The organism is Mycobacterium sp. ML4 (assembly GCF_054515735.1).
Map to the genome: position 1 here is coordinate 56092 of NZ_JBTNSY010000012.1, position 56233 is coordinate 112324.

The following is a 56233-nucleotide window of genomic DNA, read 5'->3' on the forward strand; positions in this document are numbered from 1 at the left end:
GAAGTCGTGGTGCCGGACGGTCGGGACGACGGGCTGATAGTCCTCGCCGGCGTCCACCAACGTGATGCTGGTACCGCTGCCACCGAAATCGCAGACGGCGACGATCCCCCGGGCCGGTATCCCGGGGTTGGCCCGCACCGCGAACAGCGCCGCCGCAGCGTCCGGGATCAGGGTGACCGGCGTGGCCTGATGCGACCACTCCGATATCCGCCTCACCGCACCGCCCAACGCGTCAACCGCGGGGGGCGCCCAGTGCGCCGGATAGGTCACTGCGACGCAGTCGGGCAGCGCGCGACCCCCGGTGGCCGCATAGGCCAGCGCCCGCAATCCGTCGGCGACAAGAGCTTCGCTGCGGTGCACGGATCCGTCGGCTGCCACGATGCCGACGGGGTCACCCACCCGGTTCACGAAGTCGGCAATGACCAGGCCGGGTTCGTCCAGCCGCGGATTTTCCGACGGGATGCCCACCTCCGGCGGGCGCTGGCGATACAGGGTCAGAACGGGTTTGCGGGTGATGGCATGGTCGGGCATGACGGCAGCCAGGTTCGTGGCGCCGATCGACAGGCCTAGAGCCGGCCTAGCTCCGTCTGCCATCTGGTCCCATCCCCGTGCCTCCCCGCCCAGTTTTTCGATAAAGGTTATAGCCCAACTTTGAATCGACTATGCGCCAGCTTTATGACCGGCCCGACCCGGTCCACCAGACCAGCAAAGCGCTCCGCCTCCCGCGGGTCAATGCCGCACCGGGGGCGAGCGGAATACCTGCTCCATCCACCTCACCGATCCCACATTTTCCGGAAACCGTGGGAAGTTGACGCCACCGAGGACTCAGCGAATCGTCCCCGCGCCCGGGATCAGCGGCAGATCCAGCGCGGTCACCCAGCCCGGCGACAACTCGTTGACCGCCGGCACGGCATTGAGCGCCCGCAGGCCGGTTGCCAGACACCCGGCGGCCGCGGCGTCGCGGCCCGAGCCGTCGGTGAAGCGGAACGCGGTTTCCTGGAAGATGCTCGGGGTGCCTTCGATGTCCACCCGGTACACGTCGTTGTCGTGGCCCGTCGGCCAGTCGGGTGCGGCGTCAAGCCCGATCCGGTTGACGTGCTCGAGCTGGATGCGTGTCTCCCGCTTGTAGAGCCCGTTGATGGTGAACCGGACGGCGGCGACGTGGCCCGCCTTGATGACGCCCTTGGCCGACGTGCGGTCGGTGGGCGTCACCCACTTGTCCCAGGTGGTGGTCATCTCGTCGAGCATGATGCCGGCGGCGTGGGCGATCATCGGCACCGTCGCGCCCCACGCGAAGATCAGCACGTCGCGGTTTTCGAGCATCGGGCTGAACTCCGGTTCGCGGCCGATGCCCATTTCCCGCTCGTAGTCGCCTTCGTAGTTGGTGTAGTCCAGCAACTCCGAGGCGCGCACTCGCCTCACTTCTGAGCACAGGCCCATCAGAGTCATCGGGAACAGGTCGTTGGCGAACCCTGGGTCAATGCCGGTGGTGAAACAGGACGACTCCCCCAGCTCGCAGGCCTGGGTGATGGGCGCGATCCAGTTGGGCGGGTTCTGCGGCATGGTCGGCCAGATCCACGGTGTCATGGCCGTCGAACACACATCGATCCCGGCCCGCAGAAAGCGGCTGATCAGTGCGATGTTGTCCTTGGCGTGCATCGCCGTCGGGCCGTAGTGCACCAATGCGTCGGGCCGGAGCGCGATCAGCGCGTCGACGTCATCGGTGGCGGTGACGCCGACCGGTTGCGGCATTCCACAGATGTCGCCGACGTCGCGGCCCACCTTCTCGGGATTGCTGACGCCGACGCCCACCAACTCGAACAGTGGATGTTTGACGATCTCGGGGATCACCATCCGGCCCACGAAGCCGGTGCCCCACACCACCACTCGCTTAACGCCACTCTGCGTCATCGATCAGCCGCCTCTCCCGCTACCCGCTTCACCCTAAGCGGTGAGGGCAAACCTCTGGTGCCGCGCCGCGGGTGATGACACGATGACAATCATGACCAGCCGTCGCGCCGCTTCGATTCTGATTGCCACCGGCACCGCATTCTGGGCCAGCTGCGCCGTTGCGCAGGCAGATCCATTTGCTCCTCCGGGCGCATTCCCCAAGGTGCACTACGAGGTCAGCGGCACGGGCATGGCCGAATACATTTCGTTCCAAACCCAATCCGGTCAGCAGCGGGCGGTGAATGTTCCGCTGCCGTGGTCGACGGACTTCCAGGGTTTCGGTGGTCAGGTCTACGTGCTGAGCGCGCAGGGGCAAGGCACCATCTCCTGCAAGATCGTGTTGAACGGCAATGTGGTCAATGACGCGCACTCGACCGGCAAGCCAGGTATGGCCATCTGCTCACACTGACGCGGTCTAGGCTCGGTGGTGGCACCTCCTCAACGGTGAGGGGGTAGAGGAGGGATCGCATGGACCTCAAGACCACGGCCGACGCGCACTCGGGCCTCAAGCCCCGGGTGAACGGGACGCCCCCGCCCGAGATCCCGTTGGCCGATATCGCGCTGGGTTCGCTGGATTTCTGGGCACTCGATGACGACTACCGCGACGGCGCGTTCGCCACCTTGCGCCGCGAGGCGCCCATCTCGTTCTGGCCGGCGATCGAACTGGAAGGATTCGCCGGCGGCAACGGGCACTGGGCCCTCACCAGGCTCGACGACGTATTCTTCGCCAGCCGCCATCCGGAGGTGTTCAGCTCCAGCCCCAACATCACCATCAACGACCAGACGCCGGAGTTGGCCGAGTACTTCGGTTCGATGATCGTGATGGACGATCCGCGCCATCAGCGCCTGCGCTCGATCGTCAGCCGGGCGTTCACCCCGAAGGTAGTCGCCCGCATCGAAGCATCGGTGCGGGACCGGGCGCACCGGTTGGTGACCGCGATGATCGCCAATCATCCGGATCGCCAGGCCGACCTGGTCAGCGAAATCGCGGGGCCGCTGCCATTGCAGATCATCTGCGACATGATGGGTATACCCGAGGACGACCATCACAAGATTTTCCACTGGACCAACGTGATTCTCGGCTTCGGCGACCCGGACCTGGCGACCGACTTCGGTGAGTTCATGCAGGTCTCGATGGATATCGGTGCATACGCCACCCAACTGGCCGACGACCGCCGAAGTTCCAATGTCAACCATCACGACGACCTGACCACCGCCCTGGTCGAGGCCGAAGTCAACGGCGAGCGCCTGTCGTCGTCGGAAATCGCGATGTTCTTCATCCTGCTGGTGGTGGCCGGCAACGAGACCACCCGCAACGCCATCAGTCACGGGGTGCTGGCACTGTCCCGTTTTCCCGAGGAACGCGAGAAGTGGTGGGCGAATTACGACGACCTGGCGCATTGTGCGACCGAGGAGATCGTGCGCTGGGCCTCGCCGGTGATGTACATGCGCCGCACCCTGACCCGCGATTTCGAACTCAGCGGCACCAAAATGGCTGAGGGCGATAAGGTTTCGCTCTGGTACTGCTCGGCCAACCGGGACGAGTCGAAGTTCGCCGACCCCTGGCGGTTCGACGTGGCACGCAACCCGAATCCGCACGTCGGCTTCGGGGGCGGCGGTGCGCACTTCTGCCTGGGCGCCAACCTGGCCCGCCGCGAGATCCGGGTGATATTCGACGAATTGCGCCGTGAGATCCCCGACATCGTGGCCACCGCAGAGCCCAGCAGACTGCTGTCGCAGTTCATCCACGGCATCAAAGTGCTGCCGGTCGCCTGGTGAGGCGTTACGCCGGCGAGAGTTCGTAGACGTAGAGGACGCGCGGATAAACCGTGAGCCATTCCGGCGGCTGCGGAATGGCTGCCACGCGGCCGGCTCTGGTGGCCAGCCAGGCCAGCGCCTGGCGGTACTCGTCCAGGCGCGCCGGGCGGAACGGGTAGCGACGGTAGTACGCGAACGCCTGCACGTGTGCCTGCAGGGCGAGCTTGCCGATCAGGCCTTCGGGCACGTCCTCGAACACCAGGATGCGGCGGCGTGCCACACGGTCGCACTCGGCGGCCAACCTGACCGGATCGTGGCTGTGGTGCAGCACTTCGCTCAGGATGACATGCTCAAAAGACTTGTCCCGGAACGGGATTGACGTTCCATCGAACGCGGTGAACGGTATGTCGGTCTGCCGGGAGTCTTTGACGTCGATACCGGTCGGCTGGACGCCGTACATCTCGCGGAGGTAGGTGCACAGATGGCCGGTTCCGCAACCGACGTCGAGCACGCTGTCGCCTTCTCCGACGTAATCGGCAAGGGCTTGGGCTTGTTCGCGCAACCGCACGGTAGGTTGCATGACGTGCTGAGCTTCCGAGAGTCGGCGGCAAAACATCATTTCGGCCAAAACGTAGCACGCGCAAGCGCTTCACCGCGGGCGTGCGAGGCTGGACCCGCACTTCGGGGAGTCGCCACGTGAACGTCGGACGAATTGCATTCGCGTGCATGGTGGGTACCACCGTGGAGTTCTACGACTTCTACATCTACGGCACCGCCGCGGCGTTGACCTTTCCGAAGGTCTTCTTTCCGAACCTGAGCCCGGCGATGGCGACGGTGGCTTCGATGGGTACCTTCGCCGCGGCCTTTGTTTCCCGGCCGTTGGGCGGGGCGGTGTTCGGCCACTTCGGCGACCGCATCGGCCGCAAGACGACGCTGGTCGCCACGTTGCTGATCATGGGGCTGTCCACCGTGGCCGTGGGTCTCACGCCCGGTGCCGCGGCGATCGGTGCGGCTGCGCCGGTGATAGTGCTGACGCTGCGGCTGTTGCAGGGGTTCGCGGTCGGCGGCGAGTGGGCGGGGTCGGCGTTGCTGGCGGCCGAATACGCGCCGGCGGACCAGCGCGGCCGCTACGGCATCTTCACCGCCGTCGGCGCCGGCATCGCGATGCTTCTGACAAGCGTGACGTTCCTTCTCGTCAACGCCACCGTCGGCGAGACGAGCCCGTCATTCCTGACCTGGGGATGGCGAATCCCGTTCCTGCTCAGCGGGTTGCTGGTCACGTTCGCGTTGTACGTGCGGGTCAGTATCGAGAAGACCCCGGTGTTCGCCAGCCAGACCGCGCCACCGCGGGTACCGCTCGCCGAAGTTCTGCGCCGGCAGTGGCGCACCGTGTTGCTGGCGTCGGGCAGCTTCGTCGCGGTGTTCGCCTTCGTCTTCATGGCGGGCACCTATCTCACCGGATACGCTCACAGTCGGTTAGGGCTCTCCCGCACCGCCATCCTGTCCGCCGGATTACTCGGTGGGCTGGTGTGGACGGCGCTGGTGCCGGTGTCGGCGAGAATGTCGGACCGGGTCGGGCGCCGTCCCGTCATCCTGTCCGGGTGGGCGGTGGGTTTTCCGTGGTCTTTCGCCGTCCTGCCGCTGATCGACGTCGGCAACCCTACTTCGTTCGCGCTGGCGATCGCCGGCACCTACGCCATTGCCGCCTTCGCCTACGCCCCGATGACATCCTTTGTGCCCGAACTGTTCACGACGTCGCACCGGTATACCGGCGCCGGGCTGGCGATCAACATCTCCGGCATCCTCGGCGGCGCAGTTCCACCCCTGATCGCCGAACCGCTGAGTGTGCGCTATGGCAGCTGGACCATCGGGCTCCTGCTGGCGGTGCTGGTGGTCATCAGCCTGTGGTGTAGCTATCGGCTGCCGGAGACACGGGGCACCTCGCTGGCCGGATTGAACAGCAGCAGCCGGCCTGATGCCAAGCTACGCCGGGGCTAGCGTGACTGATGTGACAAAAGTGCCCGGTCCGGCGTGTCCAGCGTCCGCAGTTGCTCGGCCAGCGCCCGGATCTCGCCGCGCAGCTCGTCGATATGGGCCGCCGTCGCCACTTGATTGGCGGTGTCGGCGTCGGAAACCCGCTGCACGATCCACGAGGCCAGCGACGCGGTCACCACACCAACCAGTGTGATGCCGCCCATCATCAACAGCACCGCGACCACCCGCCCGCTGACGGTGATCGGATACAGGTTCCCGTACCCGACAGTGGTCACCGTGGTGATGGCCCACCACACGGCCTTGCCGAAGCTGTTGATGGTGGCACCGGCCTGCTTGCGTTCAGCGTCCAGTACGGCCAGCGCGCCGGTATACACCAACAGCGCCACCCCGGACACCGTGTAGAGCAGGATCTGGCCGCGCACGGCATGACCGACGGCCTTCTGCAACACTCCGAGCAGCACGATCAGGCGCACCATCCGCAGCGGTCGCAGGAACGGCAGCAGGACGATCACCAGGTCGAGGATGTGCAGCAGAAACCATTCGCGGCGATTATCCGCCAGCACCAGGCGGGCGAAGTAATCGCCGACGAACATGGCCCAGGCGATCCAGCACAGCAGCCACAGGATGCGCGCCTCCGCCCCCTGCGGGCGGGCAAGGATCTGCACCGAGTACATGATCAGGAAGGCGACCGCGACCACGGCCAGCGGCCACTCGGTGCGCTGCCTCCACAACTGTTCCTTGGAGAGAGAGTGCATGCGCCTCACCCTACGAGTTGATCGGCCAGATCGACGAAATCACAAGCGTTGACGTCGAACTCGTCCTCGTAGGTCACGTCCGCCCGCCCGTCGGCACCGAATTCCAGCGGTCGGGCGACGAAGGCGGTCTGGAAGCCCAGTCGGGCCGCGGCGCGCAGATCGTATTTGTGGCTGGCGACCATCATGATGTGGCCGGGCGGCAGGCCCAGATAGGTGGCGGCCATCCGGTAGGCGGCCGGGTCGGGTTTGAACACTCCGGCCATCTCTGCAGCGAAAACGGCGTCCCACGGCAGGCCGGCGCGTTTGGAGATGTTGATCACCGCGCTGACGTCGGCGTTCGACAGGGTCGCCAGGATATAGCTGCGGCGCAGCCGGGTCAGCCCGGCAACGACATCCGGCCATGGTCGCAGGCGCTGCCAGGCCGAGGTGAGGTCATCGCGCTCGGCGGCGCTCAGGTCGGTGACCCCGGCGTCGGCCAGAACGGCGTCGAGCACCCGCCGGTAGACCGAGCTCACCGAGACCCAGGCACCCGATCGGCTCGGCGCCGCATCCGGCCTGGCCGATAAGGCCGCGAAGTAGCCTGCTCGCCAACGCCGGACCAGTTCCGGCCAATCGACGCCGGTGTGCCGGCCGGCGCTGATCCGCCGCGCCTCGTCGCAGACCGTCGAGTGAAAATCGGTCGCGGTCCCTTGGACGTCGAATAACAGCGCCTTGAGCACGCGTCCGAATCTACGATGTGCACCGTGGCCGACAACAACTCCGCCGACGAAGTCATCGAGGAACAGGAGCCCGACTACCGGTTCACCCTTGCCAACGAGCGAACCTTCCTGGCCTGGCAGCGCACTGCGCTGGGCCTGCTCGCCGCCGCGGTCGCGCTGGTCAATTTCGTCCCGGAGCTGGTAGTGGTCGGCGCGCGCCGAGTCATGGGCGTCGGCCTGGCCGCGTTGGCCATCTCCACCAGCTGGACCGGGCTGCAGCGCTGGCGGTTGGCTGAACGCGCCATGCGCCGGGGGCAGCCGTTGCCGCGCCACCCGTCGCCGGACCTTCTGGCCGTGGGTCTCATCTCGCTCGGTGTGATCACCCTCGCCATGGTGATCGCGAAGGTGGCGATGGGTTGACCGGACCAGGCGGGCCGCCCGAACGGACGACGCTGGCGTGGACCCGGACGTCGTTTGCGTTCCTGGTCAACGGCGTACTGTTGGCGCTCAAAGACATTCACGGCGCCGGCCACCGACTGGGCGCGCTGGTGCCTGCGGGGGTAGCCTGCGTCGCCGCGTCGGCGACCTACCTGATCGCGCTGCGGCGTCAACACACGTTGGCCCACCGCCCCCTGCCGGTGCGCATCACCGCCCGCCGCCAGGTGTACATCGTCGGGTTCGCCACCCTGGCGCTCGCCGTCACAACCGCGATTGCCCAACTGCTGTAATGCTTTTCGCTCACCACAGGAAGACCACGGCGTCTTTGCCGCCGGTACACCTGATCCAGGGATTGGCGCCGTCGCCCGCACACTGCATCAAGAAGTTCGCGGCGTTCTTCGGGTCGCAGTTCGCGCCGGGGACAGTCGAGCAGTCGACGGCTCCCGGGGATGACACCGTGCGCGTCCCGTTCGTGGCGTTGCCGTAGGTGCTCCAGTACGCGTGCAACACCGCGTTGGCGAAGTAGCAGGAGGTCTGGGGTGAGCCGCGACCGCCGCGCGACCCGTACCCCGTCGCATTGCTCATCTGGAAGCCCTGGTCGCAGCTCTGGTGGCTGGCGGTCTGGTCGGGGCCGGTCACCAGCGGCGGCGATGCATTGACCGGACGCGACGACCTGGGCTCCGGGGTGCTGACCGACGGCTCGCCCGAGTAGGGCGGGACGGTCGGCGGCACGGTCGCCGTCGGGACCGAGGGCGAATCCTCCTTCGCCAGCAGCCCGACGATCGCGCCGATACCGCCGAGCACCAGCACCGCCGCGGCTCCGATGACCACGGGAGCCATCCAGCGCCGCGCGGGCTTGGCCGGGGCTTCACCAGGCGGTACCGGTAGCGGTCCGGACGGGGTGAAGGTCTGCGGGTACACCTGCTGTGGTACAGGCGGCGGCGGCGGCCGCCAGACCGCCTGGACGGTCGGTGCCTGGTCTCTGGGGTCCACCGGGTCGATCGCCGTGCGCACGCCGCTGTGCAGCGCCCGTTCGGCTGCCCGACCGAACGCCCCGGCGCTGCCGTAGCGGTCATCAGGTTCTTTGGCCATGCCGCGCGCGATGACGTCGTCCAGAGCGGCCGGGACCCGCGGGTTGGCCAGACTGGGCCTGGGCGGGGGCGCGGACAAGTGCGCCGCGACGAAGCCGCCCTGGGTTTGCGCCGGGAACGGCAGCTCGCCGGTCAGCGCCTCGTAGAGGACGCACGCCAGCGAGTAGATGTCGGCGGCGGGGGTGATCTCCTGATCGGCGAAGCGTTCCGGCGCCATGTAGGCCCATGAGCCGACCCGCATGTTGGTCGCCGTCAGCCGGGTGTTCTCGCCCATCACTTCAGCGATCCCGAAGTCGACCAGATAGGCGAAGTCGGCCGGGGTGACCAGGATGTTCTGCGGCTTGACGTCGCGGTGCACGAGCCCCTCGGCGTGCGCGGCGTCCAGCGCCGCGGCGATCTGGGTGACGATCGCAACGGCACGCACCGGCTCCAGCGGACCCTTCGCCAGCAGCTCTTCCAGATCCGTGCCGCGGACCAACCGCATGTCCAGGAACAGTGATCCGTCGATCTCACCGAAGCCGTGGATCGGGATGACGTGAGGTTCCTGAAGCGTTGCCGCGGCATGTGATTCGCGCTCGAAGCGGGTGCGGAACTTTCGGTCGTGGGCGTACTGGCTCTTGATGATCTTCAAGGCGACGGTTCGGCCGATCTGGTTGTCGAAGGCCTCGTAGACCTCGCCCATGCCGCCCTTGCCCAGGACACCGGTGATCGAGTATTTGCCGAACGTCGTGCCGACCCGCTCATCCACCGCTGACACCCTCCTCCGCTAGGGATTATGCGGCACGCTGCCAGGATCTCTAACCGCTATCCGGGCACTGGCCGGCAGGCAGCCGGGCAAAACGAGTGGCCAACCAGGCCGTGGCTTCGTCCAGGGCGCGCTTGCCGTCGTCGAACGACCCAGACGCGGGCTCGGCGGCGATGACGACGGCAAGTCGTCCCGCATTGACGACGCCGAGTTGGCGCACCAGATATTCGCCCGACGGCGACGGACCCCAGCCGCCCTTGAATTGCGCGCCGGGCAGGGCGCCTATTCCCCAACTCTGTTGCGGATCGATCTGGCCCATCAATGCGAAGATCGGCTCGTTGCGCTTGTCACAGAACGCTTTTGCGGTGAAGTGCACCTGATCGGCCAGCGACCAGATGGTCTGGCCGAAGGCGGTGAATTCCGGTCGCAGCTTGCGGGATTCGACGTTGGTGGGGTCTCCGGTCTCCTGCAGGATCTGCTGAACTTTGGCCGCCGCGCTGGCGGGTTCGCCGAGTTGTTGCCACAGAGACTCGGCCGCCGCGTTGTCCGATTCGGTGATGGCCGCCTTCATCCTGGCGTTGACCGCGTGCTGCTGACGGTAGGCGGCGATCACCAGTGGCACCTTGATGGTCGACCAGGCCGGGCCTTGTTGCCAGTCGCCGTAGCTCGACGCCGGCTCGTTGCCGCCGACGGCGGCGACGGCCAGGCCCATCGTCGCGTTGACGCGGTGGGCCAGCTCGGCGAATTCCGCGGCCAGGTCGGGATGCGGCTGGGGTGCTGGGGGCTGCGGCACGATCGATGGCCTTCCCGGAGACGATGTCTGCCGATAGGTGAAGACGGCGGCGAATGTCATGATCGCGGCCGCCACAACCAGCGTTGCGAGGACCGCGATCGCGGCGCGGAGGCTAACCCGCCTTGGCTTGGAGATAGGTGACGATCCCTTGCGTCACGGCAGCGGCGTATTTCGCTCGGCCATCGGCACTTTCAATGTAGGCGGCGTCGTCGGCGTTCTTCATGTTGCCCAGTTCGACGAGCACGGCCGGGTATTCGGCCAGGTTCAGGCCGGCGAGGTCGGCGCGTCCGTACAGACCGTCGGAGCCGACGTAGTTCGACGGTTGGAAGCCCCCGGCGACCAGGGCCGAGCGCATCGCGTTGGCAAGTTGCATCGCGCCGCCGGACTGGGCGTCATTGAGCGGCGGGCTGGAGTAATTGACGTGAAAACCGTGTCCGGAGGCGGGCCCGCCGTCGGCGTGGATGCTGACGATGGCGTCCGGATGCATGGCGTTGGCGCGGGCCGCACGGTCGTCGATGCAGGGGCCGACGGAGCTGTCGTCCGCCCGGGACAGTTGGGTGTGGACGCCAAGGTTATTGAGGTTGGCCGCGACCATGTTGGTGACGCCCCAGGTGAACACATGCTCGGGAAAACCGTCGCCGGCGGCGGTACCTGAAGTGTTGCAGGGCTTCGTACCGCCCCGGCCGTTGGGCACCTGCTGGTTGATCGAGGCGTCGGCGACGGCGTTGTGGCCCGGGTCCAGGAACACGCTCATCCCGGCGATGCCGGCGGCTGAGGCGGGCGCGACACTGACCATCGCGGCGACCAGCACCGGTGCTGCGGCGGCGCATTTCAGCACGTCGCGCGTGAAAAAACGGTTCACCGCGCGATGGTAACAACCTCGCGGGGTGCCGTGCCCTTCACCTTCGGCGGCGTACTTCGCTGTGCGCCCTGCCTCCTGGCGCCGAGATTGCCGTCACGGTCGCTCATCGAGGCTCGACCACGACCATGGCCGCAATCTGGCCGCATTGCCCGCAGGCAGTGGTCATGACGTGCTATGACCAGACGATGCGAAATCTGATGCTCGCTTGGGTCGCCGCTTTCACTGCGCTCGCGCTGCCGGCTACCGCGCACGCCGACTCGCAGAACTTCAAGACGCCGTCCGGCAACATCGTTTGCTCGCTGGACAGCACCGGAGCAGCCTGCGATATCAATGAGTACACATACACCCCGCCCCCGCCGCCGGAGTGCGCCCAACACATCGCCTGGGGCAACCGATTTGTACTTGACGCCGGCAAGCCGGCGGCAATCCATTGCCACGGCGACACGTTGGCTGTGCCCGGTGAGCGGACCCTCGATTACGGCCAGACCGCGTCGGCCGGCACCCTGAGCTGTGTCAGCGGGCAGTCCGGCGTGACGTGCACCGACAGCAGCAGCGGACACTTCTTCCAGGTTTCGCGCGACTCCTTCAAGCTCGGGTAGCCTTCACCCGCGAGCAGCCGCAAAATCGCCCCGGAGCACACGCTCCAAGACGATTTTGCGTCTGCTCGTCGTCAATCGATGCGGCGAATCGCCAACTGCGCCAACCGCTTCAGCGTGCTGCAGGACGTCCACCCCCGCGTGACCCGCAACAGCCGATCCGCGCTGAGCAAGACGACCAGCGTCGTCGACGGCGGCGTGGTGGTCGGTTCGCTGACGCAGGCGGCCCTGACTCCCACGCCGTCCACCGCGTGACGTGGCCCGCAGTGGCGAGCACTAACTCGGACACGGCATCGACAGCGAACGCGCGGGCAGCTGCAGGTCCACCTCCACTCCCTCACCCACATCCACGGACATGTCGTAGAGGCACGCGACGTCAACCGATCCGGTCTGGTCGCCAACGGGTTCCGCGGTGACCGGGCCGCCCAGTATGTCGCCGGGCCTCCGCCTCGGTCACCCGGTCGCAGGAGCGCAAATTCGCGGGCTGCGCCACGTCGTCATGACGGGCGATCGGCGTACCCCCGGCGGGTGATACCGCGGTGATTCGATAGGTCTTCTCCGCGGGCCGGCCTGGATGTTTGAGCGGATCGTGCCCGTCCGGCGCCGCAGCCCTGATGTTGTCGAAGCATCCCAGCGACCCGTCCTTGGCTTGATAAAGCAGGCGCCCAACACCATTCGGCACCGGACGCAGCCATGCCTGGGCATCGCAGAGCTGCTGGACGGTCGTCGGGCCCGGAGCCGCCGTCACACCGGGGTGCGGCAGTTAGCGATGGCCCGCACATCCCGTGCACACCACCACGGCGAGGAGGGCGGACAGGCGGCGCGAATTCATACGACTTCCCTCAGCGCAGGGCCAGTCAATGTGGCGCCGGGGTCTACCAATCCCAATATCTCAACGTCGGGTCGCGCCCGCCGATTTGTTAACAGCCGGCAAACACCAGCAAAACCCCAGCTAACCTGGTGTGGTATCGAGCGCGGTGGAATGCTGTGGATGTCACAGGTACCGCCGTTACAGTCGTGACGGTTGTGGGGAGGCGTTGTTGCGGGAAACGTCGTTCGGCAAGTACCGGCTCATCGAGTTGATGGGCCGGGGCGGCATGGGCGAAGTCTGGCGCGCCTATGACGCCGACACCGATCGCGTGGTCGCGCTCAAGATTTTGCCGGCCGCCGTATCCAACGATGAGATTTTCCAGCAGCGGTTCCGCCGCGAGGCCCACGCGACGGCACGCCTGAACAGCCCCCACCTGATCCCCATCCACACCTACGGCGAGATCAACGGACGGCTTTATGTGGACATGCGGTTGATCGAGGGTCACGACTTGCAGTGGCTGCTGAACCAGGGGCCGCTGCCGCCGGCCCGGGCGGTGAACATCATCGACCAGGTGGCCAAGGGGCTGCACGCGGCACACCGGGAAAGGCTGCTGCATCGGGATGTAAAGCCGTCCAACATCCTGCTCGACCATGACGACTTCGCCTATCTGATCGATTTCGGCATTGCGCGCGCTGCTGACGACCTGGCGCTCACAGCCACCGGCAACTTCATCGGCACCTACCACTACATGGCCCCCGAACGGTTCACTACGGCACCCGTGGACGCCCGTTCGGACATCTATTCGCTGGCCTGCGTGCTCTACGAATGTCTGACCGCGGAGTCGCCGTTCCCGGGCGACACGTTGCAGGACCAGATCACCGGTCACCGCTCGACCCCACCGCCTCGGCCCTCAAACCTCAATCCCGATGTTCCGGCGAGCCTGGATATGGTCATCGCGCGCGGCATGGCCAAGAATCCGGCCGATCGCTACGACACGGCAGTCGGGTTGGCCAGGGACGCCCAGAACGCCCTCACCGCGACCACGGTGAATCGGACCATCCGAATGCAGCCGGCCGCGCCCGGATATGTCAATCCGCTGCCCCGCCCCGACACCGGCTGGCGACCAGCACCGCCGCCGCGGCCCACGGCGCCTCCTGCCCGACCGCCCGCGCCGCCGCCACCCCCGCAGAACGTTCACCCGACGATGGCGCGACCGGTTATCTCCGAGGTCGCCATGCCCAGACCCGAACCGTCCATCGCGCGCCCGCCCACATTGCCGCCGCCACCGGCCCGACCATGGTGGCGCCGCAAGGCCGTCATCGCCGCCGCCGTGCTCGCTGTCGTCCTGACGGTGGTGGCCATCGTCTTCGTCGGCAACTCGGGACCCAAAGACGAATACCAGCAGGTGACCCTGCCCTTTACCGGCCTGCGCGACCCGCAGGGCCTCTCGGTGGACATCGGCGGCACCGTATACATCGCTGATACCGAGCACAATCGGATACTGGCGCTGTTTGCGGGTTCCACCGAACCCCACACCCTGCCGTTCGACGGGCTCAATCTTCCGACCGGAGTGACGGCCGACAACACCGGCACCGTCTATGTCAACGACGCGGGCAACAAGCGGGTGCTGGTGCTGCGTCCGGGCGCGCAGACCCAAGAGGTTCTGCCTTTCACCGACCTGGTGAACCCCACCGGCCTGACCGTTGACAGCAGCCGGACCATCTACGTCGCCGATACCGGAAAGAATCACGTGGTGGCACTAGCCAACGGTTCGAACACGTTGACCGAGGTACCTTTCACCGGCCTGAACAATCCGACGGGTCTGGTGGTGACCGGCAACGGGACGGTCTATGTGGCCGACGGCGGCAACGATCGGGTCTTGGTTCTGCCGGTGGATACCAAAAAGCAAACGGCCCTGCCGTTTACCGGCCTCAAGCAGCCTGGCGGATTGACGCTCGACTCCCAGGGCAACGTCTACCTCAACGACACCGGGCACAATCGGACGCTGAAGCTCGCGGTCGGCTCCTCGACGCAGGAGGTCTTGCCGTTCACCGGGCTTGACTATCCGTGGGGCCTGGCGGTCGACAACAGCGGCACGGTGTACGTGGGTGGGCGTAACGACAAAATCGTGGCGTTGAAGCGCAATTAGCGTCAGCGTTGGTCAGCCTCCGAGGTTGGGCACCGCGGTGTCGAGGCTTTCAGCCTGCTCGGAGCACTTCCCGGCGCGTCGCGACCCGCAGCGAACCGTGGTAGTCCGGGCTGTCCAACTCGGCCGGAGTCCGTACCTCGACGCGGCCCTCGATCAAAACCATTGCAGCATCAGGGTCTTCGTGGGTCAGCAACCGCCGGACGTCGTCAATCTGCACCGTCATGACCGTCCCCTCCATGTCCTGATCGACCAGCTATGCCCGCTTCGCTGCGGATTAATCGGGTTGCCCCGCGCAGACCGGAAATGCCAGGCAAACTCTTTAACGTCGATTTTTCATCGAATGCGCTGCGGCAGCTACGGGCGCCGTTAAGCTCGTCCAGCCGGCGCACCGACGATGCTGACAGATGGCTTTGAGCCATTCGATGTCAAAGGAGTTGTCATGTCGTGGATCGTTGCCACACCTGGTCTGCTACCCATTGCGGCAACAGATCTACAACGAATCGGCGCCGTGATCGACGCCGGCAACGCCGCGGCGCTCAGACCCACGACCCACCTAGTCGCAGCGGGCGCCGACGAGGTATCCGCGGCCACCGCTGCACTTTTCAGTGACTACGCGCGCACGTACCAGACCCTCGGTGCCCAAGCAGAACTGTTCCACACGCTCTTGGTGCAGACACTGAGCGCCGGCGCCGAGGCGTACGCGGCCGGCGAGGCTGCCAACACCACACTGCTGCACACAATCGAACAAGACCTACTCGCGGTGATCAACGCCCCCACCGAGGCCCTGCTGGGTCGCCCGTTGATCGGCAACGGCACCAACGGCGCCCCCGGGACCGGTCAAGACGGCGGGGCCGGCGGTCTGCTCTACGGCAACGGCGGTAACGGCGGCTCCGGCGGCAGTGCCCACCCCGGCGGCGGCCGCGGCGGTGACGCCGGGCTGATTGGCTCCGGCGGCAACGGGGGCCAAGGCGCCCCCGGCACCAACGGCGGCGCGGGCGGCACCGGCGGCCTGCTCTACGGCAACGGCGGTATCGGTGGAGCCGGGGGCAATGCCGTCGTCCCTGGGGGCACCGGCGGTACCGGCGGCGCCGGCGGATCAGCCCTGCTGTTCGGCCAAGGCGGCACCGGCGGTGCCGGCGGCCTGGGCGCATCCGGAGCCAATGGCATCAACCCCCAGCCGCTGCCCGTCGGTCCACCGGCAAACAGCGGCACCCCAGGGACCAACAGTTCAGGTCCTCTCTTCGCCTTGGGCGGGCCGGGCGGGCCCGGCGACAACGGTGTGAGCACCGCGACCCTTGGCCAGCCAGGCGGCAACGGTGGACCCGGGGGTAGCGCGACGGCGGCCGACTTCGATGCCAATCCCATCATCGGAGGTATCGGTGGCACTGGCGGCAACGGGGGAATCGGTGCCGTCGGCGGCGCGGGCGGCGCGGGCGGTGCGGCCAACCAGGGCCGTCCAATCGGCGGAAATGGCGGCGCCGGCGGTGCGGGCGGCGCCGGGGCGCCGGGAGGGATGGGCGGCACCGGCGGGACCGCAGATGGCACACAGTCAGCCGTCGCGGTTGGCGGGAACGGTGGCGTCGGCGGCGCCGGAGGTCTTGGCGCCGCGGGAGGTCAGGGCGGCACCGGCGGGGCAGCCCTCAGCGCCAATCTCATCGCAGGTAGCGGCGGTAACGGCGGTACCGGCGGCGCCGGCGCCGCCGGCGGTGCGGGCGGCAACGGCGGTGCTGGCGGCGCCGGTGGTCATGGCGGGCTGCTGATTGGTGACGGCGGGGCCGGCGGCGCCGGTGGTGGTGCCGGCGGCGGCGGCGCCGGGGCCGGTGGGGCTATCGGCGGCCTTGGCGGAGCCGCCGGTGGCCTCTACGCGTCCGGAGGTGGCGGTGGAGCGGGAGGCGTTGGCGGGGCAGGGGGCGCCGGCGGCACCGGAGGTGTGGGGGGCGCCGGGGGTGGCGGCGGATTGCTGGTCGGCAACGGCGGTGCCGGCGGCAACGGGGGCGAGGCAGGCGTAGGCGGCTTGGGGGGCCAGGGCGCACAGGGCGGCGACGGCGCCAACAATGTTTTCTTCGGTCCGGGTGGCAACGGCGGTAGCGGTGGTGACGGCGGCGTAGGAGGTGGCGGCGGCAGCGGCGGGAACGGCGGCGCCGGAGGCACCGGCGGCCTCTGGGGACAGACCGGCGCGCCGGGCACCGGCGGTATTGCGGGTCCCGGCGCCAACGGGGGCGACCCCGGTACCGGCGGCTTCGGCGGAACAGGCGGTGTCAACGGTGCCACGGGTGGAGTGGGTCAGTCCGGCCAGAACGGCGCGACCGGCTCCACCGGCCTACCCGGCTGATTGCCTGTGGCTCAGGGCCGCAGTGCCACCCGGATGCGATTGTCCTTCTTGTTCTTGAACATGTCGTAGGCCCACACACCCTCTTCGAGTGGCAAGTCATGGGTGATCAACTTGGCCGGGTTCAGATCACCTTGCTCGACGTAGTCGAACAGCCGGGTGATGTAGCGCTGGCCGTGCTGAGATGTCTTCAGCGTCAGGCCCTTATTGGTGAGCACACCCATCGGGAACTTGTCGGTGAGCCCGTACACTCCGAGCACCGATACCACTCCCCCTTGCGGCAAGCGAGGACGGCCTGCCCCAGCGCAGTCGCGCGATCGGTCTCCATCCGCAGCAGCTGCTTGGCCTTATCGTAGAGCTGCTGGACGCCGGTGCCGTGGCCTTCCATGCCCACCGCATCGATGCACGCGTCGGGGCCGCGGCCGCCGGTCATCTCACGGAGCGTCTTGTGCAACTGTCCACCGCGGTGTAGTCGATGGTCTCCAGTCCAAATCCCTTGCGCGCCAGTTCCAGTCGCTCCGGGATCCGGTCGACGACAATGGCGCGTTCGGCCCCGAGCACCAGCGCGCTGCGCGCCGCCATCAGGCCCACGCCGCCGCCGCCCCACACCGCGACCGTGTTGCCGCCGGAGATGTCGCAGAAGTCAGCGCCCATGACGCCGGTGGGGGCGGCGTCGGGCAGGAACAGCGCCTGCTCTTCGGTCGGGCAAAACGCTCGGTGCGAGCGACGATTCGGCGAGGGGTGAGTATTTCGTAGCAGACCATCAACGCCAGCCGCCGCCGGTGGCCGAGGCGCACGGGCGACGGCTATCGCGTCGTGTCGGAGGTCGCCAGCGGGCACAGCGTCCCCAGAGCGCGCCGTCGACTGATTCTTCGCTGGCCTGCAGCGGATTCAGCTCACCTTGCGCGCGATCCTGTTGCCGAACCCGGAGATCATCTGGCTCGGGCGCTGTTGTTCACCCTGCTGTGCGCCCAACAGGATGATTGTGCCGGTGAGCACCGGCAGCATCCACTGCAGGTACCGCAGTTGTCTCTGCGCCGCGGCGACGTCATCCGGGGTGGACGATGACGGTTCGGTTGCCCCCTCCGCGGAATGACCCTCGCCCTGTGCGGCTTTTGCGCCGAGCGCGCCGCTGTAGGCGGTGGCTCCCAGGGCGGCACCGGTGACGGCGAGCTTGGCGGCGGTGTTGGAGGTCACGCCGGTCTGGTACTTGGCGCGCTTGCGGTTGTTGTAGAGGATCGCGCCGCCACCGAGTAGGTGCGCGCCGATGGCCGCGGCATTGACGGGCGCCCACTTGGCCCATCCCGTCGCCGAGACGCGGGCGCGGTCCTGCGGATCCTTGACGGCGGCGCTCGCGCCGTTGAGGCCGACGGCGCCCATGATGGATCCGCCGAACCAGGCGGCGGCGCCGAGGTCGTGCAGTGACCGGATGACTGTGCTCCGTGATGGCATTTGGGTGTTCCCTTTCGGATGTGAGAGCTGTGCGGGTTGAGGCGCCGTGACCAACCGTCGGCGTAGGACCCGGATCTATGCGACGCAGGCGCCGAGCCAAAGGGATTCACCGTTTTGACGATTTGAAACCAGCGGGCTGCGGCGATCCGCGTCAGGCCGCCCTGGGCCGCAAGAGGACGGCGGCTGTCAAGCCGGCGGCGGCAAGCACCACGATTGACACCATGATCGTCGGGTGAAAGCCGGCCAGGAATGCGCTCTGCGCCTGCAGACGGAGTTGTTCTGCGACACCGGGCGCGGTGGTTTCCTGGGTCAGCGTCTGAGCTTGTCCGATGGACTCTCGCGCGCTTGCCAACTGCGCTACGGTCACACCACCGACGGGCCGGAAAGCGCTGTTATACACGGCTGCCAGTACGGATCCCAGTACCGCGATACCCAGACCACCAACAAGAACAATGCGGCGCAGACGGTGAACAGCACCACATCGGGACGATCCGCGACCGGCCTGTCCGCGGCCGCGAAGGAACGCTCGGCGGTCATAACAGTCTGAGGAGCTCGCAGATCGCTGACATACTTGGTGATGATCTGCGGCGTGATATGTGGAACGTCTTTATCTGGAACGATTTTCGCATCCTGGACCGCCGCGCGGAACGGTCGGTCGACAGCACCGACGCATTGACCGGCGACTCGGGCTGGCGGTATTTGTGCAGCAGCGGCAACAGCGAGTTCTGGCGCTGCTTGTCGGGCAGGGCACGCAGGCCGGTTTCGAACCGTTGCAGCCAGTCGGCATAGCCCTCGATGCGCTGGATCGCGCAATCGCTGTCGATGAGCCAGGCAACGAAGTCGTCGAAGCCGATGCTGTCGTCGTGCGGGTTCATTGCTTGGTAGGTCTCGAACCCGTCCACTCTCTTTGGGTTTCGCGGGTCGCCAAGGCTAGCCGCAAAGGTGGAGATCGCCTCGGCGACGAACTCCACCGGCAGGCCGTCGTGGTGGGCGCACTCGAAGCTTGTAAGCACGACGCATCCGGTGGCGGGCAGTACGGCTTATAACTGACGGTGCGTGGGTGTATGAGGGTGGGACGTTGCCCGGCGCACTGACCTAACGCACGACGGCTGACGACACGTCGTCAGTACTCTACGTTCTCAGCGAGGCGGCTCAGACGCATCCGATGGTCACTTCTGGCGCACGGGTTCGGCTATGCCCGGCGCCGGGCTTAAGCTCCCGTCCACTGCCGGCAAACTCAGGTCACAAAGGACAACGCAGGTGCTGGTAAGGTACCGCAATCTCTGTTAAGCAGAGCTGCATGGAGATCTACGATGCACCCAGACGTCCTGAAGCTGGAGCTTGAATCTTTGGGATTGCTGACACCCAAAATACGGGGTCTAGCCTCAAGGCTGAGACTTTCACACCCGGACGAAATTTTGACCGACCTAGTGGCTGACACCGCGACGTCGGCCACTGCCAGATCAGTGACCGCGCAGACGCTACCCACACTGATGACAATTGCGGCCGACCGCCTGATGGACGTCAGTGACCGCGTTGATCAGGTGCGCACGCAGTTCGCGAACGCCGATGCCGATGGGGTGTCCGTCATCTCCGCTTGCAACCAAGTGGCACAAGCATCGCCCGCTATCCACATATGAGCACCCCGTCAGCCGGATCAGGCCTTGGTAACTCGTAGCCAAGTCGACGGCGCGAGACCAGAATCAGTACTCGCATTAATCGAGTCGTGGAAGACCGCGGGAACTGACCTAGAGAATGTCGCCGACGACTACGTGCGCGTTGTGGAACGCCCAGGCGGCCGCACCTGGTCAGGACGCACCGCCGATGCCGCAGTTTCGGTTAGCTACGACGACCGCAGGGAAATTATCCGGGTTGCCGATTCGCTTACTGCAATGTCCGCTCGAGCGTCTCGGGGAATGACTGAAGAAGTGATGCCTTTGCTGTCGAATGTGCGTGCGATGATCGAAAACGCTGAACGGCAGGGGTACATCGTTCGCGACGACCTATCGCTTTCATGGAAACGTCCAGCCGGGATGAATGACGCGACTGCCGAGGTGTACCAAAGAGCGACGGAGCCCTTCACCCAGCAAATCAGGGCAGCCGCTCAAAGCTGGTGGGACGCCGAAGAGCGGTGTCCGAACAGATCACCCAAGACCGCAGCGCACTGACTTTGACCGTTAGCGCGTCGAAAGAACCCGGCCCGCTCTCGGGCGGCGCAGGTCGCCAGATCGAGCTCGTCGATCACCACGTGCCGCTGAAACCTGGGGACTGGTATCCGACGAATGAGATTGTCAGGGAGGCGACTGACTTAGTCACCGTGTCCTCCTCCGACGCGGCTACTACGACGGAAGTAAGGGCTTCGGTTTCGACAAGATGTACTGGCGGCATGGGATTACCAATCCGGATGTATTCGTCGACCTCATCACACATAGTCATCCAACCAGCAATAAGGACGGTGAACTTATCTACGAAGTTCCTATAGTCAGGACTCATTGCACAGCAGGAATATGCGCTGTCTGCCGCCCTGCGCGAGAGGTTCTTCGGGGCCCTGGCCGACGCCGAGACCGACGACGACGTCGACGTCGTCATCGTCACGGGCGCCGATCCGGTGTTCTGCGCCGGGCTGGACCTCAAGGAACTGGGCGGGCAGACCGCGCTCCCGGACATCTCACCGCGCTGGCCGGCCCTGACCAAACCGGTGATCGGCGCGATCAACGGAGCGGCGGTCACCGGCGGGCTCGAATTGGCGCTGTACTGCGACATTCTCATCGCATCAGAGCAAGCCCGGTTCGCCGACACGCACGCTCGAGTCGGTCTGTTGCCCACCTGGGGCCTGAGCGTGCGGCTGCCGCAGAAGGTCGGGGTAGGTCTGGCCCGGCGGATGAGCATGACCGGCGACTATCTCTCGGCCGCCGACGCACTGCGCGCCGGACTGGTGACCGAGGTGGTGCCGCACGACCAACTGCTGCCGGCCGCTCGCCGGGTGGCGGCCTCGATCGTCGGCAACAATCAGGATGCGGTGCGGGCGCTGCTGGCGTCCTACCACCACATCGACGACGCACAAATCGGCGGCGGTCTGTGGCTGGAAGCCGCTGCGGCACGGCAGTTTCGGACCAGCGGCGAGGACATCGCGGCCAATCGCGAAGCGGTGATTCAGCGCGGCCGCTCCCAAGTCCGTTGACCGGCCGGTGACGCCACAGCCGCGGTCTGTTCCACGACACTCGACCGCGGACACCCTATTGACCGTCACGCTTCAGCCGTGCCGGAATCCGGACAATTTGCGTCTGATCTGCCGATCGTAAATGGCCTGCAGCTGCCGCTGCATGCTGGCGAACGTTGCGCCCACGTCGGCGCCCTTGAGGCCGACGGATTCCAGGCCGGATGCGATGACGCGATCGCCACCTGGCAGGAAAACCCGCGCGTAGTCCTGCGGGCGGGTGTGCGGCAGTTGATCGAGCGCGACGCGGGCACGGGGGTGCTCGGCCAGATACTGCTGCTGGCTGGGATCGCCGGCCGCGGACTTACGCACCGCCAGGTATCCGGTGTGCTGGCTGAAGTAGGCGGTGTTGCGTGGGTTGGTGATGAAGGCAATGAATTTGAGCGCGTTGATCTTTCGCTCCTGCGACAGCTTCATCGGGATCGCCAGGCCGGCGCCGCCGGTCGGGCAGGCCGGAGCGCCACCGGGCCCGGTGGGCAACGGCGCCACGCCGAAATCGAAGCGCGCCGCGGCGGCGATGCCGACCAGCGTTCCCGTGGAAGTCACCGTTGAGGCCAGGATGCCGGTGGCGAACTCGTTGGCAATGCTGTGGGCGACCGTCGCATAACGCTTGGCGTGTATCGAATCGCGCAGAAAGTTGCCCGCCGCAATCGTCGACGGGTCGGTGAATCTCAGGGTCCATTCGTCGGAATAGGCGCCGCCGAACGCCCAGTTCGGCCCTTCGAACGTCCACGAAATCGTTTCGAAATTCGCCCAGCCGTGCGCCCACTTGCCGGGACCGACAACGCGCTGCAGTCGCGGGCCCCAATCGTCGAACTCCGGCCAGGAGTTCGGACCGCGGTCCGGCAGGCCCGCCCGCTCCCAAATCGCCTTGTTGTAATAGAACAGCGGCGTAGAACGCGCGTAGGGCACCGCGTAGTGGCGCCCGCCGAAGTCGTAGTCGGCCAACAGGGAATCCACGTAGTCCCCGGTGTCGACTCCCACCTCCCGGAACAGATCGTCGAGCGGGGACAGCACACCACTGAGCGCGAAGTGGAACCACCAGATGTCGTCCAGCACAACGACATCGGGCACGTCGGCGCCGATGAGTGCGGCATTGAACTTCTGCGCGACCTCGTCGTAGTCTTTGCCGGCGTCGATCAACTTGACCTGCAACCCTGGAAACTTTGCCCGGAAACGGCCGATCAATTCCCGCTCCACCGGTGTGGACAGCCCAGGGTGATTGGACCAGAACGTGATTGGGCCATCGCCGGATTTGATCGGGCTGCGGTCGCCCAGGCCGGCACAACCGGACGTCACACCGGCGGCGGCCAGCGTCAGAAACCGCCTGCGATTCAGGGGCTGCATCGCTATCCCTTCACCGCGCCCGACGTGAGACCCTTGATCATCTGCCGTTGCAACACGACGAAGATGAGCAGGATCGGCAACATCGCCAACAACGTTACCGCCATCACCGGTCCCCAGTTGGTGACGCCTTCGGCCTGCTGCAGGAAGGTCAGGCCCACCGGCAACGGCGCCACCGATTCGTCGTCGGACATCAGGAACGGCCACAGATATTCGTTCCATTCGTTGACGACCGTGATGATGCCGAACGCCACCATGGTGGGCCCCGACATGGGGAGCACGACCTGCAGCAGCAGTTGCCACCACCGGGCGCCGTCCATCCGGGCCGCCTCGATCACCTCGGCGGGCAGCGAGAGAAAGTGGTTGCGCATCAGAAAGGTCCCGAACGCGACGCCGGCCAACGGCAAGATGATGCCGGGGAAAGTGTTGCGCAGACCCAATTGGGAGATCAGCGCGTAGTTGGAGATCACCGTGATCTGGTTGGGCACCATCAATGCGGCGATGATCAGCAGGAACACCACATTGCGGCCCGGGAAGCGCACGAACACCAGTCCGAAAGCACTCAGCACACCAAGGACGAATTTCACCGCCGCCAGCGCGGAGGTGATGATCACCGAGTTGCGCACATATGTCCAGAACGGAATCTGGTGGGTGGCAGTGCGGTAATTCTGGAAATCCCAGTGTGGCGGCAGCCAGGTGGTCGGCTGCGAATAGACGTCGGGCTGATCTTTGAGTGAGGTGAAGAACACGAAGGTCAGCGGGCCGGCGATCAGTGCAACCACGAGCAGCATCGCGGCGTAACCCAGCAGCCGGGCCGGGCGCAAGCCATCGGAAGTCATTGGCGCTGACCCCTGTCCATCACTCGCACCTGGTAATAGGTGATGGCCAGCAGCACCAGGAACATGATCGTGGCCACCGCAGCGCCGTAGCCGGCGCGAAAATTACGAAAGGTCTCCACATACACCTGGTAGACCATGGTGGTGGTGCCGGTGCCCTCCGGACCGCCGCGGGTCATGACGTTGATGACGTCGAAAACCTGCAGCGAACTGATCATCACGGTGATCGACAGAAAGAACGTGGTCGGCCGCAGCTGAGGCAACGTCACCGCACGGAAGGTGGCCCACCGTCCGGCTCCGTCAATCTGCGCCGCCTCCAACAGATCTCGACGCACCCCCTGCAACGCCGCCAGATAAATGACGAAGGTGTAGCCGAGGTTCTTCCAGACATAGGTGACGGTGATCATGAACATCGCCCAGTGCGCGTCCTGGTAGAAATCGGGCACCCCGAGCCCAAGGCGGTGCAGCAGGTCCTGAATGAGGCCGAAGTGTGGGTCGAAGACGAACTGGGCGGCCAGACCGACCGCCGCACCGGAGATCACGAACGGAGCGAACACCGTGGAGCGCACCAGGTTCCGGCCGCGCAGCGGCTGATCGAGCAGCATGGCCAGGGCCAAACCCAATACCATAGAGCCCGCCACCGCCGCCACGGTGAACACCGCCGTATTGAGCACGATCCGGGCCGTGTCGGAACGGGTGAACCACTCCGCGTAATTGGACAGCCCGATGAATTCCGCTTCCCGGTCTGAGATGTTCCAGTCGAAAAACGACAACCGGATGTTGTCGGCCAGCGGCCGGTAGATGAACAGCAGCAGCAACGCCACGTTGGGACCGACGAGCACGACGAACAGCGCGTAGTCACTCCACGCGCGGCGCCGGGCCCGCTCCGTCGTCCTCACCGGCGCAGTGTAGCCCGGCCCATCGGCGCCGAGATTGCCGTCACGGCAGTGATTATGTGGTCAACCACAACCACCACGGCAATCTCGCCAGAGCGGACGGGCTCAGCCCGTCCCCGTGACCAGCCACCGCCCGGACAGCGCCCGCCATCCGCTTAAGGCCAACCGCAACACCATGAAGGTGCTCAACCCGGACCAGATGCCGGCCAGGCCCCATCCGAAAAGCAGCGATAACCAGATCAACGGCAGAAATCCCAGCAACGCGCTGGCGACCGTAGCGGTGCGCATGAACGCGGCGTCTCCGGCCCCCAGCAGCACGCCGTCCAGCGCGAAAACTACTCCCGCAATCGGCAATTGGGCCACCATGAACCACCACGGGACAGCCACCGCGGCCAGCACGGAGCCGTCGTCGGTGAACAGGTCCGGCAGTACCGCCGAGCCCGCCCCGAATGCGAGGGCCAGCAGGCCGGCCGCCAACAGCGAGAACCACGACACCCGCCACGCGACCCACTTGGCATGCCCGGCGTCGCCGGCCCCCAGCGCGGCGCCCACCAGTGATTGCGCGGCGATGGCCAGCGAATCCAGCACCAGCGCTAGAAATGTCCACAGCTGCAACACAATCTGGTGGGCGGCCAGTGCGGCTGCCCCGAACCGTGCGGCCACCGCGGCGGCCGAGACGTAACAGACTTGAAAGGCCATGCTGCGCAGGATCAAATCGCGCCCCATCACCAGCTGGGCACGTAGTGCGGCGCGATCGAGCCGCAGCGGGATGCGTTCGGCCAGCAGTGCGCCGCCGAACAACAGCGCCGCCAGCCACTGGCCGGCCAGATTCGCGACCGCCGAACCGGGCAGGCCCAGCCGCGGCACGCCCGCCCAGCCGTACACCAGCAGCGGGCACATGAGCGCCGAGACAGCGAAACCCGTGACCACATAACGCAACGGCCGCACGGTGTCCTGCACGCCGCGCATCCAGCCGTTCCCGGCCAGTGAGACCAGGATCGCCGGGGCACCCGCGATGGCGATCCGCAGCCAAGGCAGGGCGACGGAGGCAATGGGACCATTGGATCCGATCACCTCAACCACCGGCTCCGCCACGGCCTGAACCACAAGGACGATGGCCGCACCCAGGCCCAGGCCCAGCCACGTCGCCTGGACGCCCTCGTTGACAGCCGCGACGCGGTCCGCGGCACCGTAGAAGCGAGCCGCCCGGGCGGTGGTGCCGTAGGACAGAAACGTCAGCTGGGTGCTGACCAGGCCGAGGATCAGGCTGCCGACGGCCAGGCCCGCCAGCGGAACCGCCCCCAGCCGGCCGACCACCGCGGTGTCGAACAGCAGGTACAACGGCTCAGCGGCCAGCACACCCAAAGCGGGCAGCGCCAGTGCCGCAATCTGGCGGCCGCCGGTGGTAGGCCGACCGGGATCCCGCCCGCTCTGCGGCAAGGCGGCTAATCGAGCGCCGCGCGCAGCGCGGCCACCACATCGTCGATGGAGCCAGTGGTCGAGTAGCCGGCCGCCAAACGGTGGCCGCCGCCGCCGAATCCGATCGCCACGGTGGCCAGATCGATCGATTTGGCCCGCATCGATACCGACCATTGCTCAGGTGCGACTTCCTTGAACACCGCCGCCACCCCGGCCTCCTGCGTGGTGCGCACAATGTCGACAACGCTCTCGACTTCCTCAGACCGCGCGTTGACCCACTCGTGGTGGTCCACCACCGCGTAGACCAATCCCTGCCCGCCGGCCGCCTCGGGCAGCAACTGGGCGGTCCCCAGCACCCGGGAAAGCATCGGCAACCAGGCATAGGGATGACTATCCATCAGCGACCGGCTGATGGCAGCGTTGTCGACGCCGATGTCCACGAGCCGGGCGGCCAGCCGCAGGGCGCGAGCGCTGGCCCAGCGGAACGACCCGGTGTCGGTGGTCAACCCGGCGTAGATGCAGTGCGCCACATCGCGGTCGATCGGCTTGCCCCATACGTCGAGGATCTCGGCGATCATCATGGTTGTCGAATCCGCGGACGTGTCCACGAAGTTGGCGGTGCCGAAGAATCCGTTGGACGCGTGGTGATCGATGACCAGCAGTTCCTGGCCGGGACCGGCCAGATCCTGCAGCGAGCCGAGCCGATGCATGCTCGGGACGTCGACGGTGACCACCAGGTCCACGTCGTGAAGCACCTCGTCGGGGGCCACCAGCAGGTGACAGCCGGGAAGTGAGCGCAGCGACTCCGGCAGTTCCGCCGGCGCGGCGAAGCTGACCTGGACTTTCTTGTCGCACCGGTCGAGCACCGCGCCCAGGGCGAGGCCGGCGCCTATCGTGTCGGCGTCGGGATGGACGTGGCAGACCACCGCGACCGAATCCGCGCCCGCCAACAACTCGACGGCGCCGACGACGTCGACGCGCGCCCCGTTCAGGCGCGGCATGCCGGTCAGGTCAGTCTTCGGATCGATCTTGCGATTGACTATCGTCATCGGTGTCTCCCCCGCAAGCGGGTGGTACCCCCAAAGCTTCGATATCTCCACGCCCCCCGGCGGCCGGCGGTTCGGCCGCCGACCCACTCTCACGGTACGGGTCGGCCTCCCCTGCCGGTTTGGCGCCCACCCGCACGCGCGCCAGATCGGCATCCGCGGCGCGCGCCCGGGCCAGCAACTCCTCCATCCGGTTCACCGTGTCCGACGTCGTGTCGCGGGTGAAGGTCAGGGTCGGGGTGAAGCGCACACCGGTGCCCGCTCCCACCCTGGTCCGCAGGACACCCTTGGCCCGGTCCAGGGCCGCGGCGGCGCCGGCGTAATCGGGCTCGTCGTCCAGCGTCGGGCCCATCACCGTGTAGTAGACCGTCGCGTCATGCAGGTCGTTGGTGACCTTGGTGTCGACGATCGTCACTCCGGCCAGCCCCGGATCCTTGATCTCGTACTCGATCGCCGAAGCGACGATCGTGCTGATCCGTCTGGCCAGCCGGCGTGCCCGGGCGGGGTCAGCCATGCCAGCTCACCGGGCTCATCAGGAACGTTCCTTCTGGACGAGCTCGAAGGACTCGATGATGTCGCCTTCCCTGATGTCCGAGTAGCCCAGGGTCAGACCGCACTCGAAGCCCTCCCGGACCTCGGTGACGTCGTCCTTCTCCCGCCGCAGCGAGTGGATCGAGAGGTTCTCGGTCACCACGATGTTGTCCCGCAACAGCCGGGCCTTGGCGTTGCGGCGCACCACCCCGGAGGTGATCATGCAGCCCGCGATGATCCCGACCTTCGAGGACCGGAAGATCGCCCGGATCTCGGCACGGCCGAGCTGGTTCTCCTCGTAGATCGGCTTGAGCATGCCGCGCAGGGCCTTCTCGATCTCGTCGATCGCCTGGTAGATGACCGAGTAGTAGCGGATCTCGACGCCTTCGCGGTTCGCCAGCTCCGTCGCCTTGCCTTCGGCACGCACATTGAAGCCGATGATGATCGCATCCGACGCCGACGCGAGGTTGACGTTGGTCTCGGTGATGCCGCCGACACCGCGGTCGATGACGCGCAGCGCCACTTCGTCGTCCACCTCGATACCCATCAGGGCCTCTTCCAGCGCCTCGACCGTACCGGCGTTGTCGCCCTTGAGGATCAGGTTCAGCTGGCTGGTTTCCTTCAGCGCCGAGTCCAGGTCCTCCAGGCTGATCCGCTTGCGGCTGCGGGCGGCCAGGGCGTTGCGCTTGCGGGCGCTGCGCCGGTCGGCGATCTGGCGGGCGATGCGGTCCTCGTCGACGACCAGCAGGTTGTCACCGGCGCCGGGCACCGACGTGAAGCCGATGACCTGCACCGGGCGCGACGGCAACGCCTCGTGGATGTCCTCGCCGTGCTCGTCGACCATGCGGCGGACGCGGCCGTAAGCGTCGCCGGCGACGATGGAGTCGCCGACCCGCAGCGTGCCGCGCTGAATCAGCACGGTGGCCACCGGCCCGCGACCGCGGTCCAGGTGCGCCTCGATGGCCACACCCTGGGCCTCCATGTCGGGGTTGGCCCGCAGATCCAGGGCGGCGTCGGCGGTCAGCAGCACCGCCTCTTCCAGCGCCTCGATGTTGGTGCCCTGCTTGGCGGAGATATCGACGAACATCGTGTCGCCGCCGAAATCCTCTGCCACCAAACCGTATTCGGTGAGCTGCCCGCGAATCTTGGCCGGGTCGGCGCCCTCCTTGTCGATCTTGTTGACCGCCACCACGATCGGCACGTCGGCGGCCTGGGCGTGGTTGATGGCCTCCACCGTCTGCGGCATCACGCCGTCATCGGCCGCGACCACCAGGATGGCGATGTCGGTGGCCTTCGCGCCGCGGGCACGCATCGCGGTGAACGCCTCGTGACCCGGGGTGTCGATGAAGGTGATCAGCCGCTCGCTGCCCTCGAAATTGACGCCGACCTGGTAGGCGCCGATGTGCTGGGTGATGCCACCCGCCTCGCCCTCGCGGACGCTGGCGTTACGGATGGTGTCCAGCAGGCGGGTCTTGCCGTGGTCGACGTGACCCATCACGGTGACCACCGGCGGGCGGGTCTGCAGATCGCCTTCGTCCCCTGAGTCTTCTCCGTAGGAGAGATCGAAAGACTCCAGCAGCTCGCGGTCCTCGTCCTCGGGACTGACGACCTGAACGTTGTAGTTCATCTCGCTGCCCAGCAGCTCGAGCGTCTCGTCGCCCACCGACTGGGTGGCCGTGACCATCTCACCCAGGTTGAACAGCGCCTGCACCAGCGCGGCCGGGTTGGCGTTGATCTTGTCGGCGAAGTCGCTCAGCGACGCACCCCGGGCCAGCCGGATGGTCTCGCCGTTGCCGTGCGGCAATCGCACGCCACCGACGACCGGCGCCTGCATGTTCTCGTACTCGGCGCGTTTGGCCCGCTTGGACTTGCGGCCACGCCGCGGCGCGCCACCGGGACGGCCGAACGCACCTGCCGCACCACCGCGCTGACCGGGGCGGCCGCCGCCACCGCCGCCACCGCCGGGGGGTCCACCGCCACCGGGACGACCCCGGAAACCGCCGCCACCGCCGGGTGCAGCGCCGACGCCGCCGCCGCCGCGGTAGTTACCGCCGCCGCCACCGCCGCCGGGACCGCCACTTCCACCGGGGCGGGCACCGCCGGGCCGGGGTGCGCCGGTGCGCGGCGGACGAGGCCCGCCGGAGGCGCCACCGGGACGCGGCGGCATGCTGCCCGGAGAGGCCCCGCCCGGTCGTGGGGCACCCGGCCGGGGTGCGCCGGGGCGCGGAGCCTGCGGATGCGGACGCGGAATCGGCCGGTCCACCGGCTGCGCCGAGGAGAACGGGTTGTTGCCGACGCGGGGGGTGCGCACGCCGGGCTTAGGCATGGGACCCGGGCGGGGTCCGGGCGTCACGCCCGCCTGCGGGGCCTGCGGTGTGGGCGGCTGTGCCGGTGGCGGGGCCGCCGGAGCGGGAGCCGGCGGGGCCGGGGGCGCCGGCTTGGCGGCCCTGGCTGCGGGAGCGGCCGGGGTGGCCGGTGCAGCCGGCGGCGCCGGAGTGGCCGGTCGCTCGGGGGCGGCCGGCCGTGCCGGAGCGCTGGTGGGCGCGCCATTGCCGACCGCCTTGTCCAGCGCGCGGTCCAGAGCCGAATCCGCAGCTGACGGGGCCGCTTTCGCGGCGGGCTTGGCCGCCGTCGGGGCGCTGGCCGCGGGGACCGATTGCGGGCTCTTCGCGGCGGCGGGTTTGCCGCCGCCGAACGACTCGCGCAACCGCCGTGCCACGGGTGCTTCCACCGTCGATGATGCCGATTTGACGAATTCGCCCTGTTCGGTCAGTCGGGCGAGAACTTCCTTGCTGGTGACACCGAGTTCCTTGGCTAACTCGTGTACGCGGGCCTTACCTGCCACTACATCTCCTGTCTATGAGGCGACAGTCGTGGGCCGCGCCTCGGGTGCTAGCTGTAACGCATAGAGGTGGGAGTCATCGGGACTTCACGGTGTGCTCATGTTCGTTGCTACCTGTTCTTTTGCGCGGTGCGCCGAGCTGAAATGCTCGGTCACCGCGGATGTGTCCGGTGAACCGGTGATGCGCAGCGCTCGCGTGAAGGCTTGCCGCCGGATCGCCTGTTGTGCGCACTGCGGAACGGGATGCAACCACGCACCTCGCCCCGGCAGGCTTCCGGCTGTGTCAACGATCACGGCGTAGTTGCCGTTCCCGGTAGACCTAGCCACCACTCGAAGCAGTTCGGCGGCCAGCTCTCGCTTCCGACATCCGACACATGTCCGCACCGGTCCGTCGATGTGTTGGTGCGTCCTGCTGGTCCCGGAGGCCGAAGGCTCGCGCTGGATCACGGCTCAGTCTAGCGTCACCCGACCGGTGGTCAGAACCGCCCGCGGGTCCGGGTCAACGCTCGTGCGCCATCCCGTGGCTCGCGCCCTGTTCGGGCTGACCCGGCGCGTCACCCCGGATGTCGATGCGCCACCCGGTGAGGCGGGCGGCCAGCCGCGCGTTCTGTCCTTCCTTGCCGATGGCCAGCGACAACTGGAAGTCAGGAACGACCACGCGGGCGGCCCGGGCGTTCGGGTCGATCACCGACACCGACACGACCTTGGCCGGCGACAACGCGTTGGCCACGAAGCGCGCCGGGTCCTCGTCGTAGTCGATGATGTCGATCTTCTCCCCCGACAACTCGCTCATCACGTTGCGGACCCGCTGCCCCATCGGCCCGATGCAGGCGCCCTTGGCGTTCAGACCGGGCACTCGTGACGTGACGGCGATCTTGGACCGGTGCCCGGCTTCGCGGGCCACTGCCACGATCTCCACCGAGCCGTCGGCGATCTCGGGAACTTCCAGCGAGAACAGCTTGCGCACCAGGTTCGGGTGGGTGCGCGAAAGCGTGATCAGCGGCTCGCGGGAGCCGCGACTGACACCGACGACGTAGCAGCGCAGCCGGTTGCCGTGCTCGTAACTTTCGCCGGGCACCTGCTCGGCGGCCGGGATCACACCCTCGGAGGCCTTGGCTTCGGTGCCCATCCGGACGACGACCAGGCCACGGGCGTTGGCCCGGCTGTCACGCTGGATGACACCGGCGACGATCTCGCCTTCGCGGGTGGAGAACTCACCAAAGGTGCGTTCGTTCTCCGCGTCGCGGAAACGCTGCAGCATCACCTGGCGCGCAGTGGTGGCGGCGATGCGGCCGAAACCCTCGGGTGTGTCATCCCATTCGCTGATCAGGTTGCCGTCTTCGTCGGTCTCGCGGGCGATCACCTTCACCATCCCGGTTTTCCGATCGATCTCGATGCGGGCGTCGGGCTGGTGCCCTTCGGTGTGCCGGTAGGCGGTGAGCAACGCGGATTTGATCGTCTCCAACAGTTCGTTGACCGAGATGCCCCGGTCCACCTCGATCGCATGGAGTGCGGCCATGTCGATGTTCATGCTTCGGCCTCCGTCCCCGGTACCCCGCCCGACAGTTCCAGCTCGGCTTGCACTGGCGGTGAAAACTCAACCTGCACAACAGCTTTGGTGATCTCCGATAGCGGGACATGCCGTACCGTGAAGTCCCGGCCGATCCGGACCACCACCGACACCGTGCCGTTGCCGGTGTCACCGACCCGGCCGGTCAGCCGCGATCCGTCGGCCAGCACCAGGTTCACTTTGCGGCCCCGCGCCCGGCGGAAATGCTTCTCGTCGGTCAGCGGTCGTTCCACACCGGGGGAACTGACCTCGAGGACATAGCCATTGGCGCCGTCGCCCGCACCGTCGAGGCCATCCAGCAAATCCGACGCGATGCGTGACAGCGCCGCGATGGAGTCCAGGTCAAGAGCGGTGTCGCCGTCGGCGATCACGGTGATGCGCGGCGGGCGGGTGCGAGTGTTGATGACCACGTCTTCGATCTCGTAACCGGCGCGCGCGAACTCGCCACTGAGTAGCTCGATCACCTGCGTCTGCGAAGGTAGCTCGGTGGTCACGGCGAGCTCCTCATCTTGAGTTGTCGGTCATCGGCGGTTTCCGGCCGGTCTGCCGCCTGATGTGTCGTAAGCGGGGCGCTCCCAGCGAACTCGGAGAGCCAGCTACCAACGATACGCCAGGATTCGCTGTTGACGCCCGTTCACGACGTCGTGGCCGCATCTGCGCCACCCGGCCGCATCGTGGCTGGCGTCGGCGCCGGGCGCGGTGATGGCAGGATGTGGAACGTGCCCAGAGCAGTACCCGTCATCAGCAGGCGGGGTGTGCTCGCCGGCGGTGCGGCCCTGGCTGCACTCGGGGTGGTGGTGACCGCCTGCGGCGAGTCCACACCCAAACCCCCCGCCGTCGAGGAGTTGTTAGGCCCGTTGGACCAGGCCCGCCATGACAGTGCGCTGGCCGGTGCCGCGGCAGGCGCCATCGGCAGCCCCCCGCAGATCGCCGCCGCGCTGACCGTGGTCGCCACCCAGCGCGCCGCGCACGCCCGGGCGCTGTCGACCGAGATCGCACGGGCGGCGGGCAAGCTCGTCTCGTCTGCGAGTGAGACGACGAGCTCCGGCTCCACCGAGCCGGAGGCCCCGCCGCCACCTCCGCCACCGGTCTCGGACGTCATCGACTCGCTGCGCAAGTCAGCTGAGGATGCCAACCGCCTGGTGTCGACGTCTTCGGGCTATCGGGCCGGTCTGCTTGCGTCGATCGCCGCGTCCTGCACCGCATCCTGTGAGGTTGCGCTGGTGCCCGGGGGGCCGTCGATATGACGTCTGCCGAGCCCAGCTTCGTCGCGGCTCCGCACAAGCAGAGTCCCGGCGGTAAAGACTCCGACGTGTCGGCGCTCAGCGATGCGCTGGCCGTCGAGCACGGCACCATCTACGGCTACGGCATCGTCTCGGCGCTGTCGCCTCCCAGCGTTAACGATCTGGTGGTGGAGGCGCTCAGCCAGCACCGGCAGCGCCGCGACGACGTCATCGCGATGCTGACCGCACGCAAGGTCACCGTGCCACCGGCCGCGGCCGGCTATCAGCTCCCCTCCCCGGTGGGCAGCCCGGCAGACGCGGCACGGCTGGCGGCACGGATGGAGAACGACGGCGCGACGGCGTGGCGGGCGGTCGTCGAGCACGCCGAGACGGCCGAGGATCGCGCGTTCGCCTCGACCGCGCTGACGCAGAGTGCGGTGATGGCCGCGCGGTGGAACAAGGTCCTCGGCGGCTGGCCGATCACCACGTCCTTCCCGGGCGGCAACGAGTAGCCCGCCGGCTCTCAGGGGCTGATGGCCGCGACCAGGTCACTGGTCAGCGATTCGCCCACGCTGAGTTCACTGGTCTCTCCGGAGAAGCGGTTGCGCAACTCCACTCTGCCCTCCGCCCAGCCGCGGCCCACCACCACGACCCAGGGCACGCCGAGCAGTTCGGCGTCCTTGAACTTGACCCCCGGTGATGCCTGCCGGTCGTCGAGCAGCACGTCGACGCCCACCATGTCCAGCTCGGCGGCCAGCTTCGCGGCGCCCAGGCGGGCCTCGGGGTCCTTGTTGGCCATCACCAGGTGCACAACGAACGGCGCGACCGACGCCGGCCAGCGCAGGCCGAGCTCGTCGTGGTGCTGTTCGGCGATGACGGCGACCAGTCGCGATACCCCGATGCCGTAGGAGCCCATGGTCAGCCGCACCGGCTTGCCGTCTTCGCCGAGCACGTCGGCGCTGAACGCGTCGGTGTACTTACGGCCGAGCTGGAAGATGTGGCCGATCTCGATGCCGCGGGCCATCACCAGCGGCCCGGCCCCATCGGGCGACGGGTCACCCTCGCGCACCTCTGCGGCCTCGATGGTGCCGTCGGCGGTGAAGTCGCGGCCCGCCACCAGACCCACCACATGGCGCCCGGGCTCGTCGGCCCCGGTGATCCAGCTGGTGCCGTCGACGACGCGCGGGTCGACGAGATAGCGAACGTCGTTGTCCCGCAGGGATTTCGGGCCGATGTAACCCTTGACCAGGAACGGGTGGCGGGCAAAATCTGCGTCGTCGAGCAAGGCGTACTCGGCCGGTTCCAACGCCGCGCCCAGCCGCTTGTCGTCGACCTCGCGGTCACCGGGCACACCGATGGCCAGCAGCTCCCAGTCTTCCCCCGGCCGGCGGACCTTCACCAGGACGTTCTTGAGGGTGTCGGCGGCGGTGACGGTGCGGTCCAGGCCAAGTTCGGCCTCGTTGGCCCACGCCACGAGTGTGGCGATGGTCGGGGTGTCGCCGGTGTCGTGGACCTGGGCCGGCGGCTGCCCTTCGATGGGCCTCGACTCCGGGCGGGCGGTGATGACGGCTTCGACGTTGGCGGCGTAGCCGGATTCCACGCACCGGACGAAGGTGTCCTCGCCGATCGGGCTCTCGGCCAGGAACTCTTCGGATGCGCTGCCGCCCATCGCTCCGGAGACCGCGGACACGATCACGTAGCGCACCTGCAGGCGGTCGAACATGCGCTGGTAGGCCTCCCGGTGGGCGTGGTAGGAGGCCTTGAGCCCCGCGGCGTCGATGTCGAAGGAGTACGAGTCCTTCATCACGAACTCGCGGGCGCGCAGGATGCCGGCGCGCGGGCGCGCCTCGTCCCGGTATTTGGTCTGGATCTGATACAGCGTCAGCGGGAAGTCTTTGTAGGAGCTGTACTCGCCCTTGACGGTCAGGGTGAATACTTCCTCGTGGGTGGGGCCCAGCAGGTAGTCGTTACCGCGGCGGTCCTGCAGGCGGAAGACGCTGTCGCCGTATTCGGTCCACCGGTTCGTCGTCTCGTAGGGGCCGCGCGGCAGCAGCGCCGGGAACAGAATCTCCTGGCCGCCGATCGCGTTCATCTCCTCACGGACCACGCGTTCGATGTTGCGCAGCACCTTCAGGCCGAGCGGCAGCCAGCTGTACAGGCCCGGGGCGATGGGCCGGACATACCCGGCGCGGATCAGGAGCCTGTGGCTGGGCACCTCTGCGTCGGCGGGATCGTCGCGCAAGGTGCGCACAAACAGCTCGGACATCCTGGTGATCACAGGCGGCAAGCCTAGTCTGACGACGATGCGGCCGGGATGGCACGCCGCGGGGGTGCGGCAATTCAGATCGAGCACCGCCCCTGCACCGAGCCTGCAAAATCGCAGACAAAGTACGAGTAGGGCCCTGCGAAATTACAGGCTCGGTGACGTGCTGCTGCAAGCCGGCCGGCTGACGCCGGGGTAACCAACACAGCCCGCTCAACGGTGAAATTTAAGCCGTTCTTCAGCCGCAAGGGTTAGGTTGGCGCGTATGCGTGCCCGTGTGTTCAGCGCTGCCCGCGATTCCCGGCCCATCGTGCTGGCTTTGATCCTCTTGTATTTCATCGAGTTGATCGCGCTCCTCTATGCCGCACGGGTTCTCGCGGGTATGGGGCGAACTCGTCTTGGCCCCGGCGCGGGATTGCCGGCGTTGGTGCTGCTGATGGCAGCGGCGTTGGTGGGCTGGCACGCGATTCGTGTGCTGCGGGGTCAGCGGGTGTTGAGCATGCCGGCACTGGGAATCCAGTCGACGATTCTGATCGTGGCGATCGGGCTGGCCACGCAGCGGCCCGTAGCCGGACTGGCCGGAATTGTCGTGGCCGGCGGAGTGCTGGCCGGGTGGGGCCGGCTGCCGAGGCGACTACCGGGGCCGGCGACCCGCAGCAAGCCCGCGGCGACGGCGCGGCCGGCTGACCCGCCGGGGGACGCGGGATTCAGCGGCGTCGTCCTGGTGCTGCTCACCTCGGCGCTGGTTTTGGGCGCGCTGAGCGTGCGAGGCGGAATCCTGGTCGGGATGGTCATCCTGGCAATCATTTTCATACCACTGGAGCGCCTGTTCGCCCTGCGCCCGCGCCAGGTGCTGCGGGCGGGATGGCGCACGGACGTGGTGCATTACCTGATCAATGGGGCGGCACTCAAGGTCGGACTCGTTGTCGTGGTAGCGGTTGTGGGCACCATTGCGCGGGCTTTGGTGCCGCTCCCGTTCCGCGCCGCGATCGCCGCGAGTCCGAGCTCGGTGCAGATTGTCGCGGCCCTGGCGATCGCTACCGTCGGCGGCTACGCGGGGCATCGCGCCGCGCACGAGGTTCCGCTGTTGTGGCGGTTCCACCGCGTGCACCACAGCATTCGCGAAATGGATTGGCTCGCCGCAAACCACCTGCACCCGCTCGATCAGATTTTCATCCGCTCGTCCGCGGTGTTGCCGCTGTATGCGTTGGGGTTCGGCCGCGTCAGCCTGGGCGCGTTCGTGGTTTTGGTGACCCTGCAGGCCATTTTCATCCATGCCAACGTGCGGCTAACGTTCGGACCGCTGCGATGGCTGATCGCCACCCCGCAGTTCCACCACTGGCACCACGCCCGTGAACCGCAGGCCTACAACTCCAACTACGCCGGCGAGTTTCCCGTCGTCGACGCACTGTTCGGCACGCTCTACCTGCCGGCGCGCCAATGGCCGGCGCACTACGGCATCGACGACAGCGAACCCGCAGGCTACGTGCGCCAGCTGATCTGGCCGCTCCGTGCTGCCTGACGCCGGGAGCTACAGCTCTCCGGCGTCGATCGCTTCCTTGACCTCTTGCGCGTGCGCGACCTGCTCCGGCGTGTAGCCGATGAACAGCGCCGCGATGCCGACGATGACGGCCGCTCCCGCGATCCACAGCAGGCCATAGGTGTAGCCGTGGTCGAGCGCCTGCAACTGGAAGTCGTTCATGAATTTCACGGGACCGGTCGTGCCGCCGAGGTACAGCGTGCGGGAAGTGATCACGGCCTGGATGACCGCCAGCACCAGCGGCCCGCCCAGGCTCTGCAACATGAGCGTCATCGCCGACACCGGGCCGATCTGGTCGAAACCGACACCCGCGATCGCGGACAGCGTCAGCGGCACACCGACAATGCCGATGCCGATCCCACCGATCACGATCGGCATCACCAAATTGGGGAAGTAGGCGGCGCCGCGATGCATGCACATCGAGCCGTAAATCATCGCGATCAGCAGCAGCCAGCCGCCGCCGATGGTCAACACCCGCGGGGAAAACCGGGACACCAGCTGAGAGGAGATACCCAGGCCGATTCCCACCCCGATGACGAACGGAATGAAGCCCACGCCCGCGCGCAGCGCGCTGTAGCCGAGGATGTCCTGCACGTACAGGCCAATGGACACCGTCAGGGTGAACATGACACCACCGGCCAGGAAGATCGCGATGAAGGTGACCAAGCGGTTGCGGTCGCGGAACAGCTGGAACGGAATGACCGGGTTCTCCGCGGTGCGCTCCACGATGGCGAAGGCGATGGCCGCGGCCATTGCCACCAGACCCGATCCGATGGTGGTCACCGACATCCAGCCCTTTTCCGGGCCCACGGAGAACGCGAAGACGGCAGCCGTGCACGCCAGCGTGGCCAGCATGGCCCCGGCGGCATCGAGCTTCATCCGCTCCCGGTTGGTCTCGCGCAACGCGGTGCGGGCCAGGTAGATCATCACCAAGCCGATCGGCACATTGACCATGAACGCCAGCCGCCACGAGACCTCGGTCAGCGCCCCGCCGACCACCAGGCCCATCACCGATCCGACCGCCGTCATCGCGGCGAACACGGCCGTCGCGGCGTTACGCGCCGGCCCCTTCGGGAAGGTGGTCGCGACCAGCGCAAGTCCGGTCGGCGAGGCGATCGCCGAACCCACGCCCTGGGAGAGCCGGGCGATCACCAGCGTCACCTCGTCCCAGGCGACCGCGCACAGCACCGACGAAATGGTGAACAGCGCGACACCGACGATGAAGGTGCGCTTGCGCCCGATGGTGTCGCCGAGCCGGCCGCCGAGCAGCATCAGCCCGCCGAAGGTCAGCACATAAGCGGTGATCACCCAGCTACGACCGGCGTCGGAGAGGCTCAGCTCGTTCTGAATCTTAGGAAGCGCGACGATGGCGACGGTGCTGTCCATGGTGGCCAGGAGCTGCATTCCGCCGATGGCGATGACAGCGGCGATGAACCGGCGTGAGGGCAACCACGTCGGGTAGTACCTGCTCATGCGCTGCAAAGCGGTCTCCACCGATCTTGTGGGACGCTCCTGGGCCGAACGTTCTGAGCGTCCATCAGTCCAAGTGTGGACTGCCCGCTCTGAGTCGTTGAGAGCCGTCATAACGGGTTACCTTACAGTAATCTTAAGAATCGTTTAAACCCCGAACGCCGCCACCGGCCCTATGACGACGATCGCGGGAGGTCGAACGCCCTCGGCGCGGACCTTCTCCGGCGTGTCCGCGAGCGTGGCCCGCAACGTCTGCTGCGCCGCCGTCGTTCCTTGCTGCACCACAATCACCGGAGTATCCGCAGGTCGGCCGCCTTTCAATAGCGCGGCGACGAAAAGCTCGATGCGTTCGACGGCCATCAGCAAAATAATGGTGCCGGACAATGCCGCCAAAGCGTCCCAATTCACTAACGATTCGGGATGGTCGGGCGCCAGATGGCCGCTGACCACCACAAACTCGTGATTCGTGGCCCGGTGAGTGACCGGAACGCCCGCCAGAGCGGGCACAGCTATGGCACTGGTCACACCCGGCACCACAGTCACCGGAATGCCCGCTTCCGCGCACGCCAGGACTTCCTCGTACCCCCTGGCGAACACGAACGGATCGCCGCCTTTGAGACGCACCACGAACTTGCCGGCCCTGGCCCGATCGATCAGCACCGCGTTGATCGCGTCCTGGGCCATGGCACGGCCATAGGGGATCTTGGCGGCGTCGATCACCTCCACGTGTGGCGACAGCTCGGCCAGCAGCTCCGGCGGTGCAAGCCGGTCGGCGACCACCACGTCGGCCTGGGCGAGCAACCTGCGGCCTCGCACGGTGATCAGTTCTGGATCCCCCGGACCGCCACCCACCAGCGCCACCGTGCCCCGGACGACGTCGCCGAAGCCGGCCTCCGTGATGAGTCCCTCTTGTAGGGCCTCGCGGATCGCCGACCGGATGGCCGCCGAACGGCGGTGTTCACCACCGGCCAGCACTCCGACGGAAAGTCCCGCATAGCTGAACGACGCCGGGGTGACCGCGGTGCCCTCGACGGCGATGTCGGCGCGCACGCAGAACACGCGGCACCGTTCGGCCTCGGCGACGATGGCCGCGTTGACCTGCGGGTCGTCGGTGGCGGCGAGCGCGTACCAGGCACCGTCCAGGTCGCCGTCCCGGTATTGCCGCAGTGACAGCGTGATCCCGTCCATCGCCTCGACGGCGCGGGTGGCGCTGCGAGTGATCACGTGCACGTCGGCGCCGCTGGCGATGAGTAGCGGTAACCGGCGCTGTGCGACGCCTCCCCCGCCGACGACGACCACCTTGCGGCCGGTCAGACGCAGTCCCACCAGGTAGGGGCTCTCAGTCACCGGGCAATCTTAAGGTCCCGCCGGCCGCGGCTCGCCGGCGTACGCGACGAAGCGGGCCACCGCGTCGGGCGCCGCGGCCGGGTGCGTGTGCAGATACGACGCATGCACGCCGGCGTGCACGACACCGTCGGGCACCCGATCGAGATCCCGGCCGCGGTAGACCCAGGCCGGCTGGTAGCTGTCGGCGAAGGTGACCGCCGTCCGGTGGAATTCGTGGCCCACCACCCGCTGACCGACTCCGTACAGCGAGGAGTCCGCGACCGCGACCGCGTCCCGATATCCCAGGGTGAGCCGATCGGTGAAGCGCGCTGCACCGGCCAGCACCCCGCACATCGGGAATCCGTCCAGTTCCCTGACCAGATAGATCAGTCCCGCACACTCCGCGTGTACGGGAGCACCCGCCGCGGCCAGCCCGGCGATCTGACGCCGGACGACGTCGTTGGCGGACAGCTCCGCGGCGAACTGCTCGGGAAAGCCGCCGGGCAGCACCACGGCGGTGGTCCCGTCCGGCAGGCCTTCGTTGAGCGGGTCGAACTCGGCGACCTGGGCGCCGGTGGCGGCCAACAGCTCCGCGTGCTCGGCGTAACCGAAGCTGAACGCCTTACCTGACGCCAGGGCGACTCGCGCCTTGCGGTCGACACGGGCGACCGCACGCGACGGGTCCCAGGGCGGGTCGTCGACCCGGCTGCCGGCGACCGCCACGACCCCGGGCAGATCGACGTGACGAGCCACCAGCGCCGTCATCGCCTCGACCGCGCGCCGGGCGTGGCGACCGTACTCCACCGCCGTCACCAACCCCAGATACCGCGACGGGAGTTCCAATTCGGCCGTGCGGGGAATCGCCCCCAGCACGGGGATCCCGACCTGCTCACACGCCTGCCGCAGCACCAGCTCGTGCCTGTCCGTCCCGACGCGGTTGAGGATGACACCGCGGACCCGGGTCTGCGCGTCGAAGGTGGAGAACCCGTGCAGCAATGCGGCAATGCTGTGACTCTGGCCGCGGGCGTCCACCACCAGAATCACCGGCGCACCGAGCAGTCCGGCGACGTGCGCCGTGGATCCGGCCGCCGGAGCACGCGCGTCCGGGCCGATACGGCCGTCGAACAGGCCCATCACTCCTTCGATCACCGCGATGTCGGTGCCACGGCCGCCATGACCGAACAACGGTCCGATGAGCCGCTCGCCCACCATCACCGGATCCAGGTTGCGGCCGGGCCGGCCCGCAGCCAACGTGTGGTACCCCGGATCGATGAAGTCCGGCCCGACTTTGAACGGGGCCACCCGATGGCCGGCCTGGCGCAGCGCACCGATCAAACCCGTTGCCACCGTGGTCTTTCCACTGCCCGACGCGGGCGCGGCGATGACTATCGCCGGCGTTGAGGTCATGTGACTGTCCGCGAGCGTCCGCAAAATGCCGCCCGCAACGGCGTGTCGGCGTAGACACGCGCGCGCTCGCGCCGATGAGACGACATGTTCACCACTCGATGCCTTTCTGACCCTTGCGTCCGGCGTCCATCGGATGCTTCACCTTGTTCATCTCGGTCACCAGGTCGGCCGCCTCGATCAGCCGCGGCGGGGCGTCGCGGCCGGTGATCACCACATGCTGGTGCCCCGGCCGAGCGCGCAGCGTCTGCACCACGTCGTCGACATCGAGCCAGCCCCACTTCAAGGGGTAGGTGAACTCGTCGAGGACATAGAAGTCGTGCTGCCGGTCCTGCAGGCGGCGCCGGATCTCAGCCCACCCGTCGGCGGCCGCCGCGGCGTGGTCTTTCTGGCTATCGTCCTTTCGCGACTTGCGTGTCCAGGACCAGCCCGAGCCCATCTTGTGCCATTGCACCGCCCCGCCCACACCGGTGCGCTCGTGCAGGGCACCGAGCTCTCGAAACGCCGCTTCTTCGCCCACCCTCCATTTCGCGCTCTTGACGAACTGGAAAACCGCCACATCCATCCCGGCATTCCAGGCCCGCAACGCCATTCCGAACGCTGCCGTCGACTTGCCTTTGCCCGCGCCGGTATGCACGGCCAGTACCGGGGTGTTGCGTCGCGCCCTTGTGGTCAAGCCGTCATCGGGCACTTCGATCGGATTTCCTTGGGGCATATCACGCCACGCTACGGACGGCCTGGGTCAGGTGTTCGGCGTGCAGCTGATCGAGCCGGATGGCGGGCCCGCCCAGTTGACGCGCCAGCTGCTGCGCCAGACCCAGTCTCACATAGGACGTCTCGCAGTCGACGACGACGGCGGCGACGCCTTCGGCGACCAACCTCGAAGCGGCAATCCAACTGCGGCTCAACGGGTCTGGTCCTGCCGTGGCGCGTCCGTCGGTCAGTACCACCACCAGGGGGCGGCGAGCGCGGTCGCGTACCCTTTCGCGGATCACCAGCTCCCGCGCGGCCAGCAGGCCCTCGGCCAGCGGTGTCTTGCCACCGGTGTCGAACCGGGCCAGTCGGCGCCCGGCAATGTGCGCCGACGAGGTCGGCGGCAGCAGAATCCTGGCTCCCTGCTGACGGAAGGTGATCACGGCGACCTTGTCGCGTCGCTGATAGGCATCGCGCAGCAACGACATAGCGGCACCGCTGACGGCGGCCATCCGGTCGCGTGCGGCCATCGAGCCGGATGCGTCGACGACGAAGATCACCAGGTTGCCCTCGCGGCCTTCCCGGACCGCCCGGCGCAGGTTCTCCGGCTGTACCCGCAGCGCTCCGGGGCCCGAGGCGGTTTCGGCTGCCGCGAGCAGCGTCGCGAACAGGTGCAGGCCATGGGCGCCCGGAGCGGACGGGTCGGCCGCGGACACAATACTGCCGGCCGCATTGCGGGCGCGTGATCGCCGGCCGGGTGCCCCTTCCCCCACACCGGGCACCGTCAACGCGCGGGTGCGAAAAACCTTCGAGGGCGGCGCGCTGGCTTTCGGCGGTGCGGATGTCCTGGGCTGCGTGGAATTGCGTTCGCCCTCATGATGATCGGCGGATGTACCGCCGCCGGGCGGGTCGGGATCGGGGTCGGGTTCACCCTCGGAGTCCGCGCCCGCGCGGGCCAGGGCTTCGTCCAGCAGGTCACGTTCGATGCCATGGTCGTCGAAGGGGTCGCGGCGGCGACGATGCGGCAACGCCAGTTCGGCTGCGACCCGGATGTCCTGTTCTTCCACGCTGCCCGCGCCGCGCCACGCCGCGTGCGCGGCGGCGGTGCGAGCCACCACCAGATCGGCGCGCATGCCGTCGACGTCGAAAGCCGCGCACAGGGCTGCAATCCGGCGCAGTTCGTTGTCCGGCAACACCACGTCGTCGACGATGGTGCGGGCCACCGCGATGCGGCGGGCCAGTTCGGCGTCGGCCCCGGCGTATTTCTGCGCAAACGCGTCCGGGTCCGCTTCATAGGCCATGCGCTGGCGGATCACCTCCACCCGCACGTCGACGTCACGGGATGCGTGCACATCGACCGTCAGACCGAATCGGTCGAGCAGTTGCGGACGTAGTTCGCCCTCTTCGGGATTCATGGTTCCGATCAGGACGAATCGGGCCTCGTGCGTATGGGAGATACCGTCTCGTTCGATGTGCACCCGGCCCATCGCGGCGGCGTCGAGCAGGATGTCGACCAGATGATCGTGCAGTAGGTTCACCTCGTCGACATAGAGGACGCCACCGTGCGCGCGGGCCAGCAGGCCCGGGGAGAATGCGTGTTCGCCGTCACGTAGCACTCGCTGCAGATCCAGCGAGCCCACCACCCGGTCCTCGGTCGCCGCCAACGGCATCTCCACCAGGCCGGCGGAGCCGGATTCCGTTGCGGCCGCCAGCAATGCGGCGAGGCCCCGCACCGCCGTCGACTTGGCGGTGCCCTTCTCCCCGCGGATGAGCGCGCCCCCGATCTCCGGACGCACGGCGCACAGCAGCAGCGCCAGCCGCAACTGGTCGTGCCCGACGATCGCACTGAACGGGTAGGGCTTCACCGGGCTCCTGCCGCAAGAGAACCGGAGCCCGAACCAGGTCTGAGCATCGGCACATGGGGGATGCCGTCATCGAGGTAATCATCGCCGTCGCGCACGAACCCGTGCCGGGCGTACATTTCGGTCAGGTATTTCTGCGCGTCGATGCGGCAAGGGTAGTCGCCCACCTCGGCCAGCGCGGCACGCAGCAGCCTGGTGGCGTGGCCGCGACCGCGGGCGTTGCGCTTGGTGCATACCCGCCCGATCCGGAACGCCTTCTCACCGCCGGCGTGCTCTTCCATCAATCGCAGGGTGCAGATCACCTCACCGTCAGATGATTCCAGCCAGAAGTGCCGCGTTTCGGCAAGCAGATCGCGCCCGTCCAACTCCGGGTAGGGGCAGGCCTGTTCGACCACGAACACCTCGACCCGCAGCTTGAGAAGTTCGTAAAGCGTGCGGGCGTCAAGGTCTTTGAACCACGCACGGCGCAGGGCTTCACTCATGGTGTTATGCCGCCTCCAATTGCAGTGCCTTGTCGGTCCACGACCTCAGCTCGTCATAGAGGGCGGGTTCGCGCGATAAGGCAGCTCCCAGAGACGGCACGATCTCTTTCAACGTGGGTAGCCACGCCTGATACCTGCCGGCAAAACAGCGCTCCAGCACCTCCATCATCGCCGGCACCGCCGTCGAGGCGCCCGGCGAACCGCCGAGCAGGGCGGCGATGCTGCCGTCGCGGGCACCGACGATGGCGGTGCCGAACTCCAGCGCGCCGCCCCGGCCCCTGGCCCGCCGGATCACCTGTACCCGCTGTCCGGCCACCGTCAGCTCCCAATCGGAATCCCTTGCAGCGGGCGCGAATTCACGGAGCGCCGCAACCCGGTCCGGCCCGCTGAGCCGCAGTTGGGCGATCAGATACCGCAACAGCGTCGTCTCCCGGACGCCCGCGCCCAGCATGGTCGCCAGGTTGTCCGGCCGGATCGATCGCGGCAGGTCGCTGAAGTGCCCGTGTTTCAAGAACTTCGGTGACCATCCGGCGTAAGGCCCGAACACCAGCCACGGCCGGCGGTTGACCATCCGCAGGTCCAGGTGCAACGCACCCAGCGGCGGGGCCCCCGGGGCCGGAGTTCCGTACACCTTGGCGTGATGCGCCGCGGTGAGCCCGGGGTTGGCGGTGCGCAGGAAACGGCCACCGATCGGGAATCCGGCGAAGCCGCGGATCTCCTCGATCCCGGCCTTCTGCATCAGCGGCAGTGCGTCGCCGCCGGCACCGATGAAGACGAATTTGGCTGTCAGCTCGCGTTTTTCACCGGTGCGACGGTTGCCCACGTTGAGCGTCCAACGGCCATCGCGCCGGCGCGACACATTGCGAACCTCGTGACCGAACAGCACCGTGGCACCGGTTCGGACGCAGTATCCGATCAGCTGGCGAGCGAGGGCGGCGAAGTCGACGTCCGTGCCGTCGGCCGCCCAGTTCAGGGCAACCGGTTCGGTGAAGTCGCGGCCGGTGGCCATCAACGGAAGCCGGCGCGCGAATTCGTCGGGGTCCACGATCAGCTCGGTCGCGGCGAACAAGGGGTTGCGGGCCAGTGCGTCGCGGCGACGCCGCAGGTAGTCCACGCCGGCGGCGCCGTGGACGAAACTCGCGTGCGGGACGCGGTTGAGAAAGCTCCGTACGTCGGTCAGGATGCCGTTTTCGGCCGCGTAGGCCCAGAACTGACGGGTGACCTGGAACTGCTCGTTCACCAGTACCGCTTTGGTGATGTCGATCGAGCCGTCGGGTCTGGCCGGGGTGTAGTTCATTTCGCACAACCCCGCGTGACCGGTGCCGGCGTTGTTCCACGGGCTGCTGCTCTCGCCGCCGACGCCATCCAGCCGTTCGATCACGGTGATCGACCACTCGGGCTCCAGCCGCCGCAGCAACGCACCCAGGGTGGCGCTCATGATTCCGGCACCCACCAGCACTACGTCGCTTCTGGCTGAATCTGCCACCGGATCGCTGGTCCTTCCTGGGGATGTGCCGATGCCAGGTTATCGCCGATTACCGGTGCGTCCTGCAGAGCGGGTGTCAGGATGCGAAAGCGGGCCGTCCGACCAGCGCGGTGAACAGATCCGCGACGTCATCGCCGCCGCCGCCCGCCAACCGTGCCGCGACATGGCCGTCGGGGCGGACCAGCACATACCCGTCCCGGTCGATGCCCAGCACCGCATGCAGATCGACGTCGGCGGAGCAGATGTCGTGATCAATGCTCACGGATTCGAGGGGGGTCTGAGCTACCCGCGCAAGTTGCTCGGCGTGCCGCTCTCCGGCGCGACCGGTGATCAGCAGAAAATGCGCACCGACGAGGTCGATGGTGGAAAGCCGCTGACCGGAACGCTCTATCCAGTAATGCGGCAAGCGGCTACCGGGGCGGGCCAGCGGCACGTAATCCTGCGCGGGATCGGCCACATCCGGGACGGCGGAGCCATCGGCCACTACGGCAGCTCCGGGCCCGTCGTATCGGTACCCGATGTCTTGGTTGAGCGCTCCGAAGTGCGCACGTTGTGCTTCGATCGCTGACTTGAGTTCCAGGCGCATCGCTGCGGCGACGACGGGGTCGGGGGATTCCAGACGCTCGATGACACGGCTGCCGTTCCGGCCGATCCCGGTCGCGGACATCCTCACGGCATTCATGACCGAATATGCCGTGTTGGACAACGCAACGGGGCGTCGCTCGGCCTGGTAGGAGTCCAGCAGGCGCGGCCCCGCCCAGCCCTGCAGGACGCCGGCGAGCTTCCAGGCCAGGTTGTCGGCGTCGGCCAAGCCGGTGTTCATGCCGATTCCGCCGGTCGGCGGAAAGCGGTGCGCGGCGTCCCCGATGAGGAATACCCGGTCGTCGCGGTACCGCTCGGCGGTGTCGGCGCACATGGTCCAGCCGCCGACGCTGTGGACGTCGATCGCGATGTCGGTACCCAGCGCGTCGGCGATGATGCGGTGGCAGCGCTGCGGCCCGTAGTCCGCCACCGATTCGACCGCCGGGTCGTACTCGAAGTTGAACGTCCAACGGCGTTTTCCGTCCATCGCCACGAACACGCCGGGGGTTGTGCTGTTGATGGTCCAATAGATGACCGCATGGCGGTCGCCGAGCGCCTCGGAGAGGTCGGCGTCGAAGCAGACGTTGATTTGCCGTGTGAGTGGCGGCATCCCGTTCATCGCGATGCCGCGGCGGTGGCGAACCCAGCTCGTCGCCCCATCAGCGCCGATGACGTACTCGGCGTGCACGGTCTCGGTACGGCCTCCATGTGCCACGGTGACCGCAACGCAGTCGGTACGGTCGACGAGGTCGACGACCGCGGTGTCGTAGCGAAGCACGCCGCGCCCTTGGCTGCGCACCAACTCGGCGAGGTGTTGTTGCACACGGTCCTGTGCGCAGGACTGCGGCATCTCCGGCGAGGCCGTCAGACGGGCGACGGCTTGGTCAGCCGGCAACTCGGTGAGCGCGAGCCGCCCGAGTTCCTCTCCGGCAAGCCTGGTGGTCCAGATGACCTGGGTGAGCCAAGTCACCGGCAGGGCATCGGAGATCACCGGTCCCGACATTCCCCAATCGCGGAACAGCTCCATTGATCGCCGGTTCACCACGTGCGCCCGCGGGTGTGGATTGATTCCGGGGTACTGCTCGCACACCATGCTGTCGACCCCGAAGCGGCCCAGGACGAACGACGCGGCAAGTCCGGCGGGACCGCCACCCACGATGAGGACGGGGACTGACGGTCGGTTCATCGTTGTTTCACCAGCTCACCCAGCGGCGCGCCGCGTTTGAAACGCTCGGCCAGATGCTGGTCGAGCAGGTCCTCCGGGTCGAAAGTCGTACCGATCGGATTGATTTCGAAAGCCCCGGAGGCGAACCATTCTTCGAGTTCGTGCGGTGTCGCAAAGTTATCGCTCTGCAGTTCCACGTGGTTGCCGTCGGGGTCTTCGAAGTACATGGAGGTCGTAGGGCCATGGTTGACACACCAGAAGGGGTGGGTGCCGGTGTTGCGGAGCCGCCGGTAAGTGGCCAGCAGATCGGACAACGTCGCATAGGTGAACGCGACATGATGCAATCCGGTATGACTCGGCGTGGGTCGAAGGTCACCACCGGTTGCGACAAAAGCAACGCGGTGGTGTTCGGCGTCGTAGGTGATGAAGGCTATGACGTCATTTTTGAACGCCACCCTGCCCTCGAGAACATCGCAGTACCAATTCACCATCGTTGAAATTTGACAAGTCTTGAACACGACGTGGGCAAGTTTGTCAGGTGACGGCATGATGACTTCCTTTCAATGGTCAGAGTTTTGCGACGACGTTGTTGGTGAGCGTGCCGATGCGTTCGACGCTGACGTCGATCACGTCTCCCGGTGCCAGGTAGGTGCCGGAGAACTGCCCGACGCCCTGCGGTGAACCGGTGAGCAGCACATCGCCGGGTTCGAGCGTGAAGTAGTGCGACACAGAAGAAATGAGTTCGGAGATCTGAAAGACGAGTTCGGTGGTTCGGGCATCCTGGCGAACTTCGCCGTTGACGACCGTCCGCAATCCGAGGTCGAGCGGCTCGCTGAATTCGTCGGCGGTCACCAGACATGGTCCGAGTGGTTTGAACGTGTCGAAACCCTTGGCCTGTCCCACCGACAACGTGACGTCGCCCGCCATCGCCCGACGCTGGACATCTCTGGCCGACACGTCGTTGCCGGCGGTCAGACCGGCCAGATATGACCACGCCCGGGACGACGGGACGTGGCTGGCAACGGTGCCGATGACCGCGGCGATCTCCCCCTCGTAGTCGACCATCGCTGGTGCCCGCTCAGGCAACACGATCGGTTGACCCGGTCCGATCACCGAGGAACCCGGCGTCAGATGGAAGTGCGGTTCGGTCGGCATGGGCATTTCGCGACCGAACTGCTTCATCACCTCGATCACCTCCTCGGCATGGCTGCGGTAGTTCAGCCCGATGATCGGAACCTTGCCCGGGCGAAGCACCGGAGCCAGAACCTCGACCGCGGCCAGCGGTAGCCGCTCGCGTACTGCGGCTGATGCAGCGACGGCCAACCCGCGGGTGCGTAACAGTTCACCGAGATCGCGTTCCGCCAGATTCAGCAGGGCCAGCTCGCCCGGCTGATCTTCGCGCGCGATGCCTCGGTTGGTGGTGTACAGACGCATGAATCCTCCTTCCAGTTCAAGAGATTCGATCGAGCAACGGCTGGTACAAATCGATCGCGGCGCGACCCGCCGACGCAGACATCGACGGCACGAACAGCAGCACCCGGTCGATCCCCGCACTGCGGTATCCCTCGAGCGCCGCGATATCAGGCCCGGAGCCGTACACCGTCACCTGGAAGTGCGAAAGATCGCGACCGATCGTGTCCGCTTCGTCCCGCACCGTCTGCATATGCGCGGCGAAGTCACTGTCGCCCCGGCCCAGCAGTGGGATCCAGCCCTGACCATGTCGCAGTGCGCGCCGCAGGCCACCCGGGATGCGCCCACCGAAGTGCAGCGGTGGATGCGGCGTCTGCTCCGGCTTGGGCCAACTGAACAGGCGGTCGAAGTCGACGAAATCTCCGTGGTATTCCGCTTCGTCCTGCGTCCAGATCACCTTCATCGCCTCGACCCGCTCGCGCAGCACCTGCCACCGGTTGGCGATGTCCGTGCCATGGTTTGCCATTTCCTCGGCGTTCCACCCACCACCCACGCCGACGTCGATGCGCCCGCTCGACATGACATCCAGCGACGCCACCGACTTCGCGAACTGAATCGGATCACGTTGCACCACAAGGGCGATCCCGAAACCGAGTCGAATGCGGTCGGTCACCGCGGCGGCCGCCGCGATGGCGGGCACCGGGTCCAACACCCGGTAGTAGAAGTCCGGCAGTTCCGCACCGCCCGGCCATGCAGAGGTGCGCGACACCGGGATGTGACTGTGTTCGGCAAACCACAGCGATTCAAAACCGGCCTGCTCGGCCAGTTCGGCGAGCTCGGCCGGCAGCAGACCGTGGGCGGTCGGAAACGTGCACAACCCCAGTTCCATGAGCATCTCCCGTTCTTCTTGACCACCAGTTAAGAAAGTTCTTGTCTGCAAGTCAAGAAAATGTTGGCATGATCACGATTCGCTCCCGCTACGCTGGCCTGATGCCGCAGAACCGCCGTGCGATTCCACGCGAACAGCGAGTGGAAGCGGTCATCGGCGCCGCTCGCGAGCGGTTCCAGGCTCAGGGCTACAAAGGCACGAGCATCGCCGAAATCGCCCGCGACGTCGGCGTGAACTCCGGCTCCGTGCACTGGTACTTCCCCAGCAAAGACGACCTCTTCGCCGCGGTGCTGCGCCGCATTGCCGAGGAATCCAAGTCCGCGGTCGACGCCGCGCTCGCGTCAGGGGCGACAGAGCTCGAGGCTCTGGTCGATTTCCTCACCTCCGCCGAGAAGTACCGCGGCATCCACATCGATGCGCACGATCGACTCACCGAGAGCCCCACTGTGGCCGCGGCGCACGACGAACTACACCAGTGGCTGGACGCGCTGCTGCTCGATGTGGTGCGTCCTCAGTTGGATCCCGACCAGGACGTGCTCCTCATCGCCGACACGGCACACATCGTGTTCGAAGGGATTTTCGGCAGCTCCATCCCGCGCGACCGCCCGTTCGAGGACATCGTTGCGTTCCTGGTCAACATGCTGGTGACCGCCGCTCCCCATGTTGGACGCCGGCTGCACAGCACCGATTGAGGCCGGTGTGGCTACCGGATGCACGGCACCGGCCGACCGGGACAAGGCGTTCAGCCTCCGCGCACCTCGAAACGAACTCACGCAGGGCCGAGCCGATCTCGTCGGGCGAGTCCTCCTGGATGAAGTGGCGACCGGCGACCGTGACCTCTCGCTGGTTGGGCCAGCTGCGCGCAAATGTCAATTCGCTGCCGCCTTCTTGCAGAATGGTGCCCGGTTTCGCAACGACGAGTAATTTCGGAACGTGGCTCCGGGACAGATATTCCGCGTACTCCGCGACGATCGAGTGCACATCTGCGGGGTCCCCCTCGATCGGAATCTGGCGGCCCCATACGAGCGTCGGTATTCGACTCCACGACGTGGGATACGGGCGGCGATAAACAGTCATTTCCTCGTCGCTCAATCGACGCAACACACCACCGGGCAGGATCTGTTCGACGAAAACGTTCTGCTCCAACGCCATCTGCTCGCCCTGCTCGGATCGCAGCGCACGGAAGAAGGGTTGCAGGTCGGTGAATCCAACCCACGGCCGGGGCTGGACGAGCGCCTCCATGTACGCGATGCCGGCAATATCGGCGCGATGCCGCAGCGCCCGGTAGAAGCCGAGCGCGGATCCCCAGTCGTGGAGCACCAGGATCACCCGCCCGCCGACCCCGGCGGCGTCGAACCAGGCATCGAGATATCGCGCGTGGTCGATGAACCGGTAGGAGAAGGTCGGCGAAGTCCCCGAGTTGCCCATTCCGACCAGGTCCGGTGCCAGGCAGCGACCGAGATCGCGGACATGAGGAATAACGTTTCGCCACAGGTAGGACGACGTGGGATTCCAGTGCAGAAAGACGATGGGATCGCCCTCGCCGACATCGACATAGCTCATGGAAGTGTCGAGCACGTCTACGCGCCGCTGCGGTCCGGTGATCGCCGGACCGGGACTGCCCGGGGCGCCCTGAGCGGCGCTCATGACGGTGCGCCCCACTGTAGCGCCGGAAAATCCCGCAAATTCTTCACGGATGCCATTTCGCCTCCGGCGCTGAGAGCACTTCTGGGATACGGTCCCACATACTACAAATTCACCGAGCTACCGGCTGCGGATTTCACCAACCGGTGCGCCGCGATGACTTTGATTAAACAATTGTGCTCGACGCGACCACGAAAGGAGCGATCGTGCCCGACCGCATCGAAGCGCGCAAAGTCATCGAGGATTCCGGTGGCGGGGGTGGGCTCAAACTGTACGTCGTGACGTCGGTGGCCGATGAATTGGCTCAGGTGCAGCAGCACCTCGAAGACCACCTTGCCTACCTGCGCGAACTGGAGGATCGCGGAGTCCTCTTCGCCGCCGGCCCCCTGTTCACCCAGGACGGTGAGTACTTCGAAGGGGACGGCATGTTGATCTACCGAGCTGGATCGCTAGCCGAGGCACATGCGATCGCCGACGCCGATCCCATGCACGTCAGCGAAGCACGGACTTACCGGGTCCGACCGTGGTTCGTTCACGACGGCAACATCGGGGTGCGGATAATCCTGTCCCAGTCTCGCCACGAACTGTTATGAGCAGGCCGCAGCCGACGGCCCGGCGCGACCTCTAAGCTGGCCTCGTGACTGGCTGGGTGCCCGACGTCCTGCCCGGCTTTTGGCAGTACACGATCCCGCTCGGGCCTGACCCCGACGGCGAAGGCGAGATCATCGCGACACTGGTCCGCCGCGGTCCTGAACCGGCCGCGGACCACGCGGTACTGGCCGTGCACGGCTACACCGACTATTTCTTCCACACCGCGCTGGCCGATCACTTCGCCGAGCGCGGCTTCACCTTCTACGCACTGGACCTCCGCAAATGCGGCCGCTCTCACCTAGAGCACCAAACGCCACATTTCACCACCAATCTGGCCCGGTACGACGACGAGCTCAACGAGGCGCTGGCTCTCATTCGCGAGCAGTCCGATGTGAAGGTCGTCGTGTACGGGCATTCCGCCGGTGGGCTGATCGTGTCGCTCTGGCTCGACCGTTTGCGCCGGCGCGATGCCCTCGCACCGGGCGGCATCAGCGGCCTGGTCCTCAACAGCCCTTTCCTGGATCTGCACGGTCCTGCGATCCTGCGGCTGGGGATCACCGCCGCAACCATCGCGGCACTGTCACGGATGCACAGTAGAGGTGTCGCGCGCGCCAGCGGCAGCGCCGGTTACGGGTCGAGCCTGCACCGCGACTACCACGGCGAGTTCGACTACAACCTGCAGTGGAAACCGTTGGGCGGTTTCCCGGTGACCTTCGGTTGGCTGCACGCGGTCCGCCGCGGACAGGCTCGGCTGCATCGCGGTCTCGACGTCGGGGTGCCCAATCTGATACTGCGCTCAGACCGCACGGTGGCCGAAAGCGCAGCGCCGGAGGAGCTGCAACGCGGCGACGCGGTGCTCGATGTCCGCCAGATCGCCAGGTGGGCCGGCTGTATCGGCAACCGCACCAGCATCATTCCCGTGCCGGATGCCAAACACGACGTGTTCCTGTCGCTTTCCCAGCCGCGCCAGCTAGCCTATCGCCATCTGGACCGCTGGCTGGACGAGCACCTCAGCAGATCCAACGACACCGACGCCTCGGTCGCACCCGAGAATCAGTCGCAGAAAGGGTGACGCATCGATGGAGACCTACGACCTCGCGATCATCGGAACCGGTTCGGGCAACAGCATTCTCGATGAGCGGTACGCGGCCAAGCGGGTGGCGATCTGTGAGCAGGGCACATTCGGCGGTACCTGTCTCAACGTGGGCTGCATTCCCACCAAGATGTTCGTCTACGCAGCCGAAGTGGCCAAGACCATCCGGGGCGCATCCCGCTACGGTGTTGACGCCCACATCGACGGAGTCCGCTGGGCCGACATCGTTTCGCGGGTTTTCGGCCGCATCGATCCCATCGGGCCCAGCGGCGAGGACTACCGGCGCTCGGCGCCCAACATCGACGTCTATCGCGACCACACACGTTTCGGGCCCGTCGAGGCCGACGGGCGCTACCTGCTGCGCACCGATAACGGTGAACAATTCACCGCCGAGCAGGTGGTGATCGCCGCGGGCTCGCGACCGACCGTTCCGCCCGCCATCGCATCCTCGGGCGTCAAGTACCACACCAGCGACACCATCATGCGGATTCCCGATCTGCCCGAGCATCTGGTCATCGTCGGAAGCGGTTTCGTCGCAGCTGAATTCGCGCACGTCTTCTCCGCTCTGGGTTCGCGCGTGACACTCGTGGTGCGGGGTAGCTGCCTGCTGCGCCACTGCGACGACACCATCTGCGAACGGTTCACCCGCGTCGTGGCGGGCAAGTGGGAACTGCGCACCCACCGCAACGTCGTCGACGGGCATAACCGGGGTTCCGGTGTGTCGCTGCAACTCGACGACGGGAGCACTCTGGACGCGGACGCGCTGCTGGTGGCCACCGGGCGGATATCCAACGCCGACCTGCTCGACGCGGAGCAGGCCGGCGTTACCGTCGACTACGGCCGCGTCGTCGTCGACCAATATCAAAGAACATCCGCGCGTGGAGTTTTCGCGCTGGGCGACGTGTCGTCGCCATATCAGCTCAAACACGTCGCCAACCACGAAGCGCGTGTCGTGCAACGCAATCTGCTGTGCGACTGGGAGGACACCGCGTCGATGGCCGTCACCGATCACCGGTTCGTCCCGGCCGCGGTGTTCACCGACCCCCAGTTGGCCGCCGTCGGGCTCACCGAGAACCAGGCAGTGGCAATGGGTTTCGATGTCTCGGTGAAGATCCAGGACTACGGCGACGTAGCCTACGGGTGGGCCATGGAGGACACCACGGGCATCGTCAAGCTGATCGCCGAACGCGGCACCGGTCGCCTGCTGGGCGCACACATCATGGGATATCAGGCCTCGTCACTGATCCAGCCGCTGCTCCAGGCGATGAGCTTCGGGCTCACGGCACCGGAAATGGCCCGCGGTCAATATTGGATTCACCCCGCGCTGCCCGAGGTGGTGGAGAACGCGCTGCTGGGCCTGAGCTGACTCAGTCCTGCACCCTTTGCTGGCAAGCCGGACACAGGCCGTGCAACGTCAGGCCCGCCCGCTCGGACAGCGCAAACGAACTGCCCGCCATCGCATGTTCGAGCGCGGAGCTGAGCTGCCGGGCGGGCACCTCGATGATCGCCCCGCACCGGGTGCACACGGCGTGATGGTGCGGCGCGGTAGCCATGCCGTAGGTGGTGACACCACCGTCGAGGGTCAACGCGTGCAACACACCCTGATCGACCAGGGTGGTCACCGTGCGGTAGATGGTCGCGAGGTCTGGGGGCTGGACTCCCGGCGCCAGGCACGCCGGCAACCGGTGCTGGATCTCGGCCACCGACAAGTGCCCGTTGACCGGTTCGAGTACCGCCAATACCTGGATCCGCGAGGCCATCCGGCGCAGCCCCCGCGCGCGCAGTAATTCGCCGATTCGCTCGATGGCCGCCGGGTCCAGGCCCGCCGGTTGGGTCGTCACCCGTTCAGTGTCGCGCCCTGGGCCCGGGATTGCCAGCGCGCCGCGGGGGCGCGTCCCATCACCTGCAAGTCACTTGCAACGAGCTGACAACCAAACCTACAGTTGAGCGTCTCTCCAAGGCGAAAGGATCCGGATGGCGCGCGACCGGCTCGACCGGCAGACGCCCTGGTCCCGGCTGCGGGCCGCACTGTCGCCGGCGGAGTGGGGCCGGCTGGGACTCATGCTGGCCGTGATCGCCACGCTGCATGTGATCGGTTGGGGCACCTTGATCTTCGTCGTGGAACCGGAGCATTTGAGCCTGGGCCACAAGGCATTCGGCGTGGGCATCGGGTTGACGGCCTATACCCTGGGCCTGCGCCACGCGTTCGACGCCGACCACATCGCCGCCATCGACAACACCACCCGCAAGCTGATGGGTGAGGGACAGCGGCCCCTTGCCGTCGGTTTCTTCTTCTCCCTGGGCCACTCCACGGTGGTGTTCACCCTGGCACTGCTGCTCGCGGCGGGGCTACGGGCCGTGGTCGGACCGGTCGAGGACGACTCCTCGCGATTGCACTTCTACACCGGCCTGATCGGCACCAGCGTCTCGGGCGGCTTCCTGTACTTGATCGCCCTGCTCAACATCTTGGTGCTGGTCGGCATCCTGCGGGTGTTCCGGCGGTTGCGCACGGGGCGGTACGACCCGGAAAAGGATGGGGCCGAACTCGAGCAGCAGTTGGACAATCGCGGCCTGATCAACAGGTTTCTCGGACGCCTCACCAAATCGATCACCAAGTCCTGGCACATGTATCCGCTCGGACTGTTGTTCGGCCTGGGCTTTGACACCGCCACCGAGATCGCACTGCTGATACTGGCGGGCACCAGCGCGGCGTCCGGGCTGCCGTGGTAGCCATCCTGTGCCTGCCGGTGTTGTTCACCGGCGGAATGTGCCTGTTGGACACCATCGACGGCTCGTTCATGAACTTCGCCTACGGCTGGGCGATCTCCAATCCGGTGCGCAAGATCTACTACAACATCACCGTCACCGGACTGTCGGTGGCGGTGGCGCTGCTGATCGGCACGGTCGAGTTGGTGGGGCTGTTCGCCGATCGTCTCGGCTGGCGGGGCGGCCTGTGGGACTGGGTCGCCGGCCTGGACCTCAACACG

At 66.9% G+C, this 56233-nt stretch carries 53 protein-coding genes and 5 pseudogenes (2 of these 58 running past the window's edge); 20 read left to right on the top strand and 38 right to left on the bottom strand.

Annotated elements, in window-relative coordinates:
* A protein-coding gene (locus ACX9NE_RS15265; protein ID WP_459362215.1) for an Hsp70 family protein crosses the window boundary here: on the bottom strand, positions 1 to 594 show its beginning. It extends 1221 nt beyond the left edge of the window; the window shows 594 of its 1815 coding nt (coding positions 1-594); it begins with the start codon at positions 592 to 594; its stop codon lies beyond the left edge, outside the window.
* A 231-nt stretch (positions 595 to 825) separates the two neighbouring features.
* On the bottom strand, positions 826 to 1911 hold the full coding sequence (locus ACX9NE_RS15270; RefSeq protein ID WP_459362216.1) for an NAD(P)H-dependent amine dehydrogenase family protein: 1086 nt from the start codon (positions 1909 to 1911) through the stop codon (positions 826 to 828).
* 91 nt (positions 1912 to 2002) lie between these two features.
* Here ACX9NE_RS15270 and ACX9NE_RS15275 point away from each other — a divergent pair, with 91 nt between their 5' ends.
* Together ACX9NE_RS15275 and ACX9NE_RS15280 are read left to right on the top strand one after the other, a co-directional pair.
* Positions 2003 to 2359, top strand: coding sequence for an MmpS family transport accessory protein (locus ACX9NE_RS15275; protein WP_459362217.1), 357 nt, complete (start codon positions 2003 to 2005; stop codon positions 2357 to 2359).
* 59 nt (positions 2360 to 2418) lie between these two features.
* A complete protein-coding gene (locus ACX9NE_RS15280) occupies positions 2419 to 3729 on the top strand; it encodes a cytochrome P450 (protein WP_459362218.1) in 1311 nt (436 codons plus the stop codon).
* Between the two features lie 4 nt (positions 3730 to 3733).
* On the opposite strand, the gene ACX9NE_RS15285 is transcribed toward ACX9NE_RS15280, so the two are convergent.
* Positions 3734 to 4288 (bottom strand): class I SAM-dependent methyltransferase, encoded by a 555-nt coding sequence (locus ACX9NE_RS15285; protein ID WP_459362219.1) that lies wholly within the window; start codon positions 4286 to 4288, stop codon positions 3734 to 3736.
* A gap of 146 nt (positions 4289 to 4434) precedes the next feature.
* Here ACX9NE_RS15285 and ACX9NE_RS15290 point away from each other — a divergent pair, with 146 nt between their 5' ends.
* Positions 4435 to 5706 carry an MFS transporter gene (locus tag ACX9NE_RS15290; RefSeq protein WP_459362346.1) on the top strand — a complete coding sequence of 424 codons (1272 nt, stop codon included), beginning with the start codon at positions 4435 to 4437 and terminating at the stop codon, positions 5704 to 5706.
* On the opposite strand, the gene ACX9NE_RS15295 is transcribed toward ACX9NE_RS15290, so the two are convergent.
* Entirely contained in the window at positions 5703 to 6458 is a 756-nt protein-coding gene (locus tag ACX9NE_RS15295; RefSeq protein ID WP_459362220.1) for a potassium channel family protein, read from the bottom strand. The genes ACX9NE_RS15290 and ACX9NE_RS15295 overlap by 4 nt on opposite strands.
* 5 nt (positions 6459 to 6463) lie before the next feature.
* Positions 6464 to 7177 (bottom strand): haloacid dehalogenase type II, encoded by a 714-nt coding sequence (locus ACX9NE_RS15300; protein ID WP_459362221.1) that lies wholly within the window; start codon positions 7175 to 7177, stop codon positions 6464 to 6466.
* A gap of 15 nt (positions 7178 to 7192) precedes the next feature.
* Here ACX9NE_RS15300 and ACX9NE_RS15305 point away from each other — a divergent pair, with 15 nt between their 5' ends.
* Both ACX9NE_RS15305 and ACX9NE_RS15310 read left to right on the top strand, forming a co-directional pair.
* Entirely contained in the window at positions 7193 to 7576 is a 384-nt protein-coding gene (locus tag ACX9NE_RS15305) for a YidH family protein (RefSeq protein WP_459362222.1), read from the top strand.
* A complete protein-coding gene (locus tag ACX9NE_RS15310) occupies positions 7573 to 7884 on the top strand; it encodes a DUF202 domain-containing protein (RefSeq protein WP_459362223.1) in 312 nt (103 codons plus the stop codon). Before ACX9NE_RS15305 ends, ACX9NE_RS15310 begins: the two co-directional genes overlap by 4 nt.
* Before the next feature lie 10 nt (positions 7885 to 7894).
* Here the strand turns inward: ACX9NE_RS15310 and ACX9NE_RS15315 are convergent, their stop codons facing one another.
* Genes ACX9NE_RS15315 through ACX9NE_RS15325 form a run of 3 tightly spaced genes read right to left on the bottom strand, consistent with a single transcriptional unit; the run spans position 7895 to position 11019 of the window.
* Complete coding sequence (locus ACX9NE_RS15315) at positions 7895 to 9433, bottom strand: serine/threonine-protein kinase (protein WP_459362224.1); 1539 nt, start codon at positions 9431 to 9433, stop codon at positions 7895 to 7897.
* Positions 9434 to 9482: 49 nt separating this feature from the next.
* Positions 9483 to 10283: a serine hydrolase gene (locus ACX9NE_RS15320; RefSeq protein ID WP_459362225.1), complete on the bottom strand. Its 801-nt coding sequence runs from the start codon at positions 10281 to 10283 to the stop codon at positions 9483 to 9485.
* A gap of 52 nt (positions 10284 to 10335) precedes the next feature.
* On the bottom strand, positions 10336 to 11019 hold the full coding sequence (locus ACX9NE_RS15325) for an Rv3717 family N-acetylmuramoyl-L-alanine amidase (protein WP_459362347.1): 684 nt from the start codon (positions 11017 to 11019) through the stop codon (positions 10336 to 10338).
* 230 nt (positions 11020 to 11249) lie between these two features.
* On the opposite strand from ACX9NE_RS15325, the gene ACX9NE_RS15330 reads away from it, so the two are divergent.
* From ACX9NE_RS15330 to ACX9NE_RS15340, 3 genes are all read left to right on the top strand, one after another.
* On the top strand, positions 11250 to 11684 hold the full coding sequence (locus ACX9NE_RS15330) for a DUF6636 domain-containing protein (protein ID WP_459362226.1): 435 nt from the start codon (positions 11250 to 11252) through the stop codon (positions 11682 to 11684).
* Positions 11685 to 11762: 78 nt separating this feature from the next.
* Complete coding sequence (locus ACX9NE_RS15335; RefSeq protein WP_459362227.1) at positions 11763 to 11936, top strand: hypothetical protein; 174 nt, start codon at positions 11763 to 11765, stop codon at positions 11934 to 11936.
* 785 nt (positions 11937 to 12721) lie between these two features.
* Positions 12722 to 14641 (top strand): serine/threonine-protein kinase PknD, encoded by a 1920-nt coding sequence (locus ACX9NE_RS15340; RefSeq protein ID WP_459362228.1) that lies wholly within the window; start codon positions 12722 to 12724, stop codon positions 14639 to 14641.
* A 49-nt stretch (positions 14642 to 14690) separates the two neighbouring features.
* On the opposite strand, the gene ACX9NE_RS15345 is transcribed toward ACX9NE_RS15340, so the two are convergent.
* Positions 14691 to 14864: a hypothetical protein gene (locus ACX9NE_RS15345; RefSeq protein WP_459362229.1), complete on the bottom strand. Its 174-nt coding sequence runs from the start codon at positions 14862 to 14864 to the stop codon at positions 14691 to 14693.
* 216 nt (positions 14865 to 15080) lie between these two features.
* On the opposite strand from ACX9NE_RS15345, the gene ACX9NE_RS15350 reads away from it, so the two are divergent.
* A complete protein-coding gene (locus ACX9NE_RS15350) occupies positions 15081 to 16973 on the top strand; it encodes a PE family protein (protein WP_459362230.1) in 1893 nt (630 codons plus the stop codon).
* An 11-nt stretch (positions 16974 to 16984) separates the two neighbouring features.
* Here the strand turns inward: ACX9NE_RS15350 and ACX9NE_RS15355 are convergent.
* From ACX9NE_RS15355 to ACX9NE_RS15375, 5 genes and pseudogenes are all read right to left on the bottom strand, one after another.
* A pseudogene (locus ACX9NE_RS15355) lies at positions 16985 to 17669 on the bottom strand (zinc-binding dehydrogenase); the annotation flags it as partial.
* Positions 17670 to 17861: 192 nt separating this feature from the next.
* Positions 17862 to 18422 (bottom strand): hypothetical protein, encoded by a 561-nt coding sequence (locus ACX9NE_RS15360; protein WP_459362231.1) that lies wholly within the window; start codon positions 18420 to 18422, stop codon positions 17862 to 17864.
* A 151-nt stretch (positions 18423 to 18573) separates the two neighbouring features.
* Positions 18574 to 18774, bottom strand: coding sequence for a hypothetical protein (locus ACX9NE_RS15365; RefSeq protein WP_459362232.1), 201 nt, complete (start codon positions 18772 to 18774; stop codon positions 18574 to 18576).
* An 11-nt stretch (positions 18775 to 18785) separates the two neighbouring features.
* Complete coding sequence (locus ACX9NE_RS15370; protein WP_459362355.1) at positions 18786 to 18959, bottom strand: hypothetical protein; 174 nt, start codon at positions 18957 to 18959, stop codon at positions 18786 to 18788.
* A 15-nt stretch (positions 18960 to 18974) separates the two neighbouring features.
* A pseudogene (locus ACX9NE_RS15375) lies at positions 18975 to 19414 on the bottom strand (carboxylic acid reductase); the annotation flags it as partial.
* A gap of 321 nt (positions 19415 to 19735) precedes the next feature.
* Here ACX9NE_RS15375 and ACX9NE_RS15380 point away from each other — a divergent pair.
* The 3 genes and pseudogenes from ACX9NE_RS15380 to ACX9NE_RS15390 form a co-directional block, all read left to right on the top strand.
* On the top strand, positions 19736 to 20062 hold the full coding sequence (locus ACX9NE_RS15380; protein ID WP_459370740.1) for a hypothetical protein: 327 nt from the start codon (positions 19736 to 19738) through the stop codon (positions 20060 to 20062).
* A 276-nt stretch (positions 20063 to 20338) separates the two neighbouring features.
* A complete protein-coding gene (locus tag ACX9NE_RS15385; protein WP_459362234.1) occupies positions 20339 to 20590 on the top strand; it encodes a hypothetical protein in 252 nt (83 codons plus the stop codon).
* Between the two features lie 329 nt (positions 20591 to 20919).
* Positions 20920 to 21603 (top strand): annotated as a pseudogene (locus ACX9NE_RS15390) (enoyl-CoA hydratase); the annotation flags it as partial.
* A 72-nt stretch (positions 21604 to 21675) separates the two neighbouring features.
* Here ACX9NE_RS15390 and ACX9NE_RS15395 read toward each other — a convergent pair.
* From ACX9NE_RS15395 to rimP, 10 genes are all read right to left on the bottom strand, one after another.
* Complete coding sequence (locus tag ACX9NE_RS15395) at positions 21676 to 22986, bottom strand: ABC transporter substrate-binding protein (RefSeq protein ID WP_459362235.1); 1311 nt, start codon at positions 22984 to 22986, stop codon at positions 21676 to 21678.
* A gap of 2 nt (positions 22987 to 22988) precedes the next feature.
* Positions 22989 to 23822 (bottom strand): carbohydrate ABC transporter permease, encoded by an 834-nt coding sequence (locus ACX9NE_RS15400; RefSeq protein ID WP_459362236.1) that lies wholly within the window; start codon positions 23820 to 23822, stop codon positions 22989 to 22991.
* Positions 23819 to 24718 (bottom strand): carbohydrate ABC transporter permease, encoded by a 900-nt coding sequence (locus tag ACX9NE_RS15405; protein WP_459362237.1) that lies wholly within the window; start codon positions 24716 to 24718, stop codon positions 23819 to 23821. Before ACX9NE_RS15405 ends, ACX9NE_RS15400 begins: the two co-directional genes overlap by 4 nt.
* A gap of 102 nt (positions 24719 to 24820) precedes the next feature.
* Positions 24821 to 26155 carry an MATE family efflux transporter gene (locus ACX9NE_RS15410; RefSeq protein WP_459362238.1) on the bottom strand — a complete coding sequence of 445 codons (1335 nt, stop codon included), beginning with the start codon at positions 26153 to 26155 and terminating at the stop codon, positions 24821 to 24823.
* Between the two features lie 5 nt (positions 26156 to 26160).
* Positions 26161 to 27183 (bottom strand): DHH family phosphoesterase, encoded by a 1023-nt coding sequence (locus ACX9NE_RS15415; RefSeq protein WP_459362239.1) that lies wholly within the window; start codon positions 27181 to 27183, stop codon positions 26161 to 26163.
* Positions 27146 to 27694, bottom strand: a complete 549-nt coding sequence (gene rbfA, locus ACX9NE_RS15420) for a 30S ribosome-binding factor RbfA (RefSeq protein WP_459362240.1) — start codon at positions 27692 to 27694, stop codon at positions 27146 to 27148. The genes ACX9NE_RS15415 and rbfA overlap by 38 nt, the downstream gene beginning before the upstream one ends.
* 18 nt (positions 27695 to 27712) lie before the next feature.
* Positions 27713 to 30556, bottom strand: coding sequence for a translation initiation factor IF-2 (gene infB, locus ACX9NE_RS15425; protein ID WP_459362241.1), 2844 nt, complete (start codon positions 30554 to 30556; stop codon positions 27713 to 27715).
* 84 nt (positions 30557 to 30640) lie between these two features.
* Positions 30641 to 31000: a YlxR family protein gene (locus ACX9NE_RS15430; protein ID WP_459362242.1), complete on the bottom strand. Its 360-nt coding sequence runs from the start codon at positions 30998 to 31000 to the stop codon at positions 30641 to 30643.
* A gap of 52 nt (positions 31001 to 31052) precedes the next feature.
* A complete protein-coding gene (gene nusA / locus ACX9NE_RS15435; RefSeq protein ID WP_459362243.1) occupies positions 31053 to 32084 on the bottom strand; it encodes a transcription termination factor NusA in 1032 nt (343 codons plus the stop codon).
* Positions 32081 to 32617 (bottom strand): ribosome maturation factor RimP, encoded by a 537-nt coding sequence (rimP, locus tag ACX9NE_RS15440; RefSeq protein WP_459362244.1) that lies wholly within the window; start codon positions 32615 to 32617, stop codon positions 32081 to 32083. The genes nusA and rimP overlap by 4 nt, the downstream gene beginning before the upstream one ends.
* 225 nt (positions 32618 to 32842) lie before the next feature.
* Here rimP and ACX9NE_RS15445 point away from each other — a divergent pair, with 225 nt between their 5' ends.
* Both ACX9NE_RS15445 and ACX9NE_RS15450 read left to right on the top strand, forming a co-directional pair.
* Positions 32843 to 33370 (top strand): hypothetical protein, encoded by a 528-nt coding sequence (locus ACX9NE_RS15445; protein WP_459362348.1) that lies wholly within the window; start codon positions 32843 to 32845, stop codon positions 33368 to 33370.
* Entirely contained in the window at positions 33367 to 33858 is a 492-nt protein-coding gene (locus ACX9NE_RS15450) for a ferritin-like domain-containing protein (RefSeq protein WP_459362245.1), read from the top strand. Before ACX9NE_RS15445 ends, ACX9NE_RS15450 begins: the two co-directional genes overlap by 4 nt.
* 11 nt (positions 33859 to 33869) lie before the next feature.
* On the opposite strand, the gene ACX9NE_RS15455 is transcribed toward ACX9NE_RS15450, so the two are convergent.
* Positions 33870 to 35624 carry a proline--tRNA ligase gene (locus ACX9NE_RS15455; protein ID WP_459362246.1) on the bottom strand — a complete coding sequence of 585 codons (1755 nt, stop codon included), beginning with the start codon at positions 35622 to 35624 and terminating at the stop codon, positions 33870 to 33872.
* Positions 35625 to 35874: 250 nt separating this feature from the next.
* On the opposite strand from ACX9NE_RS15455, the gene ACX9NE_RS15460 reads away from it, so the two are divergent.
* Positions 35875 to 37131, top strand: coding sequence for a sterol desaturase family protein (locus ACX9NE_RS15460; protein ID WP_459362247.1), 1257 nt, complete (start codon positions 35875 to 35877; stop codon positions 37129 to 37131).
* 9 nt (positions 37132 to 37140) lie between these two features.
* Here the strand turns inward: ACX9NE_RS15460 and ACX9NE_RS15465 are convergent, their stop codons facing one another.
* The 11 genes and pseudogenes from ACX9NE_RS15465 to ACX9NE_RS15515 form a co-directional block, all read right to left on the bottom strand.
* Positions 37141 to 38733, bottom strand: coding sequence for an MFS transporter (locus ACX9NE_RS15465; RefSeq protein WP_459362248.1), 1593 nt, complete (start codon positions 38731 to 38733; stop codon positions 37141 to 37143).
* A 22-nt stretch (positions 38734 to 38755) separates the two neighbouring features.
* Positions 38756 to 39966 (bottom strand): annotated as a pseudogene (cobA, locus tag ACX9NE_RS15470) (uroporphyrinogen-III C-methyltransferase).
* Between the two features lie 9 nt (positions 39967 to 39975).
* On the bottom strand, positions 39976 to 41352 hold the full coding sequence (locus ACX9NE_RS15475) for a cobyrinate a,c-diamide synthase (protein ID WP_459362249.1): 1377 nt from the start codon (positions 41350 to 41352) through the stop codon (positions 39976 to 39978).
* 88 nt (positions 41353 to 41440) lie between these two features.
* Positions 41441 to 42064, bottom strand: coding sequence for a cob(I)yrinic acid a,c-diamide adenosyltransferase (gene cobO, locus ACX9NE_RS15480; RefSeq protein WP_459362250.1), 624 nt, complete (start codon positions 42062 to 42064; stop codon positions 41441 to 41443).
* A gap of 1 nt (position 42065) precedes the next feature.
* Entirely contained in the window at positions 42066 to 43907 is a 1842-nt protein-coding gene (locus ACX9NE_RS15485; protein WP_459362251.1) for a magnesium chelatase subunit D family protein, read from the bottom strand.
* The gene (locus ACX9NE_RS15490; RefSeq protein WP_459362252.1) at positions 43904 to 44386 is read right to left on the bottom strand and encodes a GNAT family N-acetyltransferase; all 483 of its coding nucleotides are present in this window, start codon (positions 44384 to 44386) and stop codon (positions 43904 to 43906) included. Before ACX9NE_RS15490 ends, ACX9NE_RS15485 begins: the two co-directional genes overlap by 4 nt.
* A 4-nt stretch (positions 44387 to 44390) precedes the next feature.
* Positions 44391 to 45872: a malate dehydrogenase (quinone) gene (mqo, locus tag ACX9NE_RS15495; RefSeq protein WP_459362253.1), complete on the bottom strand. Its 1482-nt coding sequence runs from the start codon at positions 45870 to 45872 to the stop codon at positions 44391 to 44393.
* Between the two features lie 76 nt (positions 45873 to 45948).
* Entirely contained in the window at positions 45949 to 47640 is a 1692-nt protein-coding gene (locus ACX9NE_RS15500) for an FAD-dependent monooxygenase (RefSeq protein WP_459362254.1), read from the bottom strand.
* Positions 47637 to 48167 carry a VOC family protein gene (locus ACX9NE_RS15505; protein ID WP_459362255.1) on the bottom strand — a complete coding sequence of 177 codons (531 nt, stop codon included), beginning with the start codon at positions 48165 to 48167 and terminating at the stop codon, positions 47637 to 47639. The genes ACX9NE_RS15500 and ACX9NE_RS15505 overlap by 4 nt, the downstream gene beginning before the upstream one ends.
* Positions 48168 to 48186: 19 nt before the next feature.
* A complete protein-coding gene (locus tag ACX9NE_RS15510) occupies positions 48187 to 49053 on the bottom strand; it encodes a fumarylacetoacetate hydrolase family protein (RefSeq protein WP_459362256.1) in 867 nt (288 codons plus the stop codon).
* A 16-nt stretch (positions 49054 to 49069) separates the two neighbouring features.
* Positions 49070 to 49924: an LLM class F420-dependent oxidoreductase gene (locus tag ACX9NE_RS15515; protein WP_459362257.1), complete on the bottom strand. Its 855-nt coding sequence runs from the start codon at positions 49922 to 49924 to the stop codon at positions 49070 to 49072.
* 95 nt (positions 49925 to 50019) lie between these two features.
* Here ACX9NE_RS15515 and ACX9NE_RS15520 point away from each other — a divergent pair, with 95 nt between their 5' ends.
* Positions 50020 to 50610 (top strand): TetR/AcrR family transcriptional regulator, encoded by a 591-nt coding sequence (locus tag ACX9NE_RS15520; protein ID WP_459362258.1) that lies wholly within the window; start codon positions 50020 to 50022, stop codon positions 50608 to 50610.
* On the opposite strand, the gene ACX9NE_RS15525 is transcribed toward ACX9NE_RS15520, so the two are convergent.
* Positions 50552 to 51565, bottom strand: coding sequence for a haloalkane dehalogenase (locus ACX9NE_RS15525; protein WP_459362259.1), 1014 nt, complete (start codon positions 51563 to 51565; stop codon positions 50552 to 50554). The two genes, ACX9NE_RS15520 and ACX9NE_RS15525, sit on opposite strands and share 59 nt — an antisense overlap.
* A gap of 203 nt (positions 51566 to 51768) precedes the next feature.
* Between ACX9NE_RS15525 and ACX9NE_RS15530 the strand changes: the two genes are divergently transcribed.
* From ACX9NE_RS15530 to mtr, 3 genes are read left to right on the top strand one after another with little or no spacing between them, the layout of a single operon-like run.
* Positions 51769 to 52155, top strand: a complete 387-nt coding sequence (locus tag ACX9NE_RS15530) for a YciI family protein (protein ID WP_459362260.1) — start codon at positions 51769 to 51771, stop codon at positions 52153 to 52155.
* A 44-nt stretch (positions 52156 to 52199) separates the two neighbouring features.
* On the top strand, positions 52200 to 53225 hold the full coding sequence (locus ACX9NE_RS15535; RefSeq protein WP_459362261.1) for an alpha/beta hydrolase: 1026 nt from the start codon (positions 52200 to 52202) through the stop codon (positions 53223 to 53225).
* Between the two features lie 7 nt (positions 53226 to 53232).
* Positions 53233 to 54612, top strand: a complete 1380-nt coding sequence (gene mtr / locus ACX9NE_RS15540; protein ID WP_459362262.1) for a mycothione reductase — start codon at positions 53233 to 53235, stop codon at positions 54610 to 54612.
* Between the two features lies 1 nt (position 54613).
* On the opposite strand, the gene ACX9NE_RS15545 is transcribed toward mtr, so the two are convergent.
* Positions 54614 to 55087 (bottom strand): Fur family transcriptional regulator, encoded by a 474-nt coding sequence (locus ACX9NE_RS15545; protein ID WP_459362263.1) that lies wholly within the window; start codon positions 55085 to 55087, stop codon positions 54614 to 54616.
* A gap of 133 nt (positions 55088 to 55220) precedes the next feature.
* Between ACX9NE_RS15545 and nicT the strand changes: the two are divergent.
* Positions 55221 to 56233: pseudogene (gene nicT / locus ACX9NE_RS15550) on the top strand (Nickel transporter NicT) (it continues 114 nt past the right edge of the window).

Excerpts from the sequence above, each read along its gene's own strand:
- ACX9NE_RS15505 (WP_459362255.1), bottom strand. The coding sequence starts at position 48,167 with ATGCCGTCACCTGACAAACTTGCCCACGTCGTGTTCAAGACTTGTCAA.
- ACX9NE_RS15380 (WP_459370740.1), top strand. The coding sequence starts at position 19,736 with ATGCACCCAGACGTCCTGAAGCTGGAGCTTGAATCTTTGGGATTGCTG.
- ACX9NE_RS15490 (WP_459362252.1), bottom strand. The coding sequence starts at position 44,386 with ATGAGTGAAGCCCTGCGCCGTGCGTGGTTCAAAGACCTTGACGCCCGC.
- ACX9NE_RS15295 (WP_459362220.1), bottom strand. The coding sequence starts at position 6,458 with ATGCACTCTCTCTCCAAGGAACAGTTGTGGAGGCAGCGCACCGAGTGG.
- ACX9NE_RS15350 (WP_459362230.1), top strand. The coding sequence starts at position 15,081 with ATGTCGTGGATCGTTGCCACACCTGGTCTGCTACCCATTGCGGCAACA.
- ACX9NE_RS15465 (WP_459362248.1), bottom strand. The coding sequence starts at position 38,733 with ATGACGGCTCTCAACGACTCAGAGCGGGCAGTCCACACTTGGACTGAT.
- ACX9NE_RS15275 (WP_459362217.1), top strand. The coding sequence starts at position 2,003 with ATGACCAGCCGTCGCGCCGCTTCGATTCTGATTGCCACCGGCACCGCA.
- ACX9NE_RS15415 (WP_459362239.1), bottom strand. The coding sequence starts at position 27,183 with ATGACGATAGTCAATCGCAAGATCGATCCGAAGACTGACCTGACCGGC.
- ACX9NE_RS15320 (WP_459362225.1), bottom strand. The coding sequence starts at position 10,283 with ATGACATTCGCCGCCGTCTTCACCTATCGGCAGACATCGTCTCCGGGA.
- ACX9NE_RS15305 (WP_459362222.1), top strand. The coding sequence starts at position 7,193 with ATGTGCACCGTGGCCGACAACAACTCCGCCGACGAAGTCATCGAGGAA.
- ACX9NE_RS15475 (WP_459362249.1), bottom strand. The coding sequence starts at position 41,352 with ATGACCTCAACGCCGGCGATAGTCATCGCCGCGCCCGCGTCGGGCAGT.
- ACX9NE_RS15460 (WP_459362247.1), top strand. The coding sequence starts at position 35,875 with ATGCGTGCCCGTGTGTTCAGCGCTGCCCGCGATTCCCGGCCCATCGTG.
- ACX9NE_RS15345 (WP_459362229.1), bottom strand. The coding sequence starts at position 14,864 with ATGACGGTGCAGATTGACGACGTCCGGCGGTTGCTGACCCACGAAGAC.
- ACX9NE_RS15400 (WP_459362236.1), bottom strand. The coding sequence starts at position 23,822 with ATGACTTCCGATGGCTTGCGCCCGGCCCGGCTGCTGGGTTACGCCGCG.
- ACX9NE_RS15325 (WP_459362347.1), bottom strand. The coding sequence starts at position 11,019 with ATGGTCAGTGTCGCGCCCGCCTCAGCCGCCGGCATCGCCGGGATGAGC.
- ACX9NE_RS15525 (WP_459362259.1), bottom strand. The coding sequence starts at position 51,565 with ATGAGCGCCGCTCAGGGCGCCCCGGGCAGTCCCGGTCCGGCGATCACC.
- ACX9NE_RS15330 (WP_459362226.1), top strand. The coding sequence starts at position 11,250 with ATGACGTGCTATGACCAGACGATGCGAAATCTGATGCTCGCTTGGGTC.
- ACX9NE_RS15395 (WP_459362235.1), bottom strand. The coding sequence starts at position 22,986 with ATGCAGCCCCTGAATCGCAGGCGGTTTCTGACGCTGGCCGCCGCCGGT.
- rbfA (WP_459362240.1), bottom strand. The coding sequence starts at position 27,694 with ATGGCTGACCCCGCCCGGGCACGCCGGCTGGCCAGACGGATCAGCACG.
- ACX9NE_RS15335 (WP_459362227.1), top strand. The coding sequence starts at position 11,763 with ATGCGGCGAATCGCCAACTGCGCCAACCGCTTCAGCGTGCTGCAGGAC.
- ACX9NE_RS15510 (WP_459362256.1), bottom strand. The coding sequence starts at position 49,053 with ATGCGTCTGTACACCACCAACCGAGGCATCGCGCGCGAAGATCAGCCG.
- mtr (WP_459362262.1), top strand. The coding sequence starts at position 53,233 with ATGGAGACCTACGACCTCGCGATCATCGGAACCGGTTCGGGCAACAGC.
- ACX9NE_RS15280 (WP_459362218.1), top strand. The coding sequence starts at position 2,419 with ATGGACCTCAAGACCACGGCCGACGCGCACTCGGGCCTCAAGCCCCGG.
- ACX9NE_RS15520 (WP_459362258.1), top strand. The coding sequence starts at position 50,020 with ATGCCGCAGAACCGCCGTGCGATTCCACGCGAACAGCGAGTGGAAGCG.
- cobO (WP_459362250.1), bottom strand. The coding sequence starts at position 42,064 with ATGCCCCAAGGAAATCCGATCGAAGTGCCCGATGACGGCTTGACCACA.
- ACX9NE_RS15270 (WP_459362216.1), bottom strand. The coding sequence starts at position 1,911 with ATGACGCAGAGTGGCGTTAAGCGAGTGGTGGTGTGGGGCACCGGCTTC.
- ACX9NE_RS15500 (WP_459362254.1), bottom strand. The coding sequence starts at position 47,640 with ATGAACCGACCGTCAGTCCCCGTCCTCATCGTGGGTGGCGGTCCCGCC.
- ACX9NE_RS15450 (WP_459362245.1), top strand. The coding sequence starts at position 33,367 with ATGACGTCTGCCGAGCCCAGCTTCGTCGCGGCTCCGCACAAGCAGAGT.
- ACX9NE_RS15385 (WP_459362234.1), top strand. The coding sequence starts at position 20,339 with ATGACTGAAGAAGTGATGCCTTTGCTGTCGAATGTGCGTGCGATGATC.
- ACX9NE_RS15370 (WP_459362355.1), bottom strand. The coding sequence starts at position 18,959 with ATGACCGCCGAGCGTTCCTTCGCGGCCGCGGACAGGCCGGTCGCGGAT.
- ACX9NE_RS15285 (WP_459362219.1), bottom strand. The coding sequence starts at position 4,288 with ATGCAACCTACCGTGCGGTTGCGCGAACAAGCCCAAGCCCTTGCCGAT.
- ACX9NE_RS15290 (WP_459362346.1), top strand. The coding sequence starts at position 4,435 with ATGGTGGGTACCACCGTGGAGTTCTACGACTTCTACATCTACGGCACC.
- ACX9NE_RS15515 (WP_459362257.1), bottom strand. The coding sequence starts at position 49,924 with ATGCTCATGGAACTGGGGTTGTGCACGTTTCCGACCGCCCACGGTCTG.
- nusA (WP_459362243.1), bottom strand. The coding sequence starts at position 32,084 with ATGAACATCGACATGGCCGCACTCCATGCGATCGAGGTGGACCGGGGC.
- ACX9NE_RS15360 (WP_459362231.1), bottom strand. The coding sequence starts at position 18,422 with ATGCCATCACGGAGCACAGTCATCCGGTCACTGCACGACCTCGGCGCC.